General features: G+C 32.8%; 60 protein-coding genes (2 of these 60 only partly in view). 40 read left to right on the top strand and 20 right to left on the bottom strand.

Annotated elements, in window-relative coordinates:
- Positions 1 to 1,454 carry the 3' portion of a helix-turn-helix domain-containing protein gene (locus tag AB3G39_RS02280; protein WP_369752870.1) on the top strand. Its footprint begins 820 nt before the window's first position, so the window shows 1,454 of its 2,274 coding nt (coding positions 821-2,274); its start codon lies off the left edge, out of view; the stop codon is at positions 1,452 to 1,454.
- Between the two features lie 95 nt (positions 1,455 to 1,549).
- Here AB3G39_RS02280 and AB3G39_RS02275 read toward each other — a convergent pair whose 3' ends face one another.
- Entirely contained in the window at positions 1,550 to 2,485 is a 936-nt protein-coding gene (locus AB3G39_RS02275) for an SPOR domain-containing protein (RefSeq protein ID WP_369765904.1), read from the bottom strand.
- Positions 2,486 to 2,588: 103 nt separating this feature from the next.
- On the opposite strand from AB3G39_RS02275, the gene dprA reads away from it, so the two are divergent.
- Positions 2,589 to 3,689, top strand: a complete 1,101-nt coding sequence (gene dprA / locus AB3G39_RS02270) for a DNA-processing protein DprA (protein WP_367772771.1) — start codon at positions 2,589 to 2,591, stop codon at positions 3,687 to 3,689.
- A 57-nt stretch (positions 3,690 to 3,746) separates the two neighbouring features.
- Here dprA and trpS read toward each other — a convergent pair whose 3' ends face one another.
- On the bottom strand, positions 3,747 to 4,724 hold the full coding sequence (trpS, locus tag AB3G39_RS02265) for a tryptophan--tRNA ligase (RefSeq protein ID WP_369765903.1): 978 nt from the start codon (positions 4,722 to 4,724) through the stop codon (positions 3,747 to 3,749).
- A gap of 138 nt (positions 4,725 to 4,862) precedes the next feature.
- Here trpS and AB3G39_RS02260 point away from each other — a divergent pair, with 138 nt between their 5' ends.
- Complete coding sequence (locus AB3G39_RS02260) at positions 4,863 to 5,606, top strand: lysophospholipid acyltransferase family protein (protein WP_369765902.1); 744 nt, start codon at positions 4,863 to 4,865, stop codon at positions 5,604 to 5,606.
- On the opposite strand, the gene AB3G39_RS02255 is transcribed toward AB3G39_RS02260, so the two are convergent.
- The 7 genes from AB3G39_RS02255 to AB3G39_RS02225 all read right to left on the bottom strand — a co-directional run bounded on the left by AB3G39_RS02255 (position 5,603) and on the right by AB3G39_RS02225 (position 11,380).
- Entirely contained in the window at positions 5,603 to 7,027 is a 1,425-nt protein-coding gene (locus AB3G39_RS02255; protein ID WP_367772777.1) for a hypothetical protein, read from the bottom strand. The two genes, AB3G39_RS02260 and AB3G39_RS02255, sit on opposite strands and share 4 nt — an antisense overlap.
- Entirely contained in the window at positions 7,024 to 7,566 is a 543-nt protein-coding gene (locus tag AB3G39_RS02250) for an RNA polymerase sigma factor (RefSeq protein ID WP_367772779.1), read from the bottom strand. Before AB3G39_RS02250 ends, AB3G39_RS02255 begins: the two co-directional genes overlap by 4 nt.
- 16 nt (positions 7,567 to 7,582) lie before the next feature.
- Entirely contained in the window at positions 7,583 to 7,996 is a 414-nt protein-coding gene (locus AB3G39_RS02245) for a hypothetical protein (protein WP_367772781.1), read from the bottom strand.
- 134 nt (positions 7,997 to 8,130) lie between these two features.
- Complete coding sequence (gene recA / locus AB3G39_RS02240) at positions 8,131 to 9,138, bottom strand: recombinase RecA (protein WP_367774081.1); 1,008 nt, start codon at positions 9,136 to 9,138, stop codon at positions 8,131 to 8,133.
- A gap of 161 nt (positions 9,139 to 9,299) precedes the next feature.
- Positions 9,300 to 9,809 (bottom strand): acyl-CoA thioesterase, encoded by a 510-nt coding sequence (locus AB3G39_RS02235; protein WP_367756245.1) that lies wholly within the window; start codon positions 9,807 to 9,809, stop codon positions 9,300 to 9,302.
- Between the two features lie 34 nt (positions 9,810 to 9,843).
- Complete coding sequence (locus AB3G39_RS02230) at positions 9,844 to 10,227, bottom strand: DoxX family membrane protein (protein ID WP_367772783.1); 384 nt, start codon at positions 10,225 to 10,227, stop codon at positions 9,844 to 9,846.
- Positions 10,228 to 10,231: 4 nt separating this feature from the next.
- A complete protein-coding gene (locus AB3G39_RS02225) occupies positions 10,232 to 11,380 on the bottom strand; it encodes an ATP-binding protein (protein WP_367772785.1) in 1,149 nt (382 codons plus the stop codon).
- A 223-nt stretch (positions 11,381 to 11,603) separates the two neighbouring features.
- Between AB3G39_RS02225 and AB3G39_RS02220 the strand changes: the two genes are divergently transcribed.
- From AB3G39_RS02220 to AB3G39_RS02180, 9 genes are all read left to right on the top strand, one after another.
- A complete protein-coding gene (locus tag AB3G39_RS02220) occupies positions 11,604 to 12,665 on the top strand; it encodes a sensor histidine kinase (RefSeq protein ID WP_367772787.1) in 1,062 nt (353 codons plus the stop codon).
- Positions 12,662 to 13,351, top strand: a complete 690-nt coding sequence (locus AB3G39_RS02215; protein ID WP_369765901.1) for a LytR/AlgR family response regulator transcription factor — start codon at positions 12,662 to 12,664, stop codon at positions 13,349 to 13,351. The genes AB3G39_RS02220 and AB3G39_RS02215 overlap by 4 nt, the downstream gene beginning before the upstream one ends.
- Before the next feature lie 144 nt (positions 13,352 to 13,495).
- Entirely contained in the window at positions 13,496 to 14,245 is a 750-nt protein-coding gene (locus AB3G39_RS02210; protein ID WP_369765900.1) for an intradiol ring-cleavage dioxygenase, read from the top strand.
- 1 nt (position 14,246) lies between these two features.
- Entirely contained in the window at positions 14,247 to 14,957 is a 711-nt protein-coding gene (locus AB3G39_RS02205; protein WP_369765899.1) for a pirin family protein, read from the top strand.
- Positions 14,950 to 15,453: a hypothetical protein gene (locus AB3G39_RS02200; RefSeq protein WP_367772795.1), complete on the top strand. Its 504-nt coding sequence runs from the start codon at positions 14,950 to 14,952 to the stop codon at positions 15,451 to 15,453. Before AB3G39_RS02205 ends, AB3G39_RS02200 begins: the two co-directional genes overlap by 8 nt.
- A 266-nt stretch (positions 15,454 to 15,719) precedes the next feature.
- Positions 15,720 to 16,907 (top strand): phosphoglycerate kinase, encoded by a 1,188-nt coding sequence (gene pgk / locus AB3G39_RS02195; RefSeq protein ID WP_367756251.1) that lies wholly within the window; start codon positions 15,720 to 15,722, stop codon positions 16,905 to 16,907.
- A gap of 109 nt (positions 16,908 to 17,016) precedes the next feature.
- Entirely contained in the window at positions 17,017 to 19,080 is a 2,064-nt protein-coding gene (locus AB3G39_RS02190; RefSeq protein WP_369769666.1) for a LysM peptidoglycan-binding domain-containing protein, read from the top strand.
- Between the two features lie 48 nt (positions 19,081 to 19,128).
- Complete coding sequence (locus tag AB3G39_RS02185; protein ID WP_369765898.1) at positions 19,129 to 20,106, top strand: DUF4837 family protein; 978 nt, start codon at positions 19,129 to 19,131, stop codon at positions 20,104 to 20,106.
- Between the two features lie 58 nt (positions 20,107 to 20,164).
- Entirely contained in the window at positions 20,165 to 20,611 is a 447-nt protein-coding gene (locus AB3G39_RS02180; RefSeq protein WP_367756257.1) for a GNAT family N-acetyltransferase, read from the top strand.
- Here the strand turns inward: AB3G39_RS02180 and AB3G39_RS02175 are convergent.
- From AB3G39_RS02175 to rnpA, 3 genes are all read right to left on the bottom strand, one after another.
- Positions 20,608 to 21,414, bottom strand: coding sequence for an OmpA family protein (locus AB3G39_RS02175; protein WP_367772803.1), 807 nt, complete (start codon positions 21,412 to 21,414; stop codon positions 20,608 to 20,610). The genes AB3G39_RS02180 and AB3G39_RS02175 overlap by 4 nt on opposite strands.
- Positions 21,414 to 23,051, bottom strand: a complete 1,638-nt coding sequence (locus AB3G39_RS02170; RefSeq protein WP_367772805.1) for a S41 family peptidase — start codon at positions 23,049 to 23,051, stop codon at positions 21,414 to 21,416. Before AB3G39_RS02170 ends, AB3G39_RS02175 begins: the two co-directional genes overlap by 1 nt.
- A gap of 97 nt (positions 23,052 to 23,148) precedes the next feature.
- A complete protein-coding gene (gene rnpA, locus AB3G39_RS02165) occupies positions 23,149 to 23,562 on the bottom strand; it encodes a ribonuclease P protein component (RefSeq protein ID WP_367756263.1) in 414 nt (137 codons plus the stop codon).
- Between the two features lie 124 nt (positions 23,563 to 23,686).
- Here rnpA and AB3G39_RS02160 point away from each other — a divergent pair, with 124 nt between their 5' ends.
- From AB3G39_RS02160 to AB3G39_RS02150, 3 genes are all read left to right on the top strand, one after another.
- Complete coding sequence (locus AB3G39_RS02160) at positions 23,687 to 24,421, top strand: lysophospholipid acyltransferase family protein (RefSeq protein WP_367772807.1); 735 nt, start codon at positions 23,687 to 23,689, stop codon at positions 24,419 to 24,421.
- 10 nt (positions 24,422 to 24,431) lie between these two features.
- Positions 24,432 to 25,418 carry an acyl-ACP desaturase gene (locus tag AB3G39_RS02155; protein ID WP_367756267.1) on the top strand — a complete coding sequence of 329 codons (987 nt, stop codon included), beginning with the start codon at positions 24,432 to 24,434 and terminating at the stop codon, positions 25,416 to 25,418.
- A gap of 95 nt (positions 25,419 to 25,513) precedes the next feature.
- Entirely contained in the window at positions 25,514 to 26,167 is a 654-nt protein-coding gene (locus AB3G39_RS02150; RefSeq protein WP_369765896.1) for an HD domain-containing protein, read from the top strand.
- A 74-nt stretch (positions 26,168 to 26,241) separates the two neighbouring features.
- Here AB3G39_RS02150 and AB3G39_RS02145 read toward each other — a convergent pair whose 3' ends face one another.
- The 7 genes from AB3G39_RS02145 to AB3G39_RS02115 all read right to left on the bottom strand — a co-directional run bounded on the left by AB3G39_RS02145 (position 26,242) and on the right by AB3G39_RS02115 (position 33,042).
- Positions 26,242 to 26,643, bottom strand: coding sequence for a hypothetical protein (locus AB3G39_RS02145; RefSeq protein WP_367772811.1), 402 nt, complete (start codon positions 26,641 to 26,643; stop codon positions 26,242 to 26,244).
- A gap of 167 nt (positions 26,644 to 26,810) precedes the next feature.
- Positions 26,811 to 27,593 (bottom strand): enoyl-CoA hydratase/isomerase family protein, encoded by a 783-nt coding sequence (locus tag AB3G39_RS02140; RefSeq protein WP_367772813.1) that lies wholly within the window; start codon positions 27,591 to 27,593, stop codon positions 26,811 to 26,813.
- A gap of 9 nt (positions 27,594 to 27,602) precedes the next feature.
- Complete coding sequence (locus AB3G39_RS02135) at positions 27,603 to 29,018, bottom strand: PAS domain-containing sensor histidine kinase (RefSeq protein ID WP_367774083.1); 1,416 nt, start codon at positions 29,016 to 29,018, stop codon at positions 27,603 to 27,605.
- Positions 29,019 to 29,077: 59 nt separating this feature from the next.
- A complete protein-coding gene (locus AB3G39_RS02130; RefSeq protein WP_367772815.1) occupies positions 29,078 to 29,632 on the bottom strand; it encodes a CopD family protein in 555 nt (184 codons plus the stop codon).
- Complete coding sequence (locus AB3G39_RS02125) at positions 29,619 to 30,974, bottom strand: MATE family efflux transporter (RefSeq protein ID WP_369765895.1); 1,356 nt, start codon at positions 30,972 to 30,974, stop codon at positions 29,619 to 29,621. The genes AB3G39_RS02130 and AB3G39_RS02125 overlap by 14 nt, the downstream gene beginning before the upstream one ends.
- The gene (gene hemH / locus AB3G39_RS02120) at positions 30,975 to 32,006 is read right to left on the bottom strand and encodes a ferrochelatase (protein ID WP_367772819.1); all 1,032 of its coding nucleotides are present in this window, start codon (positions 32,004 to 32,006) and stop codon (positions 30,975 to 30,977) included.
- Positions 32,007 to 32,169: 163 nt separating this feature from the next.
- Positions 32,170 to 33,042: a helix-turn-helix domain-containing protein gene (locus AB3G39_RS02115; protein ID WP_369752880.1), complete on the bottom strand. Its 873-nt coding sequence runs from the start codon at positions 33,040 to 33,042 to the stop codon at positions 32,170 to 32,172.
- 228 nt (positions 33,043 to 33,270) lie between these two features.
- Between AB3G39_RS02115 and hemA the strand changes: the two genes are divergently transcribed.
- The 12 genes from hemA to AB3G39_RS02055 all read left to right on the top strand — a co-directional run bounded on the left by hemA (position 33,271) and on the right by AB3G39_RS02055 (position 43,737).
- Positions 33,271 to 34,527, top strand: a complete 1,257-nt coding sequence (gene hemA, locus AB3G39_RS02110) for a glutamyl-tRNA reductase (RefSeq protein WP_369765894.1) — start codon at positions 33,271 to 33,273, stop codon at positions 34,525 to 34,527.
- Positions 34,528 to 34,601: 74 nt separating this feature from the next.
- A complete protein-coding gene (locus AB3G39_RS02105; protein WP_369752882.1) occupies positions 34,602 to 35,009 on the top strand; it encodes a GxxExxY protein in 408 nt (135 codons plus the stop codon).
- A 99-nt stretch (positions 35,010 to 35,108) separates the two neighbouring features.
- Entirely contained in the window at positions 35,109 to 36,035 is a 927-nt protein-coding gene (hemC, locus tag AB3G39_RS02100; RefSeq protein WP_369752883.1) for a hydroxymethylbilane synthase, read from the top strand.
- Positions 36,035 to 36,727: a uroporphyrinogen-III synthase gene (locus AB3G39_RS02095; protein WP_369765893.1), complete on the top strand. Its 693-nt coding sequence runs from the start codon at positions 36,035 to 36,037 to the stop codon at positions 36,725 to 36,727. Before hemC ends, AB3G39_RS02095 begins: the two co-directional genes overlap by 1 nt.
- Positions 36,728 to 36,789: 62 nt before the next feature.
- The gene (gene hemE / locus AB3G39_RS02090) at positions 36,790 to 37,815 is read left to right on the top strand and encodes a uroporphyrinogen decarboxylase (protein ID WP_187018022.1); all 1,026 of its coding nucleotides are present in this window, start codon (positions 36,790 to 36,792) and stop codon (positions 37,813 to 37,815) included.
- Positions 37,816 to 37,821: 6 nt separating this feature from the next.
- Positions 37,822 to 38,202: a hypothetical protein gene (locus AB3G39_RS02085; protein WP_369765892.1), complete on the top strand. Its 381-nt coding sequence runs from the start codon at positions 37,822 to 37,824 to the stop codon at positions 38,200 to 38,202.
- Positions 38,202 to 39,104, top strand: a complete 903-nt coding sequence (gene hemF, locus AB3G39_RS02080; protein WP_369765891.1) for an oxygen-dependent coproporphyrinogen oxidase — start codon at positions 38,202 to 38,204, stop codon at positions 39,102 to 39,104. The genes AB3G39_RS02085 and hemF overlap by 1 nt, the downstream gene beginning before the upstream one ends.
- Before the next feature lie 80 nt (positions 39,105 to 39,184).
- A complete protein-coding gene (hemB, locus tag AB3G39_RS02075; RefSeq protein ID WP_367772834.1) occupies positions 39,185 to 40,180 on the top strand; it encodes a porphobilinogen synthase in 996 nt (331 codons plus the stop codon).
- A gap of 98 nt (positions 40,181 to 40,278) precedes the next feature.
- Complete coding sequence (locus tag AB3G39_RS02070) at positions 40,279 to 40,686, top strand: c-type cytochrome (RefSeq protein ID WP_367756296.1); 408 nt, start codon at positions 40,279 to 40,281, stop codon at positions 40,684 to 40,686.
- 168 nt (positions 40,687 to 40,854) lie between these two features.
- Complete coding sequence (locus tag AB3G39_RS02065) at positions 40,855 to 41,325, top strand: methylated-DNA--[protein]-cysteine S-methyltransferase (RefSeq protein ID WP_369765890.1); 471 nt, start codon at positions 40,855 to 40,857, stop codon at positions 41,323 to 41,325.
- A 73-nt stretch (positions 41,326 to 41,398) separates the two neighbouring features.
- Positions 41,399 to 42,112, top strand: coding sequence for a 3'-5' exonuclease (locus AB3G39_RS02060; protein ID WP_367772842.1), 714 nt, complete (start codon positions 41,399 to 41,401; stop codon positions 42,110 to 42,112).
- 185 nt (positions 42,113 to 42,297) lie between these two features.
- Positions 42,298 to 43,737 (top strand): nucleoside recognition domain-containing protein, encoded by a 1,440-nt coding sequence (locus AB3G39_RS02055; protein WP_367772844.1) that lies wholly within the window; start codon positions 42,298 to 42,300, stop codon positions 43,735 to 43,737.
- Between the two features lie 351 nt (positions 43,738 to 44,088).
- Here the strand turns inward: AB3G39_RS02055 and tatA are convergent, their stop codons facing one another.
- Positions 44,089 to 44,271: a twin-arginine translocase TatA/TatE family subunit gene (tatA, locus tag AB3G39_RS02050; protein ID WP_367756304.1), complete on the bottom strand. Its 183-nt coding sequence runs from the start codon at positions 44,269 to 44,271 to the stop codon at positions 44,089 to 44,091.
- A gap of 212 nt (positions 44,272 to 44,483) precedes the next feature.
- On the opposite strand from tatA, the gene AB3G39_RS02045 reads away from it, so the two are divergent.
- From AB3G39_RS02045 to AB3G39_RS01985, 13 genes are all read left to right on the top strand, one after another.
- Positions 44,484 to 44,975, top strand: coding sequence for a peptidase (locus AB3G39_RS02045; protein ID WP_367756306.1), 492 nt, complete (start codon positions 44,484 to 44,486; stop codon positions 44,973 to 44,975).
- Between the two features lie 41 nt (positions 44,976 to 45,016).
- Positions 45,017 to 46,504 (top strand): GH3 auxin-responsive promoter family protein, encoded by a 1,488-nt coding sequence (locus tag AB3G39_RS02040; protein WP_367772846.1) that lies wholly within the window; start codon positions 45,017 to 45,019, stop codon positions 46,502 to 46,504.
- A 34-nt stretch (positions 46,505 to 46,538) separates the two neighbouring features.
- Positions 46,539 to 48,224, top strand: coding sequence for a hypothetical protein (locus tag AB3G39_RS02035; RefSeq protein WP_367772848.1), 1,686 nt, complete (start codon positions 46,539 to 46,541; stop codon positions 48,222 to 48,224).
- A 3-nt stretch (positions 48,225 to 48,227) separates the two neighbouring features.
- Positions 48,228 to 49,217 carry a hypothetical protein gene (locus tag AB3G39_RS02030; RefSeq protein ID WP_369765889.1) on the top strand — a complete coding sequence of 330 codons (990 nt, stop codon included), beginning with the start codon at positions 48,228 to 48,230 and terminating at the stop codon, positions 49,215 to 49,217.
- A 51-nt stretch (positions 49,218 to 49,268) separates the two neighbouring features.
- Positions 49,269 to 49,802, top strand: coding sequence for a hypothetical protein (locus AB3G39_RS02025; RefSeq protein ID WP_367772852.1), 534 nt, complete (start codon positions 49,269 to 49,271; stop codon positions 49,800 to 49,802).
- A 34-nt stretch (positions 49,803 to 49,836) separates the two neighbouring features.
- A complete protein-coding gene (locus AB3G39_RS02020; RefSeq protein ID WP_367772854.1) occupies positions 49,837 to 50,679 on the top strand; it encodes a glycosyltransferase in 843 nt (280 codons plus the stop codon).
- Positions 50,680 to 50,681: 2 nt separating this feature from the next.
- Positions 50,682 to 51,965: a flippase gene (locus AB3G39_RS02015; RefSeq protein WP_369765887.1), complete on the top strand. Its 1,284-nt coding sequence runs from the start codon at positions 50,682 to 50,684 to the stop codon at positions 51,963 to 51,965.
- A 25-nt stretch (positions 51,966 to 51,990) separates the two neighbouring features.
- Positions 51,991 to 52,803, top strand: coding sequence for a glycosyltransferase family 2 protein (locus tag AB3G39_RS02010; RefSeq protein ID WP_367772858.1), 813 nt, complete (start codon positions 51,991 to 51,993; stop codon positions 52,801 to 52,803).
- A 122-nt stretch (positions 52,804 to 52,925) separates the two neighbouring features.
- Positions 52,926 to 54,098, top strand: a complete 1,173-nt coding sequence (locus AB3G39_RS02005) for an O-antigen ligase family protein (RefSeq protein WP_369765886.1) — start codon at positions 52,926 to 52,928, stop codon at positions 54,096 to 54,098.
- Positions 54,095 to 55,201 (top strand): glycosyltransferase family 4 protein, encoded by a 1,107-nt coding sequence (locus AB3G39_RS02000; protein WP_369765885.1) that lies wholly within the window; start codon positions 54,095 to 54,097, stop codon positions 55,199 to 55,201. Before AB3G39_RS02005 ends, AB3G39_RS02000 begins: the two co-directional genes overlap by 4 nt.
- Before the next feature lie 45 nt (positions 55,202 to 55,246).
- Positions 55,247 to 56,353: a DUF1972 domain-containing protein gene (locus AB3G39_RS01995; protein ID WP_367772863.1), complete on the top strand. Its 1,107-nt coding sequence runs from the start codon at positions 55,247 to 55,249 to the stop codon at positions 56,351 to 56,353.
- Complete coding sequence (locus AB3G39_RS01990) at positions 56,295 to 57,614, top strand: O-antigen ligase family protein (RefSeq protein ID WP_369765884.1); 1,320 nt, start codon at positions 56,295 to 56,297, stop codon at positions 57,612 to 57,614. Before AB3G39_RS01995 ends, AB3G39_RS01990 begins: the two co-directional genes overlap by 59 nt.
- Positions 57,615 to 57,622: 8 nt before the next feature.
- Positions 57,623 to 57,671, top strand: partial view of a UDP-glucuronic acid decarboxylase family protein gene (locus AB3G39_RS01985; RefSeq protein WP_367772866.1) — the start only. 935 nt of this gene lie beyond the right edge of the window; the window shows 49 of its 984 coding nt (coding positions 1-49); the start codon lies at positions 57,623 to 57,625; the stop codon falls past the right edge of the window.

Raw genomic sequence — 57,671 nt, 5'->3', positions numbered from 1 at the left:
ATAAAGCGGATATAGTAGGTGATTTCCCTGAAAAATTATTTCCAATTGAAGAACGTTTGCTACTTAAAGTAGGAGCACAAGTCATGTTTGTGAAAAATGATTTATCCTTTGATAAAAATTACTTCAACGGAAAAATGGGGATTATCAAGTCCCTTTCGAGCCAAGAAATTAGAATTCATTTTCCAGAGGAAGACAAAACCATTGAAGTCGAAAAATACGAATGGCAAAACATTCGCTATAAAGTAGATCCTGTTACTAAGGAAATAGAAGAGGAGGTTTTAGGAACTTTTGTTCATTATCCTATTAAATTGGCGTGGGCGATTACGGTACATAAAAGCCAGGGATTAACTTTTGACAAAGCAGCGATTGATGTTTCGCAAGTTTTTATGCCTGGACAAGCGTATGTGGCTCTTTCGCGTTTACGCTCCTTAGAAGGCCTTGTTTTACTTTCTCCGTTGCGAATGAACGGAATTTCAAATGACCAAGATGTGATGAACTATGCACTGAACAAAGCCTCAGAAGAGGTGTTGAAAAATTCGCTGCATTTTGAAACTAAAAACTTTATTCATAATTACTTGATTAACAGTTTTGACTGGTCAGATCTGGCACAAGAATGGCGCAATCACAAGTACAGTTATTCGGAAAAATCCGAAAGTTCCGAGAAATCCAAACATACCATTTGGGCAACCAAGCAAATGAATGCTATTGATGCACTTTTGGATCCATCCAAAAAATTCATCATACAGCTCAATAAAATTTTCAATAACGAAACGGTCGATTTAATTCATGTTTCTGAAAGAATTCAAGCTGCTTTTGATTATTTCTTCAAACCCATGGATGAGTTGGTTTTTGAGATCTTGTGGAAGCTAGAAGAGGTAAAACGCATCAAGAAAGTGAAAGCTTTTTTTGATGAATTAATTGTTTTAGAAGAGTTGCAGACGAAAGCGGTCTTGCGTTTGATGAAAGCCAAATTGTTAATTGAAACCGTAGTTGCTGGAGAAACTATTTCGAAAGAAAAACTAACTTCAGACGAAATAAAAAAATACATTCCGAGGAAAAAAGAGGCAATCGAAAATCAATTTAAGAAAGTGCATATTACTTTGATTGAAGATGAAAAAGATGTAGAGCGTTATTCGGCAAAGAAAAAATCAGAAAATAAAGCACCGAAGAAATCAACTGTCGAGGAAACCTATGAGTTGTGGCTGGCTAAAAATTCAATTCAGGATATAGCAACCATTCGTAAACTGACCACTCAAACTATCGAAAGCCATCTAGTAAAACTAATACAATCTAAAAAAGTAAAAGTAAATGACATTCTACCTAATGATAAAATAACTGAATTGAGTGAAGCCTTCAAGCATTACAAAGAAGAATCACTAACAGGAATGAAAGAGCAGTTTGGTGATAAGTATTCTTGGGACGAACTGAGAATGTTCAAAGCCAGCTTAAATTAAGAAATTTTAGGTTTTCAATTGGGTCAGTAATCTAATAAAAAAACCTCTAAAAGCGCATTTGCCTTTGGAGGTTTTTAAATAGTGAAATGTATTTTTTATAAAGATTCAATTAGCAACCAAGCTTCAGGATTGTCTTTTTCTTGAATTTCTTTTTTTGCTTTCTGTGCTTCAGCATACGTAGCATAACTACCATAAAGTACTGGGAAAAGACCATATTTGTTTGGCGCTATTCTTCGGGCTTTGTATCCTAAATTAGATAAACGATTGAATATTTTGTCTGCATTTTTTTCTTCTCTAAAAGCTCCAGCCACCACATGATATGGTAATTTTCTTTCTTTTACAGCAAGTGTTACAGCTGGTAAAGGGCTTTTGATGAAGAAAGTAGCTTCTTGAATTTTGTTTTGTACTTGTTTTTGAACAGCAGTTTCAACTAAAACGGTTTGTGTAGCAATTTGATTTTGATAAACAGAATAGCCAACAGTTCCAGTTAAACCCAATCCTAAAAGGAAAATTGCGGCGTATTTTAAGAACGAACTTTCTTTTCTTTCTTCTGGTTCAAATGAGATTACTTTTCCAGTTTCTAAAGATTCTAATTTTTGTTCGAAAATTTCTCTTTTTACAACTGGAGAAACAAATGAACTTAAACCGAAAGAACTAGTTAAGTAATTCGTTTGATCGAAAGGTTTAAATATCAAATTATTATCGGCATTCAATGAAACATCTCCAATGTTTTTTAGTGAGAAAGTTCCGTTTTGCTCTAATGTTTTTTTCCAATTCACAACTGCATACTGAATAGCACTTACGGCATAGTCGTAAGATGTTTTTTCGGCTTGAGCAATATGATTAGCAAGCAAGCCATCGTTATTTTTTAAATTAGCGTTGAAAGAAATCATTTTTTTAGGAGGAAAAAATGAATTAGCACTTTCAACCCACTGAGCTGATTGAATTTCAGTCAAAAATGCACCGAAACCAGGAACGGTAACACATTGATAACGATATAAAAGCTGGGCTATGTAAGATTCGATGTTCATACTTACAAAGTTATACAATGAAAACAGCTATCAAAATTTTATTCACAATTTTTATTAACAATTGAGATAATAATTTTATACTTTTCAGCAACAATTAATTAGCATGACGGAACAGGATTTATTTTATTTATTAGCCTTACAAAGAGTAGAGGGAGTTGGCGATATTATGGCCAAAAAATTGATCACCCATTGTGGTAGTGCCGAAGCTGTTTTTACAACAAAAACTGCTGCAATTGCAGCTATTGACGGCGTGGGTTCGATGTTGTTGAAAAACCTAAAGGACAAGTTAGTTTTTGAAAAAGCTAGTCAAGAACTGGAGTTTATAAAAACGAATGGTATTAAAGGCCTTTATTTCCAAGACGAAGCATATCCTGAGCGCTTGAAACAGTGTATTGATGGACCACTTTTATTATTTACTTCTGGGAATATCAATCTAAAAAACCGTAAAATAATCAGTATTGTGGGAACCCGCCAAATTACGTCGTATGGAACGGAGTTTTGTAGAAAACTGATTGAAGATTTAGCTCCTCTAGATCCCATCATTGTAAGTGGTTTTGCTTATGGCGTGGATATCGTGGCGCATCAACTGGCGATAGAATATAATTTACAAACCATTGGTGTAGTCGCACACGGTTTGAATCAAATATATCCCAAAACGCATAAAAAATATGTCGCCAAAGTAGAAGAGAACGGTGGTTTTATGACTGAGTTTTGGAGTTCCTCGAATCCCGACAAAGAAAATTTTGTTCGAAGAAACAGGATTGTTGCAGGAATGTCTGAAGCTACAATTGTAATTGAATCAGCGGATCGTGGTGGTTCCTTGATTACGGCTAACATGGCTAATGATTACAATCGTGATGTTTTTGCAGTTCCAGGACGTGTAACTGATAAATACAGTCAAGGCTGTAACAACTTGATAAAAACTCAAAAAGCCAATGTACTCACTAGCGCTGCCGATGTAGTTTATATCCTCAATTGGGACATTCAAAAAGAAATAAAACCCGTGCAAAAACAGTTGTTTGTTACTTTAGATGAGGATGAACAAAAAGTCTATGATTACCTTTTAAAAACAGGAAAAGAACTAATGGATATTATCGCTTTGCGATGTGATTTTCCTATTTACAGGATTTCAGGACTGCTCTTGAACATGGAATTGAAAGGTGTGGTAAGACCATTACCAGGGAAATTATTTGAAGCAATTTAAAATCTAAAACCCTTCCTAGTTTTGAATAGAAAGGGTTTTTTATACTGTTTTCAAAAACTAAAGCACTTCAAAGCCTAATTTTTCTCTAACACGAGATAACACTCCATTAGCCACAACGGTTGCTTTCTCAGCACCAATTTTCAGTAAAGCATCTACTTCTGGAAGATTATTGATATAGTAATTGTATTTTTCTCTTTCGGTTTTGAACGTTTCCGTTATCAGTTCAAACAAGGCTTGTTTGGCATGACCATAACCATAATTCCCACCTAAATAATTGGCTCTCATTGTTGCTAGTTGCTCTTCATTAGCCAATAAAGAATAAATAGCAAAAGCATTACAAGTATCTGGATTTTTAGGATCTTCTAGTGGCGTACTATCTGTTTCAATGCTCATGACTTGCTTGCGCAACGCCTTATCATCTAAGAATATATTGATAATGTTATTGGCCGATTTGCTCATTTTTCCACCATTGGTTCCAGGAATTAGCATGCTGTCCTCTTGGATTTTAGCTTCAGGAATAACAAAGGTTTCTCCCATTTGGTGATTGAAACGAGAGGCTACATCACGGGTAATTTCTAAATGTTGCAATTGGTCTTTTCCTACGGGAACTAGTTGGGCATCATATAATAAAATATCGGCAGCCATCAACATTGGGTAAGAGAACAATCCTGCATTTACGTCTTCCAGTCTATCCGCTTTGTCCTTGAAAGAATGGGCCAATGTCAATCTTTGAAAAGGAAAGAAACAGCTCAAATACCAAGATAATTCTGCCGTTTGTGGCACATCAGATTGTCTGTAGAAAACTACTTTATTCACATCTAGTCCACAAGCCAGCCAAGCTGCAGCGGTACTGTATGTATTAGTTCTTAAAGTTGCTCCGTCTTTTATTTGTGTAATGGAATGCAAGTCGGCAATAAAAAGAAAAGATTCATTTTTTGGATCATTCGATAATTGAATTGCAGGAATGATTGCTCCAAGTAAATTGCCTAAATGTGGTGTTCCTGTACTTTGAACTCCGGTAAGTATTTTTGCCATTGTAATTTTTTTCTGAACCGCAAAGTTCGTAAAGATTTTTGCAAAGCGCGCAAGGTTTTCTGTTTTTATACTATTAAATAGTTCCCAAATTTAATTGTTTTTAATAAAAGTATCATTTGATTCCTTATTTTTGAACTCATGAAAGGAATAAAAATTATTTTTTGGACACTTTGGCGTATTTGGTTTTATGTCCTTATGGCAATTCCCATATTGATTATGTTTCCTTTTCTAGTAGCCTCTATTCTTACTGAAAAAGGCTATCCGTATTTTTTTAAAATGGCCAGAATTTGGGCCAAATTCATTCTTTACGGGATGGGTTTTTATTATAAAATTGACAAAAATCAAATTTTAGAAACTGATAAAAGCTACATGATTGTTGCTAATCATACCTCAATGGTTGATATAATGTTAATGCTGGCAGTAATTAAAAATCCGTTTGTTTTTGTAGGTAAACAAGAATTAGCCAAGATTCCATTATTTGGATTTTTCTATAAAAGAACTTGTATTTTAGTAGATCGAGGTTGTTCAAAAAGTCGAATGGAAGTTTTCAATCAGGCTCAAAAAAGAATTAATAGAGGATTAAGCGTATGTATTTTTCCAGAAGGTGGAGTTCCAAATGATGAATCGATTGTTTTGGATACGTTTAAAGATGGGGCATTCCGGTTAGCTATTGAACATCAAATTCCTATTGTACCGATTACTTTTGGAGATAATAAAAAAAGATTTTCTTATACTTTTTTCAGTGGAAGCCCAGGTATAATGAGAGTTAAAATTCATTCTCAAGTGGATACGATTAGTAAAACAGGAACAGATAGAAAAGCAATTCGTGAAAACGTTCGAGATATTGTTTACGCTCAATTAATGACTTTTAATGCTAATTAAAAGGTATAGCTAATTCCAGAATACAACCCAATAAAAACAGGTTTATAGTTATCGGAATTGTTTGAATAGGTATTCAATTGATACTTGACCATGGGTTCAACATTAATTTGAAATGATTTTATAAATTGGTACTTAAATCCCATCCCAACATTAGTACTAAAGTGAATTGGGTTTAAATTATTAGCTTCTCCTAATTTTAAATTAATAGTATTAGACACTAATGATATTTTATTTTGATTTAAAAATAAAGTACTAATTCCTCCAATAACAGTAATGCCAAATTTTTTATTTATGAGTGCATAGGAAAGCTCCAAAGGCACTTCATAGTATCCCATTTTTTGATTGATTGCGCCTGTATTTGTATTTTGGTAGCTTCTTTCAAGGGTGGCTAGCGTATTGAGTTCCGATTCGTTTTTAATTTCAATCGATTCATTGGAAGTGTAATTAATGTTAGTCAAATTATGAGCTATCAAACTTGATGAATAGATTACATCTTTAGTATTATATCCCAATGTAAGCTTATTAACACCTGTTCTTACGGTTAATTTTTTTGAAACAGCATAATTCACCCCTATTCCAAAACTAAGGCTGTTATCGGCTGTTTTTTGGTTTTCTGAGAATTGTGGATCAATCGATGATCCGCTTGAATTTGAATTCAAATAGACTGCGGCAACATTGGGAACGATTTGCCATTTATCCAAATTAGTAAGAACGACTGTCGATTTTTTTTCCTCCTTCTTTTTTAGAATTGCTTCTAATTCGTTTTGTGTTTCTGGAATAATTTCTGTTGAATTTATAGCATCAGTTGTTGCAACTTTAGTGTCAGAGTTCTTTACTGATTTGATATTTCCACTGATTTCATTCCCAGTATTTTTTGGCGTATTTGTATTTATAAAAGGGTTTCCTTCAACAGTAAACTGATCTGAAATTATTTTGTTAGTATTAGAAGCTACTGATTTTAACGATGAATTATTTTTTGATTTATAAAGCGAAGTATCATTTTGATTTTTCTTCTGTTCAGTACTGGTTTCTGAGGAAATAAAAGTTGTATTTTCTTTTTCATGATTTCTAACAGTTTTTGGGTTAGTTATTACGATTTGTTGCTTATTTTTTATGAGAAAAGGGATATTCTTATTTTCTTTTTTTGTTGCAATTGAATCTTTGTTTTCGGTTGTATTTTTTGAGTCTAAAACAATAGTTTTTTTATTTTCTGTGTTTGTATTGAAAACCATATTTAAGGTAAAAAGACCCAGAATAAAAGCAGCAGCAATTCCTGAAAACTGCACCCAAAACGGGATTATTTTTCTTTCTTTTTCCTTTAATTCGGCCTCTATATTGAGCCAAACTTGTTTATTTGGCTCTGCTTCAAAATCTTTGAATTTTTCTTGAAACAATCGGTCTATGTTTTTTTTATCGTTCATTTTGCCAATGACTTTATTTCGATTCTAGTATAAGCTTCAATTTTTTCTTTTAAAATAAGCCTTGCCCTTGAAAGATTAGATTTTGTGGTTCCAGTTGTTATTTTTAGTATTTCTGAAATTTCTTTATGGGAATAACCATCAAGAACATAGAGGCTGAAAACGAGTCGGTACTGATCTGGTAATTCTTGGATGATTTTCATCAAATATTCAATGGGTACATTTTCATCATCAATTTCAACTTCATCGTCAGGAATGTTTTCATTAATCACTTCCATATATCGTATTCCTTTGAATTTTTGAAGTGCATTGTTGATCATTATTCTTTTCGCCCAACCTTCAAAGGATCCCTTACCACTAAACTGGTCTATTTTTCTAAAGATTATCAAAAAACCATCTTGTAAATTATCTTGAGCATCCGCATAATTACTGGAATACTTCAAGCATACCCCAAAAAACTTTTTAGCAAACAATTCATACAATTGTTCCTGAGCTTTAGGGTAATTTTTTTTACAATCATTAATGATTTGATCTAATCCCACAGGTTTTTTCTAGTTGTTAGTTGACTACAGGAACTTCTACTTCTTCATATAGGTCTGCACCAGCAGTATCTTTTCCTTTATAAAACTTAAAGATATAGGATCCAGTATTAGTTACATAAAAATTAAAAGAAACTTCAGATAATGCAGGGATTTCTGTGGTACATATTTCATTGTTTTTTACAGCGGTCTGAATAGCTATTGTTCTTACATTTAAATCTTTGTTATAATAAATTCCTTGAAAAATGTGACAGGCAGTGGGTTTTTGATATTTTAGTTTTATTTCATAAGTCTCCCCAAGCTTAAAATTCTCAGGTAGAGTATAACTATTAACGGGTAGTACTTCGTAGTTATAAGTATCTTGATTACCATTATCAAGGCTACATCCTGTTACAGTGGTAATTAACAGGATAAATAACGCAAACTTTTTCATTTTTTTACTATTTTTTAAATTTATAACAGACACATTCACTAGATAAGGATGAGCTTGTTTTTAATAGATAATAAATTTTGAAAAAGGTTGCGTATAGAAATAAAAAAACCCGAAAATTTTCGGGTTTTAGTTTTTTATGCTTCTGCTAATTCTTTTATTCTAGCTTTAATTTTTACTTCGAGTTCATCAGCTAATTCTGGATTGTCTTTTATTAAAGACTTAACAGCGTCACGCCCTTGTCCTAATTTGGTTTCGCCATAACTAAACCAAGAACCTGCTTTTTTGATGATTTCAAATTCAACAGCTAAATCTAAGATTTCTCCTGTTTTTGAAATTCCTTCACCATACATGATATCAAATTCAGCAATTTTGAAAGGTGGTGCAACTTTATTTTTCACCACTTTTACTTTAGTTCTGTTTCCAAGAACATTATCACCGTCTTTAATTTGAGTTGAACGACGGATGTCTAAACGTACCGAAGCATAAAACTTCAATGCATTTCCTCCCGTTGTAGTCTCTGGATTTCCAAACATTACTCCAATTTTCTCTCTCAACTGGTTGATGAAAAATACAGTACAGTTTGTTTTGCTAATTGTTCCTGTTAATTTTCTTAAAGCTTGAGACATTAAACGGGCATGAAGACCCATTTTAGAATCTCCCATTTCACCTTCAATCTCACTTTTTGGTGTCAATGCAGCAACCGAGTCAATTACAACAATATCAATAGCGCCTGAACGAATCAAGTTCTCTGCAATTTCTAACGCTTGTTCTCCATTGTCAGGTTGAGAAATAATTAAGTTTTCGATATCTACTCCTAATTTCTCTGCGTAATTTCTATCAAATGCGTGTTCAGCATCAATAAAAGCGGCAATTCCACCTGCTTTTTGTGCTTCAGCAATAGCGTGAAGCGTCAAAGTAGTTTTTCCAGATGATTCTGGACCGTATATTTCTATAATTCTTCCTCTTGGATACCCACCAACTCCTAATGCTAAATCGATTCCTAAAGATCCAGAAGAAATGCTTTCCACTTCTACTATCGCTTTATCCCCCATTTTCATTACAGTTCCTTTTCCGTATGTTTTATCTAATTTGTCAAGCGTCAATTGTAGCGCTTTTAATTTTGCTTCTTTCTCTGTACTCATCTTCTCTTTTACCTTTTCTTTCATTTGTATTATTTTATCGCTCTAAGAAATTTGGAGAACCTGTTAGATTGCTACAATTTTCATTTTTTTAAATTTTTATGCTCGTAAAAATACTTCTTTTTTTAATTAAATTTTTCACTTTCAAGAAGTAAATACAGTTTTTACATGAACAAGGCTTTTAACTCTGTTGCATCTTCTGGTTTTATTTTTCCTGCCAAAAGTAAACTCAGTTGCTTGCGTCTTAAAGCAGCATCAAAACGTTGTTTTTCCAGCTCAGTCTCGGGGATTATTTGTGGCACTTCTACAGGTCTTCCAGTGTCATCCACCGCGACAAAAGTATATATGGCTTCATTAGCTTTGGTTTTGTTTCCAGATTCTCTGTCTTCTACCCAAATATCAATATAAATTTCCATAGAACTTTTGAACGATCTAGATACTTTGGCCTCAACCGTAACCACACTTCCTAATGGAATGGCTCTGTTAAAAGCCACATGATTTACTGATGCTGTCACGACGATTCTTCGAGAATGTCTACGCGCAGCAATGCTGGCAGCACGATCCATTCGTGCCAATAGTTCACCACCAAAAAGATTATTCAAAGGATTTGTTTCACTTGGTAAAACTAAATCGGTCAATGTTGTTAAAGATTCTGAAGGATGTTTAGGTGTCATATTTTTTTATAAATGTAAATAGTGTTTTTAATTTTTAATTCAACCAATATACTGCCATTATAGCTGGGATAAAATAAATAACAATGGTTCTGGCTCCGTCATAATCTTTTGCTAAACGTTGTCCAAAAAGCAACATTATTAAAGTAATACAAGAGAAAACAGCGCCATAGAACCCAAATAAACGGCCGTTGTTTATTAATAATTCGATACATCCTACAATGCATAAAATTCCTGAAATTAATTCTAATATCAGAATGTTTAATAAGGCTAAAGGCACGTGGTTTTTTAATTGTGTTTTTGCAAAATGTTCTTTCAACCAAGTCACATTATCTTTCCAATAAAAGAGTTTGTCATACCCAGATTGAATAAATGAAATTGCCAGAAAAACTAAAATTAAAATAGAAGCAGCGTTGTTCATATTGTTATTTTTTATGGATTAAGCGGGTAAGTTTAATAGATAAATCGGTTAATATAATTTTTGCATTTCCGTTGCGTTCCACGTGATACATGGCATCCGAAAGTTCCTTGAAAATATCATGAATGTTATTGCCATTGACAAATGGAGCAAAATTCTCGAGTTTAAATTTATCAACTTTGGGCTCAAAATAAACCAAATTGGGCGTTTCATAGTTAATCAATAAAGCCTGGCGGAACATTTCGATACAAAACTCAAGAAATTTCTTCTGAGTTTCTCTCCCTAAACCAGCTATTTTTTCACTCCAAAGAATTAAATCTTGAATAGCAGCGGCATTTCCTTTTGCTTTAAATGCAGCTCGCACCCATGTAACAAACCATTGTTCAAATGGAAATTCATCATTGTCATCACGTAATAAATGTAAGGCAAGATTATAATTGCCTTGTGCTTGATGGGCAATTTTTGAAGCTAACTTTGGATCTACTTGTTCACGAGAAACCAATGCTTCTGCAATTATGGGTTCGCTTAAACCGTTAAAATGCAAAATCTGGCATCGAGAACGTATGGTTTGAATTATGTCTTCTTCGTTTTCAGAAATTAAAATAAATACTGTTTTTTCTGGTGGCTCCTCTAGTAACTTCAATAGTTTATTAGAGGCAGCAATATTTAATTTATCAGCCATCCAAACAATCATAATTTTATAACCACCTTCGTATGATTTTAAAGACAACGATTTTAAAATTTCTTGAGCGTCATCAACTCTTATTTCTCCTTGTTTGTTTTGAACTCCCAAAACAGCATACCAATCGAAAAGACCTCCGTAAGGATTTTGCAAAACAAATTGTCTCCAATCTGCAATAAAATCAAGGCTTTTTGGGCTTTTCTTTACTGCATCTGTGGTTACAGTAGGATAAGCAAAGTGTAAATCAGGATGGGATATTTTTTGGAATTTCAGATTGCAAGATTCATTAGAACCGCAGTTCTCCCCATTTTGATTGTTGCATAAAATGTATTGTGCATAAGCAATCGCCATAGGTAAAGTACCACTTCCTTCTGGACCAACAAATAATTGTGCATGAGGTATTCTACCAGAATCAGCACTTTTTGTCAGATGGTTTTTAATGTGTTCTTGTCCTAAGATTTGAGAAAATTGCATAAAGCAAAGATAGAAGAAATTGGGTTAGTCAAAAATTTTAAAGAAGCAAAGTTTTAATTCTCAAAATTGAGGAAAAGCTTGTTTAAAATTAGGTCTAATTTTACTTTCTATCAATGGGATCCTTTTAGAAATGAATGTGTTTACCGCAATTATTGCAGTTTTCACCGCAATAATTAGAATTTTTACGATTAGAACCCTAGATTTGAGTGGATAAGTAGTATTCATGAAAAAAACGATTTCTTTTTACGCATTGCATTTTAGTCTATGTCTTGCATTCATGGTTTTGCCCTATGCATTTACTTCATCGGGAACCGTTTTAAGCTTGCCAGATTTGGTAAGTAATGGTCATGATAGAATTTATTTTCTTATTTATTTTTTGTTGCTTATTTTCTTTTACCTCAATTATTATTATTTGATCCCTAAGGTTTATTTTTCAAATAAACTGATTCTATACTTTTCAATAATTATCTTTTTTTTAGTTTTTTTTCTTTTTATTTCTAAATTTTTTGACCATCCAGAACGTAACTTTCTTGATTTCGGGCAGGGAATTCATCCTAAAGATGGTTTTCTACCACCAAAATATATGGGGACGCCGCCTTTGATGGAGGGCGGGCCACCTACTCAATATGGCCATACGATTTTAGTCTATTTGATTGGTGTAATTTCCAGTTTGTTATTTGCGATTAATATTCGTTTACAAAAAGTAGAAAAAGATAAAATGAAATCGGAATTGTCTTTTTTGAAAGCACAAATTAACCCCCATTTTTTGTTTAATACCTTGAACAGTATTTATGCTTTAGCTATTAAAAAAGATGATAAAACGGCTGATGCTGTTGTGCAATTATCAGAACTCATGCGTTACATAATTACAAATGCAAATGATGATGTAATTGCTTTGGACAAGGAAATAAACTACATCAATAACTTTATTCAACTCCAAAAAACGCGTTTAGGTAATACCGTACAGGTTGATTATTCAATCGAAGGAAATACATATGGAAAATGTGTTACACCACTTATCTTGATTTCATTTATAGAAAATGCTTTTAAACATGGTGTTAATCCAAATGAAGACTCACAGATTGCTATACAAATTACTATTATTAATGATTATTTGACTTTATTTGTTTCCAATAATAAAGTACAATCAAAAAAATCAGACAGTGGCATTGGATTGCAAAATACAATAGAAAGATTGTCCCTTTTGTACCCTAATAATCATGTTTTGACAATTGATGATAACCTCAAAAAATATAGTGTAACTTTAACTATCAAAGTAGGATGATTAAAGCCATTGCTCTTGATGACGAACCTTTAGCACTCGATATATTGCAAAGTTTTTGCAACGATATTGAGTATATTGATTTGCAAAAAACATTTGCAAAATCGGAAGATGCTTTTAAATATTTAAAAAAGTATCCAGTTGATTTATTGTTTTTAGATATCAATATGCCGTCCATTTCGGGGATTGATTTTTATAAAAAGTTACCAAATAAAGTGATGGTAATTTTTACAACTGCTCATTCTGAATATGCAGTCGAAGGATTTACTTTAAGTGCTACTGATTATGTTTTGAAACCTTTTTCTTTTCCAAGATTCGAACAAGCGGTTGAAAAAGCATACTCACAATGGAAATTGCAAAATCAAGATCCTGAAAAACTATATCTTTTTATTCGGGCTGATTACAGTTTAAATAAAATTCTTATTTCTGATATTTTATATGTAGAAGGATTAGACGATTACTTGAAAATTCACTTAGAAAATCAAAAGACAATTGTGGCCAGAATGACTTTGAAAGCACTACTCCAAAAATTGCCTGTACCTGAATTTATAAGAGTGCACCGTTCTTATATTGTCCCTATTTCTAAAATTGAAAAAGTAAGAAATAAGATAATTTACATCAATCAGGAGGAAATTCCTGTAAGTGCCAGTTATGAATTGGCTTTTTTTACTGCAATTCATAAGGAATAAAAAATCATTTTAAAAGAATAAAACTATTACATTATTGTATTTTATGTTAGTTTACCTCATAAAATCATGCTGTTACCTCATAAATTTCAGGGATTCTTTCCATTTAAATACTTTTATTGAAAACAACAATAAAATCATTTAGAGATGGAAAGAAAGCAATTTTTAAAAGGATTGGGATTTGCAGGTTTAGGCGCTTTGACTATTCCAGTAATCAAAGCTTGTAGCAGTAATAATACTAATGCATCAACATCTGACACAACCCAAGCAACCGATACTAGCGGATCAACTTCTACAAGTAGTTGTTCTGTTACTTCATCTGAAACAGCAGGGCCGTTTCCTACAAAATCACCTTCTTCATTGGTTGCTACAAACATTGTTAGTGATAGAACTGGCATTGGATTTACAATCAACATAACAATCAACAATACAAATGCCAGTTGTGCTGCTTTGGCTGGAGCAATTGTAGACATTTGGCATTGTGATAAGGATGGGTATTATTCAGAATATGGAGGAACAGGAATGCAATCAGCTGACTTTACTTCGGTTCATTTTTTAAGAGGAAGACAAACCACAAACGCAAATGGTAAAGTTAGTTTTACTTCTGTTTTCCCAGGATGGTATAGCGGTAGAGCTACACACATACATGTCCATGTTTATAACTCTTCAGGAACTTCTTTACTAGTTACTCAAATTGCGTTTCCTGAAGGGTCAAATTGCGCCGTAGTTTTGGTAAATACTTCATCTGCCAATGGCTATACAAAAGGGATGTCAGGTTATACATATAACAGTTCTGATAATGTTTTTTCGGATGGAGTGGCCAATGAATTGTCAACAGTTACAGGAAGTGTTGCTGAAGGTTTTGTGCTTGAGCATGCTATAAATGTTGCTGGTTAAAATGAAGGAACAAAGTCAAGCTCAAATATACAAATCGGAATTAAGAGGACTTTTAATTTCAGATGGGGATAATTGTCTGTCTACTTTCAATTTTGGTACTTATTATGATGACTTTAGAAAACCGTTTGGCTTATTACACGTTTTAAATGAAGAAATTCTTTTGCCTCAACATTGTTCTAAAACAAGTATAGAAACGGATACTGAAATAATTATTTTACCATTATTTGGAGGTGTTGAATACAAAGACAGTCTAGGAAACGAGGATTTCATTAGAGTTGAACAAATAAGGAGTTTTTCTGCTGAAAAAGGAATGTCATTTGAGCTTTTTAATCCTTATGGAGTGGAGAATGTTAGTTATTTACAAATTTGGATTAAGTCCGGAAAACAGGATTCAAAAACTGGGTTCAAACAATTTGATTTTGATTTGAACCAAAAAAACCAATTGATTTCATTATTCAAAACTGCAAATAGTTTTGGTTTTATTGGAAATTATGAAGGTAGGATCGAAGGACTTTATCAGTTGAAAAACAAATCAAATGGCGTTTTCATTTTTGTGATTAGTGGCGCATTCGAAATTGATAATCGATTGTTGGAATCCAGAGACGGATTGCATTTGCTAAAAACAGATTCTTTTGAATGGGAAGCATTATCCGAAAATGCTCTTTTTTTGCTGTTAGAAATACCATTAGATAAAGAACTGATTTATGAATAATATTAAAATCCGATTAGCCTATCGATTGGTAATTGACAGCGCTTCGACTTTTATCTGGGACAAATATGTTCATGAAGATACATTCAAGGAATATTTCATGCAACATCAACAATTCAATTCTAAGGAAAATCCTAAAAATACCTTTCGGGAGTTGCTTTCAGAAAATGAAAAAGCCAATCAATTGCATTATTTAGTTGGGATTGCAGCTAGCAATTATGTAGACCAGCTCAAAGGGAACTTTCATCGGGTTACTGATGTATTGGGAAATCAATATTTCCCTTTTACAAATTATCAATTGGATATCATTAATACAGATTGCACTGACATCGTAAAGCACAAAATAGGCATAACGTTTTATTCTCCTGTTTTGGCGTATTTAGGCATGGTTGAGAAAAACTATTTGGTTTCAAAAAACAGTACTGACTGCAATGAATTTGACACGATTATGTTTCCAGCGCAACCTAATTTAGCTATTTGTTTTTACAAAGAAGAGTAAAAAAAACAGGTATCTACACTTGATAAAGTCTTTCTTATTTTAAAACGAGATAAGAGCGGATTTTTTTTATACGATCAATTTTATGATCATCATTTTTTCTTTTTAAGTATTTTTTGATGATATAAAAAGTAAAAGTCGGATTTATTATTAATTTACATCGATTTCGTTGTTAAAAATCTTAATTTTTTAGTTTTTTCAAATTTAATAATAATCTAAAAGTTCTATATTTGTTACTCTTTCAAAAAAACAAACTAAAAAAGAACCTGATGAAGACTTTAAACGATTTTGATTTCAAAAATAAAAAAGCAATAATACGCGTTGATTTTAACGTGCCTTTGGACGAAAATTTTAATGTGACTGATGCTACTCGTATCGAAGCAGCAAAACCTACAATTGATACTATTCTTGCTCAAGGTGGAAGTGTAATCTTGATGTCACACTTAGGAAGACCTAAAGGAGTTGAAGAAAAATATTCTTTGAAACATATATTAAAAACAGCTTCAGATATTCTTGGAGTTCCAGTTCAATTTACTTCAAATTGTATTGGTGAAGAAGCGAAGAACGCTGCTGCAAACTTAAAAGCAGGAGAAGTTTTATTATTAGAAAATCTACGTTTTCATGCTGAGGAAGAAGCTGGAGATGTTGCTTTTGCAAAAGAATTAGCTTCACTTGGAGATATTTATGTAAATGATGCTTTTGGAACAGCACACAGAGCACATGCTTCAACAACAATTATTGCACAATTTTTCCCAACAGAAAAATGTTTTGGAGCATTATTAGCAAAAGAAATTGAAAGCTTAAATAAAGTTTTAAAGAACAGTGAAAAACCAGTAACAGCAGTTCTTGGAGGTTCTAAAGTTTCTTCTAAAATTACAGTTATCGAGAATATTCTTGACAAAGTAGACCATATGATTATTGGTGGTGGAATGACTTTTACTTTTGTTAAAGCATTAGGAGGAAAAATTGGAGAATCTATTTGTGAAGATGACAAACAAGAATTAGCATTAGAAATCTTGAGATTGGCTAAGGAAAAAGGAGTTCAAATTCATATTCCTGTAGATGTAGTTGCTGCGGATGATTTTTCAAATACAGCAAATACTAAAATTGTGGATGTAAGAGAAATTCCTGATGGATGGCAAGGTCTTGATGCAGGTCCAAAATCATTGGAAAACTTCAAAAAAGTAATATTAGAATCTAAAACGATTCTTTGGAACGGACCTTTAGGTGTTTTTGAAATGGAAAGTTTTGCTAATGGAACTATCGAATTAGGAAACTTTATTGCAGAAGCTACAGAAAATGGTGCTTTTTCACTTGTAGGTGGAGGAGATTCAGTTGCAGCAGTAAAACAATTTGGTTTTGAACATAAAGTAAGTTACGTATCAACAGGTGGTGGTGCAATGTTAGAAATGCTTGAAGGTAAAGTATTGCCAGGAATAGCTGCAATTCTAGATTAATAAATACATTTTTAACAATATTTATTGAATTTTTTAGTTCTAACATATTAAGTTTGTAAAAAAATGGCGTAGTAACCATTTATAATTAAGGATGTTGACATAAAAAAGCATGAATATAAAAAATACCACAATAGCATTTTTACTATTGCTATCGATTCCTTTGTTTTCGCAAGAAGTTGCTGAAAGCAAAGGAATTGTTGTTATAGAAAACAATTTATCTTATCTCGATTCTATCAAAAAAACCTTTGTCAATGATGAAATGGCGTCTTGTGTAGATAGTTTATGGATGAAAGAATTGACAAATCTTGATTTGTATAATGACATTACAAATGATATTGAAAACATAAATATTGATGAAAAAGTAGATTATGAATTGCCAACTGAATTGTTGAAATCGCGATTGGAGGCCATGAATGCAAAATCTCCTTTTAGAATTGAATACAATGAGAGTCTTGAAAATGTAATTCGGTCTTTTCTAAAGTACAGAAAAAAATCATTTGAAAAGTTGATGGCTATTTCGGATTATTATTTCCCCATGTTTGAAGAGGCTTTTGCTAAAAAAAATGTCCCGTTGGAAATCAAATATTTAGCAGTGGTTGAATCGGCATTAAACCCAAGAGCCGTTTCAAGAGTAGGAGCAACGGGTTTATGGCAGTTTATGTATCAAACAGGAAAACAGTACAATCTAAAAATTGATTCTTATATCGATGAGCGCAGTGATCCTCTAAAAGCGACTGCTGCAGCAGCACAATACATGGCTAATATGTATGCCATTTTTGGCGATTGGGAGCTGGTATTAGCTTCTTATAATTCTGGTCCAGGGAATGTTTCTAAAGCAATACGAAGATCAGGAGGAAAACAAAACTATTGGAACATTCGAAAAAATCTTCCTAAAGAAACACAAGGGTATGTTCCTGCTTTTTTAGCAACTATGTATCTTTATGAATACCACAATGAACATGGAATCAGACCTGATAAAGCGCTAGTGCAGCGTTTTGAAACGGATACCATTTTAATGAAAAAACAAATGTCCTTTAAACAAGTTTCTGATTTATTGGATGTGCCTGTCACTCAACTTCAATTGTTAAACCCGTCTTATAAGTTAAATGTAATTCCTTTTTATGGAGATGAAAACCATTATTTAAGATTACCCAAAGAAAAGATTGCACTATTTACTTCAAATGAAGATAGAATATATGCCTATGTTCAACACGAATTAGATGGTAGAGAAAAACCTTTTCAAAACTCAAGAGCAATTGTTTCTAAAGAAGAAAATACAGATGGAAGAACTCAAACAATTACACATACAATAACCAAATATTATAAGGTAAAACGTGGAGATAATTTAGGTAATATTGCTGATAAATATGATGTCGCTGTAACTGATTTAAAAAAATGGAATAAACTAAGAAGCAATACCATTTCCTATGGTAAAAGTTTAAAAATTATCTCAACAGAAAGCATTGTAAAAGTAATGAAGAAAGAACCTGAAGTAGCACCAATTTCAAGAGAAACTATTTTAGAAAACCAAAGAATTGCTTCCATGAAATTAAAAATTAAAAAAGAAGTAAAATCGGATAGTTTATCACCTAATAATACTTCTTTTTATGTTGTTCAAAAAGGGGATAATTTAAATGTGATTGCTGAAAAAAATAATGTTTCGATTGCAGATATTAAAGAATGGAATCATCTTTCAGCATCCACAATTCAACCTGGAAAATCACTACAAGTCTCGGCTACTATAGTAGAAGAAACCAAAGAAGAGGTAGTCGCAATTACACCAGAACCAGCAGCGTTAAAAGACATTAATTATACGGTTCTAAAAGGGGATAATCTTAGTATTATTTCAAGAAAATTTGGAACAGCAATAGCTGACTTAAAAGAATGGAATAATTTATCGAATCAAAATATAGCTGTTGGAAGTTCTTTGATTGTGGCCAAAAATGAAGTAGCCATTACTACCGATAATGCAACAGCAAGTTCGTTTAAGAAAAAAGATAATTATTCGAAAGCTTCAGTAAACAAAGCAATTGATTATTATGTTCAAAAAGGGGACTCTTTGTATAGCATTTCAAAAAAATATCCAGGAGTATCCGTCTCAGATCTTAAAAAATGGAATGATATTCGCACTGAAGGAATTAAACCTGGAATGAAATTGAAAATTAATGGATAATACAATAATCTTCAATAAATTTGGGTTTGAATTCATAATTGAATCATAATGAACAAAAACCATTTATTATTTCTACTTATTATTCTCGTACTGATTTTTTCTTGTAAAAAGAAAGATGATACAATTCCACGTAAAACTACAGGTGCTATCAATACTATTTCAGTAATTATTGATGATCAATTATGGAATGGTGAAGTAGGTGACAGTGTCAGAAATAAGTTTGCTTCACCAGTTATTGGACTGCCACAAGAAGAACCTCTTTTTACTATAAATCAATATCCAGTTAAACTAATGGAGGGATTTATGACGGACAGTCGCAATATTATCGTTATAAAAAAAGGCGAAAAAAATAACTTTGAAATAAATAAAGACCAATATGCTTCACCTCAAAATGTATTCCATATTTCTGGTAAAACGGGAGGAGATATTATTGCAATTATTCAAAAGCACAGCCCGGAAATAATCAAACTAATTCGTAAAACTGAAATTGAAGAATGTCAAAGGATAAATAAAAAATCACTACTAGACCCTAAAATAATTACTGATAAATTCCATATAAATTTAGAGGTTCCTACCAGTTATCAATACGTAATACAACAGGAAAACTTTATATGGTTGAAAAAAGAAATTATAAGTGGAAATACAAGTTTGTTACTTTATCAAGTTCCTATAAATGCACTTAAGAAAGGAAATAACCTAGTTACAAGTATCATAAGTATGCGCGATTCTATTGGAGGATTGTACATTCATGGAAAAGAACCCAATACGGATTTAATTACTGAGGAAGCGTATGCACCATATTTTTTCAAGATAAAACTAGACGGCAAAGTAGCTTATGAAACAAAGGGAACATGGGAATTGAAGAATGATTTTATGTCGGGTCCCTTTATTAATTATGCGATTATAGATGAAGAACACAACAGAGTTTTAGTTTTGGAAGGATTTAGTTACTCCCCTTCAAAAGAAAAAAGAGATCTAATGCACGAGTTGGAGTCTATTATTAAATCAGTTAAAATTATTAAATAACAATTTGTTAAATTCGCGATTTTAAATTTTATATTCACACTCAAGATAACAATTACCAATGACAATAGAATGGAAAATAAAGCCTTTTGACGCACTTTCAGTTCATGAGCTATATGATTTACTAAAATTAAGAAGTGAGATCTTTGTAGTGGAGCAAAACTGTGTTTATTTGGACCTTGACGGCAAGGATAAGATTGCATTGCATCTTTTTGCGGAATATGATGGTAAAATTGTGGCACACGCTCGCCTTTTTAAAGCAGGAATTAGTTTTGATAATGCTTCAATAGGTAGAGTAGTTGTAGATGCAAATTATCGCGACAGAAAATGGGGGCATGATTTAATGCGAGAAGCAATTGCTGGAATTAAACAACACTTTAACCAAAGTAAAATTACGATTGGTGCTCAATTGTATTTAAAAAAATTTTATGAAAGTCATGGATTTGTTCAAACGAGTGAAATGTATTTAGAGGATGATATCCCACATATAGAGATGACAAAGGATTAAATCTTAGTAATTAAAAACTCCACTCTACGATCAACCGCTTCCCCTTTTCCCAAGGGGAATTTGTTTCCACAACCTTTATAAGTCATTCGAAGGCTATTGACATTTTTTGAAATTAAATACCAGAATACAATTTTGGCCCGATTTAAAGACAATTTTCTTTCGTTGGTTGCCCGATCAATTGCATCATAATAGTAGCTGGGAGTACAGCACACATGACCTCTAATTTCAAATTCAATATTTTTGTTTTTCTGAAGTTGTTCGGCAATCTTATCCAACTCCTTTTTTGAGTTTGAACTTAATTTACTACTTCCAAGTTGAAATAGGATATTTTCAAAATAAATACGATCACCTACACTATGCTTCTCTTGAATAGAATTATAAATTCCTTTTCCAAAACTATTTTTTTTAACTATTAATAAATCTACACGTCTATTTTTGGAGCGAATTTCTGCTAAGTTTGCGAAGACATCTTCTGTTATTATTACGCGCCCTTTTCCTTCAATAATTAAAATTTTATTTTTATTAAATCCATGAGAAGTGAGTACTGCTTTTACAGTGTTAACTCTGTCTTCGGATAATTTATAGTTATAGTCATTATTGCCTCTATCGTCACAGTAGCCATAAATTTGTATGGATTCTATAACTGTGGTATCCGCTTTTATGACAAAATCAAGAATGGCTTGTTCTTGTTGATTGTCAATACTATATTTATCAAAATCAAAATAGATTGTTTCGACTTTTTTTTCTTGCGCAAAAAGACAACCAAAAGACAGTAATGTAATTAACTTTAAATAGTTGAGCATTAAATTTTCAGGATGTTTTTATAGTTTGTGGTATTGTTTAAAATGTCGATTGATTTTTGAATTTCCGAATTGTTTTTTATATAATATTGATAAAATCCTTCTTGATATTGATATCTTTTAATGATTTCTTCAACAATAATTTTTTTAATTTCTTCTTTATTTTTGTCTAATTGTGTTTCTTCACTCTTTTGAAGAGCATTTAGTAATTGTTGATATTCAGTACTAATAGTATCGTCAATTTTTTCTTTTTTGGCTACAGCCAAAGTATTCTTTAAAGCCAATTCTGTTTCCGTATCAAAAGAGAATTTTTCTGCTTTTAAAAACAGTTTGAAATCTTGATAATCGGCATCAGTTATAGTGGGGATTTTATCTCCTAGATTTGGATTCTTATAATAATAACGAGTTACATAATTAAAGATACCATCATTTTTTAGTAAAGCATCAGTGATAACACTAGTGTTTGATTCTTTAAGTTCGATATCAGGAGAAACGCCTCCACCATCATAAACCGTTCTTCCTTTACGTGTTTTAAAAGCATTGTAATTTTTTTCAGAAGTTCTTGTTGCTACTCCATTTTTGTCTTTATGTGCATAGTCTAATGCTTGAATGCAACGGCCTGACGGAGTATAATAACGAGAAATAGTTACTTTTAGCTGGGTATTGTAGGTCAAATCAATTGGTTTTTGCACGAGTCCTTTCCCAAAACTTCTACTCCCCACAATAACGGCGCGGTCTAAATCTTGTAAGGCTCCCGAAACAATTTCAGATGCTGATGCACTTCTTCCGTTTACAATAATAACTAATGGAATTTGAGTGTCTACAGGGTCAAAAGCGGTTTTATAAGTGTTGTTGTGGTTTTCAATTTTTGATTTTGTAGTGACAATGACTTCATTTTTTGGTACAAATAAATTACAAATGTTCACGGCTTCATTTAAAAGCCCGCCTGGATTTCCTCGTAAATCTAAAATGATTCTTTCGGCACCTTGTCTCTTTAGTGATTCTAATGCTTCTTTGGTTTCATTAGATGCTTTTTTGTTAAAATGAGCTAAAACAATATAGCCCGTTTTTTCATCTATTTTGGTGAAGAAGGGAACTGATTTGATTTCAACTTCGTCCAAAATAATCTGTGCCGTATTCACCTTACCTTGACGGATGTATTTGATGTCAATTTTGGTGTTTTTTGCCCCTTTTAATAATTGTGAAGCATCCTCTTTGAATTCAGATAAAAGCACATCACCTATTTGTATAATTTCATCTCCAGGTTTGAAACCTGCTTTATCGGCAGGGAAATTTTTATAGATTTCTTTAATTATTAATTTATCTTGTTTTCGAGTAATTAAAGCGCCTATTCCGGTATATTCGCCAGTGTTGTTTATTTTAAATCGTAATACATCTTGCTCATTGAAATAAACAGTGTAAGGGTCAAGACTGGCTAGCATGCCTTTGATAGCGCTATCCATTAACTCTCCCGGATTTGTTTCGTCCACATAATTAGTGTTCAATTCCTTGAAAAGAGTAGTGAATATTTCTATTTGCTTCGCAATTTCAAAAAAATCGTTTTTGAAACTCGCACCTACAAATATAAAGGCCGAAGCGACAATAGGGATGATGTATTTTTTTTTGAAAAAAGGGGCCATAGCATTTAGATTCTAACTTTAAAGATTACTAAATTAAGCAATAATAAATTCATTTATGTAGTAAACTGTATGTTCATTTTATTTGAAAAAAGAAAAATTATCCCGTAATAGAATCATTCCCATTTTCATGGGTTTCTTTTTTTGCAGTTTGAGCTATAAACTTCTCAAACAATTGAATTGTTTTGGTATTGATTTCTTCGAATGATAGGCGGTCTTTGCTTTGGTAAAAAAACATAAAAGCATAGGGTTTATCTAAACTATCAATAAGGAGATGCTTGTTAAGGCGGTAGGTTTCCCGGAGCACTCGTTTGAAATAATTTCGGTCAACCGCTTTTTTAAAGTGCTTTTTCGAAACAGAAACGCCCATTTTTATTTTTTGAGCATCAACGGTGTCATCTGCATAGTAAACCAATCGTAAAGGGTATTTGGAAACCGATTTCCCTTCAGAAAACAATAATCCAATCGTAATTTTACTTTTAAGTTTTTCGTTTTTGGAATAAGTGAAGTTCATTTCTATAAAAAAAGGCAAAGATTTCTAAAAAGCAAAGGTACAATTAAACCCGAAACCTATTATTGTTTAGGAATTAAATACCACTAAAAATATATTTATTACTTTTGTGTCTAATTTATTTAGCATGCAAAAACTGATTTCGTATCCCATATCCGTCATATATTATTTGTGTTTTGGTCTTACGTTGGTTGTGTTTCATCCTATTCAATGGGTTTGTTTTAATTTATTTGGATATCAAGCCCATAAAGTGAGCGTTGATTATCTAAATTTTTTTTTACTCAAATGCACAAATCTTTTAGGGACAACCTACAAGTTTGAAAATCTGGATAGCATTCCTGAAGGAGTTCCATTAATATTTGTATCCAATCATCAAAGCATGTATGATATCATAGCGATGATTTGGTTTATGCGTCGTTTTCATTGTAAGTTTGTCAGCAAAAAGGAATTGGGTAAAGGAATTCCAAGTGTTTCGTATAATTTAAGACACGGAGGTTCAGCGCTTATTGATAGAAAAGATCCAAAACAAGCCATACCAGCAATTAAAGGATTATCTGAGTATATTGAAAAAAACAATCGTTCAGCTGTAATTTTCCCTGAAGGAACACGAAGTAAAACGGGTCATCCAAAACCGTTTGCACAAAGCGGACTAAAGATATTGTGCAAGTATGCTCCATCGGCTTATGTAGTTCCAATAAGTATAAATAATTCATGGAAAGTGGTGAAATATGGTTTTTTTCCACTTGGTTTAGGAAATCGCCTTACCTTTGTAATTCATAAGCCTTTAAAGGTTAGTGAATTTAAATTTGAAGAGATCATAGAAAAGGCTGAAAGCGCCATAGTAAAAGGAATAAAATTTTAATTTATATAAAATGTCAATAAAAAACATTAGATTAGAAGTAATGCAGTTTTTAGAAAAAAACGTGGCAAGCTATGTTGATCAGTATTTAATACCTGTTGAAGAAATATGGCAACCCTCTGATTTTTTACCTAATTCTGAAAGCGATAATTTCTTAGAAGAAGTAAAAGAGTTACGTGAAATATCTAAGGACTTACCTTACGATTTCTGGGTAGCAATGGTAGGAGATATGATTACCGAAGAGGCTTTGCCAACCTATGAAAACTGGTTAATGGAAGTTGAAGGTGTAGATAATCTAGAGAGAAACGGTTGGGCCCAATGGGTTCGTCAGTGGACAGGTGAAGAAAACCGTCATGGAGATTTACTAAATAAATATTTGTATTTATCTGGTCGTGTAAATATGCGCGAAATTGAAATGACAACACAGCATCTTATCAACGACGGTTTTGATATTGGTACTGGTAGAGATCCTTATAAGAACTTTGTTTACACTAGTTTTCAAGAATTAGCTACTTATGTTTCTCACAATAGAGTTTCTCAATTAGCGAAAAGCTATGGAGATAAAAAATTAGCTAAAATGTGTAAAATGATTGCTGGTGACGAAATGCGTCATCACCATGCGTATAGTGAATTTGTAAATCAGATTTTCAAAATTGATCCTAGCGAAATGATGCTTGCTTTTCAATACATGATGAAAGCTAAAATTGTGATGCCAGCGCATTTCTTGAGAGAATCAGGAGCAAAAATTAGTTCTGCTTTTGAATTATTCTCTGATTCAGCACAACGTATTGGGGTTTACACAGCTAATGATTATGTCGAAATCATGCAAAAATTAATTGACAAATGGGAAATTGATAAAATCTCAGGTTTAACGGATGAAGCCGAGAAAGCGCGTGATTACTTGATGAAACTACCAGCAAGAATGGCTAGAATTTCGGAAAGAATTGTAATTCCTCAAGAAACTCATATTTTTAAATGGGTTGAACCTGCAAGATTATAGTCTTTATGACTGAATAGATAGATTCAAATATATAAATGTTGATTTTTAAAGTGTTAAAACTTTGAAAATCAACATTTTTTTTAAAATTATAAAAAATGAACAACACAGATATTATTAGTAAAACAATCGCTTTTGTAAAAGAAAAACTCAATAATGCTGAGGGTGGACATGACTGGTTTCATATCGAAAGGGTGTATAAGAACAGTATATTGATTGCTAATGAGGAATCTTGTGACTTAACTGTGGTGAAATTAGGAGCGTTACTTCATGATATTGCCGATAGCAAATTTCATGGCGGTGATGAAACAATAGGCCCCAAAACGGCACGAACATTTCTAGAATATGAAAATGTAGATGAATCTATTATTGATCATGTTGTAAAAATCATTGAAAACATCTCTTTTAAAGGTGGGAATTTTGAAAAGAATTTCTCGTCTTTAGAATTGGATATTGTTCAAGATGCAGATCGTTTAGACGCTATTGGAGCTATTGGAATCGCGAGAACGTTCAATTATGGCGGATTCAAAAATAGAGCGCTGTATGACCCTAATATTGCTCCAAACACAAAAATGAATAAAGAAGAGTACAAAAATAATGAGGCTCCAACAATCAATCATTTTTATGAAAAATTATTACTCTTAAAAGATAAAATGAATACTCCTTCAGGAAAAGCCATTGCAACAGAAAGACACCGTTATATGGAAGGGTTTTTGTCCCAGTTTTATGCGGAATGGGATGGGGAAAAATAATGATTCATGAATGAAGATTAACGATTTTTGATTGCTGATTGAAATCAAAAATCGTTAATTAAAAATCGAATATCTTAAATAATCCCTTTTTCTTTCATTTCGATTATTACATCCGACGCATTTTTAAAGGTAGGCGCTTGTTCAATAATACTTCCAACCCTTTTTTTATTCAGTTTAAAAGTGATGTCATTTTCGGTTGTGAATAATAAAGCAGTCAAAAATGGATTGTTCATATAGGGAAACAAAATTGCATAGGCATCTTCCAAAGTGTGAAAACTTTCCACTTCTTCTGTTTTATAACGAGCCATAAGCGAAAGTGTGTATCCACCTTCATCTAATAAAACGGGTCGTATATAAATATTTTTCAATTCGGTATCACCTATGGTTTTTGCCAAAGTTAATTTGGCATAAGTACCTTCTTGAATGCTTTTTTTTACGCTTTCCCAAAAAAGGGCAAATATTGGTTCGTATGACATGAGTTTATTTTTAGGTTTGATTTTCTCAAAAAGGGAGAGTGCAAAATTAGGTTTTGTAAGTGAAAAGAGGAATGTATTCTATGAAAACTTTGTTTTTATAAATAGAAAACCGCAGATTCATAGCTTTATATTCTGTGAATCTGCGGTTTATTTTCAAATGTAAAGATTTACTCTCCAGTAAAAACGGCTTTTCTTTTTTCTAAAAAAGCAGTAGTCCCTTCTTTAAAGTCTTCGGTTCCAAAACATTTTCCAAAGGATTTTATTTCTGTTTGAAAACCATTTTCTCCTTCTTTATAATTTGCATTGATTGCATTGATTGCCATGCTAATTGCTACCGGAGAATTTTTCATGATTTTTTGAGCTATTCCATTACAGAAATCCAAAAGGTCCGCTTGAGAAACGATGTGATTCACTAAGCCTGTTCTGTATGCTTCATCAGCGTTAACCATTCCTGCCGTCATAATCATTTCCATGGCACGTCCTTTACCAATCAATTGTGGCAAACGTTGTGTACCTCCATAACCTGGGATAACTCCTAGAGATACTTCTGGCAAGCCCATTTTTGCATTTTCTGATGCTACTCTAATATGACAAGCCATAGCGAGTTCTAAACCGCCACCTAAAGCAAAGCCGTTAATGGCTGCTATTACTGGGATTTTAAGGTTTTCAACAAAATTAAATAAAGTGTCTTGTCCTTGAGCTGCTAACTGAACTCCCTCTTCCACAGAAAAATCAGCAAATTCAGCAATATCTGCTCCAGCGACAAACGCTTTTTCTCCGCTACCAGTCAAGATAATTACTCTTATATCGTGACTTTTTTCAAATTCTTGAAATGCTTGATGCAATTCTTGAATAGTCAATCTGTTCAGCGCATTCAACTTTGTAGGGCGGTTAATCGTTATGGTAGCAATATTATTTTCGGAAGTAATAAGTAGGTTTTCGTAGCTCATTGTAGTACATTAAGAGTTAATTATTGGTAAAGAAACCGTAAAAGTAGTTCCTTGTCCATATTCTGTTTCAAAGGTAATTGTTCCTTTATAATTTTCAATAATATTTTTGATAATACCAAGACCTAATCCCATTCCACTATTTTTAGTAGTAAACTTAGGTTCAAATATACGGCTAATATCCTCAGGTTTAATTCCTATTCCATTATCCTTAACCATAATTAATACTTTATCATTATCTCTTTTAACCGTTACATGCACTGTTTTGTCATCTTGTTGTTCTGGAATAGACTGAATGGCATTTTTAACCAAGTTGGTTATAATGCGGATGAGTTGTGTTCGGTCAATTTTAGATATGATCTCTGGAGATTCACTTTTAAAAACAATCTCCTCTTCATTGAAAATATCTAAGGTCAATTCGACAACTTCAACAACATTCAACGTCTCGTTTTGCTGCGCAGGCATAGAGGCAAAATTAGAAAAAGCAGAAGCAACAGCGTTCATAGTATCAATTTGCTGGATTAATGTTTCTGAATAATCATTCATTTTTTGTTTAACATCGGCAGCGGTTGGGTCAAATTTTCGTTGAAAACTTTGTACCGTTAATCTCATAGGAGTCAACGGATTTTTGATTTCATGAGCCACTTGTTTGGCCATTTCGCGCCAAGCTTCCTCTCTTTCACTTTGTGCCAGTTTTACAGCACTAATTTCTAGTTCGTCCACCATTCGATTGTAAGCCGTAATCAATAAATTTATTTCTTTGCTGCTAGCTTCTAATACAATTTTCTTGTTTTTTTGATTCAAACTCGTTTCGTATAATCGGTCAGAAATAGTCTTTAACGATTTTGTAATGTAAGAGGAAAGAAAGTAAGCTAATGCAAAGGCAACAATTAACATGAAGGAATATACTTGGCCTAAACGAATGAGGAAACTATTTAATTCCTTGTCATAAAATCCGTCATCTTCCAGATAAGGGAGGTTTAAAATCCCTAACGGCTTGAATTTATCGTCCTTAATTTGTGTAAAAGAAGACCGGTTTTTAACTCCATTTACGGTCTTTATGTCTACATATCGCTTTTCAATTGAAGACCGAACTAGTTTTAGAATGTATTTAGGAATAGGAGGAGAAACGCTATCCACCGAAAAGGATTCTTTGGATGATTTTAATAGCTTTCCGTCTAAACTGTAGATGTTTATTTCAATATTATGAATGTGGGCCAGTTCATGGATTTTATCTTTGAATATTAAATCTAAATTCTCTGTAGTCAAAGGATATGTAGTAGTGGAAAGGACATAATTAATATGCTCACGTACTGCATTTTCTTTGCGTTCTAATCGCTCTTGATGGTATTCTTTGGCTTCGTTTTTAAATTGGATTATTGAAATAGAAGCAAGTAAAACAGAGGCTACAATTATCAATACGATCATCGAAAGAAAAATTCGAATTCGCAGTGAAAGCATAGATAATTTGAACCCCTTTAGCATAATTATGATTGATTTTTTTCTCGAATTTTTTTATAAAATTTAAATCCTAACATGATTAAAATTGAAAATAAAAAAATTCCAACAACACCATAAATCCAATTGACCGCATTTTTTAGAACAACTAAAAAGACTACTGCAAAAAGGATGATTGTAGCTCCTTCATTCCAAAGGCGCATAAAATTTGTTGTATATTTTACTTCGTCGTTTTGCAATTGCTTGAATATTTGATGGCATTTTCCATGATATAAATACAATACAAATACAAAGCCAAGTTTTACATGCATCCAAGGCATTTGCAACCATGATTTTCCTAAGTCTGTAAAAAGCAACATCCAAAATGCAAATATACTCGCTAAAATTGCTGACGGCCAAGTGATGATATACCACAGACGATACGTCATTATTTTATACTGTTTTTGTAATATTTCTTTTTCTGGAGAAGGTTTCTGAGCGGCTTCAATTTGGTATACAAATAACCGAACAATGTAAAATAAACCTGCAAACCAAGTGATTACAAAGATGAGGTGTAAGGATTTTAGATAATTATAATATTCCATCTTGATTTTTAATCGATTTAAGATTGATTTCTTTTTTTAAAAAATAGCCTGTAAGTAGTGTTGACAATACGTCTGCAATTGGAAAGGCAACCCATACTCCAAAAATACCGAAAAAATTTGGTAGTATGAGTACTAATGGAATTAAGAAAAATCCTTGTTTGCTTAATGTCAACAATAAAGCTTTTTTTGCTTTTCCTACAGCTTGAAAATAGGCTGCGCCAATTAACTGTATCGCAATAATGGGTGAAGCGGCAAAAACCCATCGTAAAGCATTGGGAGTTTCTGCAATTACTTTTGGATCTGTAGTGAAAACTGCGACAATTGGTGTTGCATAAAACAAGATGAAAACAAAAATAATAGCTGCCAAAAGTGCGGCGTATTTAATGGAAATTTTTATGCTTTCTTCTACTCTGCTATAATTGCCGGCACCATAGTTATACCCAGCAATGGGAAGGAAACCTTGGGTAATTCCTAAAATAGGGAATAAACAAAACATGAGCATTCTACTGATTATTCCATAAATAGCAATGGCGTGTTCACCACCATAGGTGTATAAAGTATGGTTGAGTATAATAGATAAAATACTGACTACGCCTTGTCTTGAAAAAGTGACAAAACTAAGTTCTGTAATTTCTTTTATAATGGGAAAGTTGAATTTAAAATGCTTCTTTTTAAGTTTTAATTCACTTTTAAATACAAAAAACCAAAGTACAAACAAGAAACACATAAAGTAGGATATGGCTGTAGCCAAAGCTGCACCATGCATTCCTAAATTCATAATTTTTATAAAAAGAATGTCCAAACCAATGTTTACAAATGCGGGAATTATCATAGCAAACATCGCAAATTTTGCTTTTCCTTCGGCTCTTATAATATTATTTCCCATCATACAAAGTGCTAAAAAAGGCACAGAAAATATAATGGGGAAGAAAAATGCTGTTGCAGGTGCTACAATGGCGCCCTTTGCTCCAAATAACAATAACATCTCACTGCTAAAAAAAATACCAATTACTACAAAAAGTGAGGACAATAGAAAAGTCATCAAGATTTGATTCGCAAAAGTAAGTAATGCTTTTTCTTTATTATTGGCACCCAAAGCTCTGGAAAGTACGGAACCGCCACCTACGCCAATAGCCATTCCTAAAGAGGAAATTAAGAAAGTAATGGGTAAGACGACGGTTACAGCCGCAATAGCTAATGAACCGATCCATTGGCCTACAAATATGGTGTCAATTAATATATTAACTGACATAAAGAGAATACCTATTGATGCAGGAACTGCTTGCTTAATCAAGAGTTTCTTTATGTCTTGTGTTCCTAATTCATCGGCAGTTACAGCCATTTAATAGTTTAAATTTTTTGATATTGCCCAATTGTTAATCCATTTACTTACCGTACCGCACCATTCATCTCCATCATTTAAACAAGGGATTGCAAGGAACTCTTCTCCTCCATGTTCTTTGAACTGGTGGTTGGCTTCCATGGCAATTTCTTCCAGTGTTTCTAAACAATCGGATACAAAAGCGGGTGTTACAACTGCTAGTTTTTTGATTCCTTTCTCGGGCATTTTGTTTACTTCAACATCAGTGTATGGAGTAAGCCATTTGTCTCCTGCTAATCGCGATTGAAAAGTTTGGCTGTATTTTCCTTCTGGAATACCCAATAATTTTACAACTTGCTTTGTCGTTTCATAACATTGGTGACGGTAACAAAATTCATGAGCTGGAGAAGGAGTATTACAGCAAGAACCGTCAATTGTACAATGGGATTTGGTAACATCTGTTTTACGAATGTGACGCTCTGGAATTCCATGATAAGAGAACAATAAATGATCGTATTCAAAATTAGCCAAATGTCCTTTTATAGAATCCGCTAGGTTTTGGATGTAATCAGGTTTATTGTAAAACGCAGGTACCGATGTAAATTTCATTTCTGGGAAATGTTTTTTACGTAATTCCTCAGCAAGTACTAGTATTGTTGTAGTTGATGCCATTGCATGTTGTGGGTACAAAGGGAAAAGCAACACTTCAGTCACGCCTTTATCACGTAATTCTTGAAGTCCAGATAAGATGGATGGGTTTCCATAACGCATCGCTAAAGAAACGGGTATTTCGACTTGTTGTTTTACTTTTGCAAACATTCTTTTAGAAATGACAACTAATGGAGAACCTTCGTCCCACCATATTTTTGCGTAAGCAGCAGCCGATTTTTTAGGTCTTGTTTGTAAAATAATTCCGCGAACTAATAATGCTCTCAATAAAAACGGAACGTCAATTACGTATTTATCCATTAAAAATTCATCTAAATAGGGTTTAACGTCTTTGGGAGTGGGACTTTCGGGAGAACCTAAATTTACTAATAATACACCTTTCATAAATTATATAATTTTTCATTGTTGTCATTGCTTCGCCAGTTCGGGTAAAACCTCGTGTTCGAAGAATGAGGAATTTGTTTCGTAAAAGTAACTAAACTTACTTTTTTATAAATTAGGATTAACTATTTTTTATTTATTGTTTAATATAGAAAATCAATCTTAACTAGGTGTTTGGATTGATTGACATCAAATATTTTTTGGGAGTTGTTGCAAATTTTTTCTTGAAAGCTGCTATAAAGTGGCTTCCAGTACTATAGCCTATTTTCAACCCTACTTCATTTACATTATAGGAACCGCTGTCAAGAAGTTTTCGAGCAAAATCCATTTTATAATCAAATAGAAACCCATAAACAGTATCGCCATAAATTTGTTTGAAACCCATTTTTAATTTCTTCAAATTCAAACCTATTTCATCGGCTAATTCTTGTAAACCAGGTGGTTCAGCCATATTGGCAATAATGATTTCTTTGGCTTTTCTAATTTTCATAACATTGTCTTCGTCGATTAAAAACGGACATTGTTCTGCATTAGGATCTTCAGTTCTATTGAAATACAAACTTAGAAGTTCATATCCTTTTCCTTTGTAATATAGGTTTTTTATAGAAGGATGTAAATTATAATGAAACAACTGACTCAAAACAATTGCCATAGACGGGCTAATGTTTCCTTCGTTATAGTATTTTTTGTCTTTATTGTCTGCACTTAAAAAAGTAATATAATCCGCTTCTGCAGAAAACAACGCATGAAATTTTTTGATGGAGATAATTACTGATATTACCCATGAATTTGGTGCCAATTCTAAATTTAAGGGCAATTCTTTTTGTGGATTATATAAAAGTAACGATTTTTCTTCTTTTAAATCCAATGCATAATTTCCTTGGTTGAAAATAAATTTAGCACTTCCTTTTAGACCAAAGTGAAACTGAATCAGCCCACTACTCACTTCGCGTTGTGCATTAAAAGTTTCAACACCGTCATTTTGAAAGCGAATTAATGTAAAATCATCCTCTATTTTTATAATTTCTTGTGAACCCATAGCGACATTTTTTTTGAGGTAAAATGATAATTATCAGTGTTATTTATTTAGAACGACTCTAAATAGATTGAGCCAGACAACTTGATTTCAGTACAAAAATAGCGTTTTTTGTCCATTTTTAGCACTTTAGAAATAAAAAAACACAGAGCGACACAAATAGTACTTACAGCGTTACTTTTATAAAGACTATAGTGATAATTTTGTTCGACTTTCTGGAAAAGTATTAATATGAAAAATAATAACCTTTCAAAGCATCACTATTTTTATTCTGTTGGTCTAAGCTATAAAAAAGCGGATGCCGAGATGAGGGGTAAATTCAGCTTAGATACTTTAGCAAAAACACGTTTGCTAGAACAAGCAAAAACCGAAGGAATCGAGAGTTTAATTGTTACTTCGACTTGTAACCGAACCGAGATTTACGGATTTGCAGAACACCCTTTTCAATTGATAAAATTGATTTGTGAAAACAGTAATGGAAGTGTTGAAGAGTTTCAAAAAGTAGGTTTTGTCTATAAAAACCAAGAAGCAATAGGTCACATTTTTAGAGTAGGAACTGGATTAGACAGTCAGATTCTAGGTGATTTTGAAATTATATCTCAAATACGATCCAGTTTTACGCAATCAAAATCGATGGGATTAGCTAATAATTTCATGGAACGATTAGTAAATGCAGTGATTCAAGCGAGCAAAAAAATAAAAAACGATACCGAAATTAGCTCCGGAGCAACTTCGGTTTCTTTTGCGGCGGTTCAATATATCATCAAGAATGTTGAAGATATTGGTAACAAGAACATTTTATTATTTGGTACAGGAAAAATAGGTAGAAATACATGTGAAAACTTGGTTAAACACACTAAGAACGAGCACATCACACTTATCAATAGGACCAAAGACAAAGCAGAAAAACTAGCAGGAAAGCTAAATTTGATTGTTAAAGATTATTCGGAACTACACTTAGAATTACAAAAAGCGGATGTTGTTGTAGTTGCTACGGGTGCTCAAAACCCAACTGTAGATAAGGCAATTTTGAACTTAAAAAAGCCGCTATTGATTTTAGATTTATCCATTCCTAAAAATGTAAATGCTGATGTAGAGGAGTTAGAAGGAGTTACACTAATTCACATGGATTATTTGTCGCAATTGACAGATGAAACCTTGGAAAACAGAAAGAATCATATTCCTGCAGCCGAAGCAATCATTGAGGAAATCAAAGAAGAATTTAATGTTTGGACAAAAGGGCGAAAATTTGCACCTACGATTCACGCATTGAAAGAAAAACTGAATGCAATCAAGAACTCAGAACTGAATTTTCAAAGTAAAAAAATAGCCGATTTCAACGAGGAACAGGCCGAAATTATAAGCGCCAGAATCATCCAAAAAATAACGACTCACTTTGCCAATCATTTAAAAGATGATGACACCATGGTGGATGAAAGTATTGAATGGATTGAGAAAGTTTTTAAAATTGGGTTAGCGGCAAAATAACAGGAACATTTCTTTTGTTTACTATTAAGAAATTAAGTTTCATTTAGTTTTAAATCAATATTACTTTATGTACGATGACTAAAAAGGAGGTTACGCAGTTATCTTTTGAAATTACTGGTTTTGCTATAAAAGTTCATAAGAAATTAGGGCCAGGTCTTTTAGAAAGTGTGTATGAACAATGTTTGAAATATGAATTAGAGAAGAACGGTTATGGTGTCAAACAACAATTGAGTGTTAAAATCGTGTATGATGATTTAGAGTTAGAATCTAATTTAAGAATTGATTTGTTAGTAAATGATATAGTTGTAGTTGAATTAAAATCAGTAGAAACAATATTACCAATACATGAAGCACAGTTGTTAACATATATGAAAATATTAGAAAGACCTCAGGGTTTGCTAATAAATTTCAACACAACAAATATTACTAAATCGTTAAAACCTTTTGTAAATGAGTATTTTTCAATGTTATCGGAAGGATAATTATAATACTTAATGAGTCTTAATTTCTTAATGGTTAAAAAAAAGAAACAATAAATTGTTAAAAAATTAAATGGTTCAAATCATTTGCGAAAAATAATAATGGCAGAAAAGACAATACGAATAGGAACTCGCGATAGCGAATTAGCACTTTGGCAAGCACACACTGTAGAGAAAAAGTTAAAGGATTTAGGCTATAAAACTAAAATTGTTGCTGTAAAATCTACAGGTGATATCATTCTTGATAAACCACTTTACGAACTAGGAATCACCGGAATTTTCACAAAAACTCTAGATGTTGCCATGATAAATGGAGATGTTGATATTGCAGTGCATTCCATGAAAGATGTTCCTACAGCACTACCTAAAGGGATTGTACAAGCAGCAGTTCTAGAAAGAGCAAGCACTTTAGATATTTTAGTTCATAAAGGTAATCTTGATTTTCTTAATGAATCAGGAACTATCGCTACAGGTAGTTTGCGTCGTCAAGCACAATGGTTGAATAAATACCCCACACATAAAGTAGTTGACTTACGTGGAAATGTAAATTCACGCATGAAGAAACTCAATGAAAGCGACTGGAACGGAGCTGTTTTTGCAGCTGCGGGTCTAGAGCGAATCAACTTGAAACCAGAGAATTTCATAAATTTAGATTGGATGATTCCTGCTCCTGCACAAGGCGCGATGTTAGTAGTTGCTATGCAAGAAGATGCTTTTACACTCGATGCTTTATCACATTTAAATGATATTGAAACCGAAATTGTAACCTATATAGAACGCCAGTTTCTTAAAACTTTAGAAGGAGGCTGTACAGCACCAATTGGAGCTTTAGCTAGGTATAATGAAGAGGAAGATACCATTCATTTTCAAGGCGTTTTATTTTCGCTTGACGGAAAAGAAAAGATTGAAATCGACAAAATTGTTCCTATTGAAGAATGGAAAAAATTAGGGTTTTATTCGGCTCAAGAAATTCTTACTACTGGCGGAACAAAATTGATGACAGAAATAAAAAATAATTTGAAGAAATAATGAGCCAAACAAGCATTTTATCCACCAAAACATTGTCGGCAGAACAAAGACAAGTATTTATTGATGCTAATTTTGATCTATTGGAACAAGATTTTATCGAAATTAAAAACAACCTTTTTGAACTGAATACTATTAACAACAACTTGATTTTTAGCAGTCAAAATGCGGTGTTAAGTTTGATGGAGCAAAACGGTTGGGAAGCGCTAAAGTCTAAACCTGTTTTTTGTGTAGGGATTAAAACCAAAGAATTACTAGAAGCAAATGGTTTTACTGTGGATGTCTATTTGGACTACGCATCTGAATTAGCTGAAATCATCACTTTAATTTACAACCAAGAAAGCTATACTTTTTTCAGCGGAAACTTGCGTAAAGAGACTTTACCTGAAGCTTTAAAAAACGCTGGAATTACTTTCAACGAAATCGAAGTGTACCAAACTACATTGGCTCCTTTTAAGATTTCAGAGCAAGAGAATTTTGATGCGATTATGTTCTTCAGCCCATCTGCGGTTGAAAGTTATTTATCGAATAATAAAATCAAAAAAGAATTCTGCTTTTGCATAGGCAGTACAACAGCTGCTGCATTAGAAGAGAAGAAAATCGAAAACATAGTAATTCCTGAAGTACCTACTATCGAAGAGGTAATTTTCGAAGTAATTCAGCATTACGGACCAATGCCTGAAGAAGGTAATTAGAATAAACAAAACAAGATAAACCATCCGCTAAAAGCCACAAGCTACTAGCCAATAGCAATAAAATGATAAAAAACGACTTATTTTTAAGAGCATTAAAGGGAGAAACAGTTCAGCGTCCGCCAGTATGGATGATGCGTCAAGCGGGTAGATATTTACCTGAATTTATTGCTTTGCGTGATAAATATGATTTCTTTACTCGTTGTCAAACACCTGAATTGGCTGCCGAAATTACCGTGCAACCTATTCGTAGAATCGCTCCAGATGCTGCGATTCTGTTCTCGGATATCTTAGTGATTCCACAAGCAATGGGAATTGATGTAGAGATGAAACCTAATTTTGGTCCGTATTTACCAAATCCTATTCGTACGATTCAAGATGTTGAGAACGTAATTGTCCCTGATGTTCACGAAACTTTAGGGTACGTTTTTGATGCGATCAAATTGACTAAGGAAATGTTGAATGATGAGGTGCCTTTGATTGGTTTCGCAGGTTCGCCTTGGACAATTATGTGCTATGCTGTAGAAGGGCAAGGGTCTAAAAGCTTTGATAAAGCGAAAGGATTCTGTTTTCAATACCCAGAAGCAGCACATGTTTTATTACAAAAAATCACAGACACCACTATTTTATACCTAAAAGAGAAAGTAAAAGCGGGCGTAAATGCCGTTCAAATTTTTGACTCTTGGGGCGGAATGTTATCTCCTGTTGACTATCAAGAATTTTCTTGGAAATATATCAACCAAATCGTTGAGGCATTGGCTGATGATGCTCCGGTTATTGTTTTCGGAAAAGGATGTTGGTTCGCTCTTGGCGAAATGGGAAAAAGCCGTGCTTCTGCATTAGGAGTGGATTGGACTTGTTCTCCAAGAAATGCAAGATACCTATCAGGTGGAAACATCACTTTGCAAGGAAATTTTGATCCGTCAAGATTATTGTCTCCAATTCCGGTGATCAAGAAAATGGTACACGAAATGATTGACGAATTCGGAAAAGACAAATACATCGTGAATTTAGGTCACGGTATTTTACCAAATATTCCTGTTGATCACGCTAAGGCATTTATTGATGCGGTGAAAGAATACAATCAATAATAGTAAATGCTAAATAAAGGAACAAGAGACCAAGAAAGCATCCGAATAGACAATGTATTAAAAACGCTGCTTTCTATAGTTTTTGTGCCTAAATTTTGGGATTTAGAAGATAAAACAAACATAGAAGAGCAATTGAAAGACTTTGGGTTAAACATCCAAAGTCTAATTGATTTTGATAAAAATGATTTAATTACGTTATTGATACGTTGCCATTTAGATTGGAATCAGTTGGAACAATTTGCTGACTTTTTGGTTTCTTTTTCAAAAGAAAATACATTTGATTTATTACCAAATGCCATTGCTATTTACAGTTATATTCAAGCAGAAAGCAAGGTTTTTTCGTTTGGAATCAATAGTAAAATAGCTACTGCAAAAGCAAATTTATAATGAAAAATAAATTCTTCACATACATACAAAACTTACAAGACACTATCGTTTCTGGACTAGAAGCGGTTGATGGTCAAGCCAAATTCAAAGAAGACTTATGGGAACGCCCAGAAGGCGGAGGAGGAAGAACTCGAGTAATTGAAAACGGTAAAGTTTTTGAAAAAGGAGGTGTCAATATCTCAGCTGTTCACGGGAAATTGCCTGAAGCCATGCAAAAAATGTTCAACGTTGGTGAAGCTGATTTTTTTGCCTGTGGATTGAGTTTGGTTCTACATCCCAAAAGTCCAATGGTGCCAACGGTTCATGCCAATTGGCGTTATTTTGAAATGTATGATGAGAACGGAAACGTGATTCAGCAATGGTTTGGTGGCGGACAAGATTTGACACCTTATTATTTGTTTGAAGAAGATGCAATTCATTTTCACCAAACCTGTAAAACCGCTTGTGACAAACACAATCCGGAGTTCTACCCAAAATATAAAAAACAATGCGACACGTATTTCTGGAATGCACATCGCAATGAAGCGAGAGGAATAGGCGGATTATTTTTCGATTATTGCAAAGCTACAGACGAAATGTCAATGGAAAACTGGTTCGATTTTGTTAGTGAAGTAGGGAATAGTTTCTTGCAAGCATATGTTCCAATTGTAGAAAAAAGAAAAGAATTACCCTATACTCCAGCACAAAAAACGTGGCAAGAAATTCGTCGTGGTCGTTATGTCGAGTTCAATTTAGTGCACGACAAAGGCACACTATTTGGCTTAAAAACCAACGGTAGAATAGAAAGTATCTTGATGAGTTTACCACCGCATGTGCAATGGGTGTATGATCATCATGCGGAAGCGGGAAGTGAAGAAGAGAAATTAGTAAACGTATTAGAAAATCCAGTAGATTGGCTTTAATTTATTTTAAATTCTGAATTTTAAATTTTAAATGGGTTTAACTTTAAACTTTTAAACCTGAAACTTTAAACTAAAAATATATGTTCCCATTACAAAGAGGCCGAAGATTAAGAACCAATGAATCTATTAGAAGTTTGGTTCGCGAGACAACATTAAGTCCGTCCGATTTTATGTTTCCCATGTTTATAGCTGAGGGAGATAACTATGAAGTTGAAATATCTTCCATGCCAGGAATCTTTCGTCGATCGATCGATTTAACGGTAAAAGAAGTACAAGAAATATATGCTTTAGGAATTCGCGCGGTTAACATTTATGTTAAGGTAAGCGAGAACTTAAAAGACAATACAGGAAAAGAAGCTTGGAACCCGAACGGATTGATGCAAGAAGCCATTCGTGCTATCAAAATGGCTTGTCCAGAGATGATTGTAATGCCTGATGTAGCCTTAGATCCTTATTCTATTTATGGACACGACGGAATTATTACAAACGGCGATGTAGAAAACGACTCAACCAATGAAGCCTTGGTAAAAATGGCCGTTTCTCATGCTGAGGCTGGAGCCGATTTTGTGGCGCCATCAGACATGATGGATGGACGCGTTTTGCGTTTGCGTCAAGGTCTAGATGCAGCTGGTTTTCATAATGTGGGAATCATGAGCTATTCGGCTAAGTATGCTTCGGCGTTTTACGGACCGTTTCGTGATGCTTTAGACAGCGCACCACGCGAGTCTGATGTGGTAGTTCCAAAAGATAAGAAAACGTACCAAATGGATTATGCTAATCGCATCGAAGCAATCAAAGAAGCGCTTTGGGATGTCGAAGAAGGGGCTGATATGGTTATGGTAAAGCCAGGAATTGCTTATTTAGATATTGTTCGTGAAGTAAAAAATGCAGTAAATGTTCCCGTAACAGTGTACCATGTTTCTGGTGAATATGCCATGATTAAAGCCGCTTCCGAAAGAGGTTGGTTGGATCATGACCAAATCATGATGGAGCAATTAATGTGCATCAAAAGAGCAGGAGCAAGCTTAATATCAACCTATTTTGCCAAAGAAGCTGCGATACTTTTAAACAAGTAAAATAACACTTTTATTGATTTCACTTATTTTTTAATCCTGATTTTTTGTTTCTATTTTAAAAAAATAAATTATTTTTGAGAAAACTAAAAAAAACTAAAATGAAAAAAGTAGCAATAATTGCAATCGCATTTTTAGCATTTGCTTGTAAAAAGCAAGAAGCAGAACCAACTGAGAAAAAGGTTGAATCAAAAGAAGCTGTATCTGAAGGAATGCCAGCTCAAGATCAAACACCAGAAGAATTAGGTGAAGTATTATTTAAAGGCAGAGGAACTTGTGCCTCATGTCATAAACTGGATACGAAATTAATTGGACCAAGTTTTCAAGAAATTGCCAAAATGTACAAAGAGAAAAATGGTAATATCGTTGATTTTCTTAAAGGAAAAAGTGAAGCAATCGTCGATCCTGCTCAATTTGCAGTAATGCAACCTAATCTAGTTCTAACCAAAACAATGACAGATGATGAATTAAAAGGACTAGAAGCATATATCTATTCTACTTTAAAATAAGAAGCTAATCCCGCTATACGCTATATCTCAAGTGGCGAACACCGCCACATGAGGATGCCGCTACTATCGGGGCTAAAAAGCAAGAACCATTCGTTAAAGCGAGTGGTTTTTTTATTTAAAACTAGAATGCAAAAATAGTATGTATTTTGCATCTCATAATTAGTAACTATGGAAACAGCCTGTATCAAAACACCACTGGGTATCGCAACAATTATTGGAGATGAAAACGGAGTTTCAGTAATTTCAGTTGCTGACGAAGCGGAGGTTTTAAAAGAGATTCCAGCAATTTTACAAGAAGCTGTCTCGCAACTCAATGCCTATTTTGACGGAGAAAGAACCAGTTTTGATTTTAAACTCAACCCAAAAGGAACTGATTTCCAAAAGAAAGTATGGAACGCATTATTAGAAATACCTTATGGGAAAACCAGAACCTATCTGGAACAGTCCAAGCTTTTGGGTGATGTCAAAGCCATTCGCGCAGTAGCCTCCGCCAATGGAAAAAATCCGCTTTGGGTTGTTGTTCCCTGTCATAGAGTCATCGGTTCTGATGGTTCTCTAACTGGTTATGCTGGTGGTTTGTGGCGTAAAAAATGGTTATTGGAACACGAAAACCCTTCTGCTCAGCAAAGTTTGTTTTGATAATTTGAGTCAATAAACACAAGTTGTATTTTATTTAATTAAATTCGTGAATTCGCGGCTAAACTTAAGATAAATGATAGAAAAAATCAACCTCAATAACATTTTGTTTCTGGATATTGAAACAGTCCCAGAAGCCGAAGATTATAACGCCTTAGATACCGAGTTGAAAGACCTTTGGGAGCATAAAACCCAATACCAACGCAAAGAGGAATATACTCCTGAGGAATTTTACGATCGAGCAGGTATTTGGGCCGAGTTTGGTAAAATTGTTTGTATTTCAGTTGGGTTTTTTGCGAATAAAGGAGATATTCGAAACTTTAGAGTGACTTCTTTTTTTGGAGAAGAAAAGAAAATTCTAAACGATTTCAATAATTTATTAAACAATCATTTCAATCAAGCACAGCATGTTTTATGTGGTCATAATGCCAAGGAGTTTGACATTCCGTTTCTAGCCCGTCGCATGATTATTAATCAAATTGCCATTCCTAATAAGCTAAATCTTTTTGGAAAAAAGCCATGGGAAATCCCGCATTTAGATACCTTAGAATTATGGAAATTTGGCGATTATAAGCATTTTACTTCTTTAAAATTATTGTGTAAAGTGCTGGGGATTCCTTCGCCCAAAGGCGATATTGACGGTAGTCAAGTGGGACATGTTTTTTATGTTGATAAAGATATTGATCGCATTGTGACCTATTGTGAAAAAGACACCATTGCCGTTGCTCAAATTTTCTTGCGCTTACGCCGAGAAGATTTATTGATTGAAGAGGAAATTATACATGTTTAAAATAGCACAACAATCCAGAGTCATTTAAACCATTTAGAATTTAAGAATCATTTAGTTTTTAAGCTTAATTTTCTAAATATCTTAATGTTTAAATTATTTATTAGAATTTTAGTTCTTAGTGCTCTTCGCGAAAACCCTTTGTGTACTTTGCGGTTAAATATTTACATTTACAAAAATTATAGATTATGGTATTGAGTAGATTTTGGTTGGTGATCTTTATTTCATCGATTGTTTTTATTGTGGTGAGTTTATTTTCTGGGAACAGTTACACTATTGATTTTGTGCTAAACGGTAAGAAAGACGATCCTATTTTAATATCTGAAAAATACATTGATCAATTGCCGGCTTTTATAAAAGACAGTATCGCCAGCGCTCCTAATAAAACGATGGTGATTAACAATATTGCTTCTAACCCTGATACTACATACGTTTATTCGGCTAAAACCGTAAAAATTTATAGTGGCGTTCAAAAATCAGATGGTTTATTACCCACTTGTAAAAGCACATTAATCGATTTGGTTCTTCCATTGATGGCTTATTTGGCCTTTTTCTGTGGCTTGATGGAGCTTCTTATTATTTCTGGAGCTTCGGGAAAACTAGCCATTGTTTTGAGTCCTGTTTTTGTAAAAGTGTTTCCAAGTATCCCAAAGAATCACCCTTCGATTTCCTATATGACTTTAAATTTTGCCGCAAATTTCTTAGGATTGGATTCGGCGGCTACTCCATTTGGTTTGAAGGCGATGGAAAGTTTACAGGAACTCAACCCTGAAAAAGACAATGCCAGTGATGCCCAAATTATGTTTATGTGTTTACACGCTTCGGGATTAACCTTAATTGCGACTTCAATTATAGGGTATAGAGCAGCTGCTAATGCAAGCAATCCTGCCGATGTGATGTTGCCTTGTATTATCACTTCTTTTATTGGTACAATTGCCGCTTTTTTAATTGTGGGAATCAAACAAAAAATCAATTTCAAAAGCGCTTCTTTAGTTGTGGCTTTGATTACCTTGATTGCTGCTATTATTGGTTTATTGATGTACATCAACCACTTAGATTTAATAGGTAAAAATTATTTTACGGCTAATCTTTCAAGTATGATTTTGATTGCTATTATTGCGTTTACTCTGATTTTTTCGTTTATCAAGGAGAAGAAATTTTCTGATGCCAATACTACTGTTTTTGATGCATTTGTAGTAGGAGCCAATAATGGAGTCAAAACAGGAGTAATTATTTTTCCTTATGTTTTAGGAATGTTAGTTGCTATTTCACTATTTAGAAACAGTGGTTTATTTGAAATAATAAGTAATTGGATTGCTTTTATTTTCTCTAATATGGGTGTTAATAAGCAAATTACGGATGCGTTGCCAGTGGCGATGTTAAGACCCTTTAGTTCTGCAGGGTCAAGAGGGTTTTTAATTGATTCTATGAATACTTTTGGTGCCGATTCTTTGACTGGAAGATTGAGTAGTATTTTTCAGTGTAGTGCCGAGAGTACTTTCTACGTGATTGCTGTTTACTTTGGATCTGTAAATATAAAGAACACCCGTTATGCCTTGCAAACCATGTTGCTAGTTGATTTTATATGTGTAATTACAGCTATTTTTGTGGCAACTTGGTTTTTTTAGAACTAAATAAAAATGAATCGGTTAGTAAGGAAACTGCTTTTTTTGTGGGTTGGGAACCTGTGTATGTGGTTTTACTATAGTGGAAAAAAATCAATGGAAAACGTCGCTAAGGAGGATAATGAAACTTTAGGACTAATTGTAACAATGACTATAGGATTGTTAATTTATTTTTCTTTCTTTTGAAATATACAATTGAGACTGTTTTATAAACTATTAAAAACTTAAAAAATGTCAAAATACACTAAATACATAGCAATAGCTTTGGTAATTCTTTTTTTACTTACCAGTTTGATAAGTTAAAAAAATTATCTGTTTTAAATAAAAAAAGTCCCGATACTATCGGGACTTTTTTTATTTTTTTTCGTTTTCAGTATCTTCTTTTTTATCAGATGGCTGATCTTCTTTTGCGGCATTTTTAAATTCTTTAATTCCGCTTCCTAAACCTTTCATTAGTTCAGGAATTTTTTTACCTCCAAAAAGTAATAAAACCACTGCTAATATAACTAGGATTTCTGTAACACCAAATCTTCCCATGATTGAATAATTTATGCCGAAGCAATTTGTAATAAATCTAAGAGCAAAGGTAATTAGAATAAGTTAATATGAATTGATTTTATTTCAATTATTTAATTATGATAAAGTTAAAAATTTATTAAAATAAATCAGAATAAGGATTTAGGCGTTAGTAACCGGCCAAAGTGCTTTCAATGACTTTAATTATTATATTTGTATGATAAAGCATAAATATGTCAAGAAAAAGATTAAAAAGAAAAAAACTCCATAATAAATTATTCATAAAAAACCGATTGGTTATTTTGAATGAAGATACTTTTGAAGAGATTTTTTCAATGAAACTAAATCTGATGAATGTCTTCGTTGTTGCTTCGGTTGGCGCTATTTTATTGATAGGAATTACTACGTTTATTATTGCTTTTACTCCGCTAAGAGAATTTATCCCTGGCTATTCTTCCTCAAAACTAAAAAAAGACGCGACTGAATTATCTTTAAAATCAGATTCATTAACTTTAGCCTTAAAGAAAAATGAGGCCTATATTCTCTCCATTCAAAAAGTGCTTAATGGTCAATTAGAATATGCGAAATTCAACAAAGATTCCATTCTTGTATATAGTGAAGATACAATCCCGAAAGGGAAGTTATCTGCTTCAAAAGAAGAATTAGAACTGAGAGAACAAGTGGCAAAAGAGGAAAAAAAACAGACTTCAAAAAAATCGAAATAAAATAGACAATACGTTTATATTATAAAGAACCCAAATTAAAAATGTCGATAAAATCAGCTGCTGCAAAGTTATTTGCTAAAAAAATATATAAAGAAACACAAACCTGGGTTTCAAATCCTGTTGCGAGTCAAAAGACTGTATTTATGGATTTAATAAAAGAAGCCAAGCAAACAGCGTTTGGAATTGACCATCATTTTGATACAATAAAAACGGTTGAAGATTTTGCAAACCAAGTTCCCATTAGGGATTATGAGGACTTAAAACCCTACATTGAAAAAGTAGTAAAAGGAGAAGAAAACATTCTCTGGAAAGGGAAACCGCTTTATTTCGCTAAAACTTCAGGAACGACTTCAGGAGCTAAATATATTCCATTGACTAAGGAATCGATGCCTTTTCATATTCAAGCGGCTCGAAATGCTATTTTGCATTACATTCACGAAACAGGTAAAGCTGACTTTGTTGATGGAAAGATGATTTTCCTACAGGGAAGCCCAATTTTGGAAGAAAAAAACGGAATACAATTTGGAAGGTTATCAGGGATTGTAGCGCATTTTGTCCCGAAATATTTGCAAAAAAACCGCATGCCTTCATTAGAAACCAATTGTATTGAAGATTGGGAAACCAAAATTGATGCCATTGTTGGGGAAACGTTTAATGAAAATATGACCGTAATTTCAGGAATTCCTTCTTGGGTTCAAATGTATTTTGAGCGATTAGAACAAAAAGGAGGAAAGAAAGTAGGAGATATTTTTAAGAATTTTAATTTGTTTATTTACGGTGGGGTGAATTATGAACCCTATAGAGCAAAGTTTGAAAACTTAATAGGTAGAAAAGTAGACAGTATTGAATTATTCCCTGCATCGGAAGGGTTTTTTGCCTACCAAGATTCCCAAAAAGAAAAAGGAATGCTACTGCTTTTAAAAGCGGGTATTTTTTACGAATTTGTAAAAAGCGATGAATTTTATACGGAGAAACCTAGACGATATACGATTGGTGAAGTCGAGCTTGGGGTGAATTATGTTCTAATTATTTCTACTAATGCGGGTCTTTGGGGATATAATATAGGAGACACGGTTCAATTTACTTCATTAAAACCGTTTAGAATTATTGTTTCTGGGAGAATCAAGCATTACATTTCGGCTTTTGGAGAACATGTCATTGGTAAAGAAGTCGAAAATGCCTTACAAGAAGCGATGGAAGGAACAAATGTTCGTGTCAATGAGTTTACTGTAGCGCCACAAATCAATCCTGCTAGCGGATTACCCTATCATGAATGGTTCATTGAATTTGAAAATGAACCAGTAAACTTGATCACTTTTGCGGAAGCGATTGATGACGCTATGCGAAAACAAAACATTTACTACGACGATTTAATAAGAGGAAACATTTTACAAAAAGTGGTAATAACAAGAGTTGCTAAAAACGGTTTTCAAGAATATATGAAATCGATTGGGAAACTAGGAGGTCAAAATAAAATACCAAGACTTTCTGATAATCGAGATATCGTAGCGCTTTTGGATAAAAAATAAAAATTACATTTGTTGGTTAGAAATTATAGAAGAAATGAAAGACAGTAAAAATATATCACGCTCTAGAGCACAAGAATCATCGGCAGCTATTGAAAAAATGTACATCACGATGCGCCATTTATTCAATAGAGGTTTTTATAAACCGATGGGTATTTCAGGAGATACTTTAAGGGAAGCTTTAATGACATTACGTCCAGAAATATATGGAAATATCGCCGAAGAAAAAGTAGAATTAAACGGACTGTTATATGTGATTGAACGACTTCCTATAGGAATTGAAGAATGCAGATTCATCAATTTAACTTCAGATGAAGGCTATTCTAAATCCCATTTTCAAGCAATTATTCCTCCAAAAAGGCGTCGTAATTGTTACCGAATTGATGAGGAGCAAATGAATGTTGAAATTACACGTGGGCGATCAGATATTTACGATATTTTGACGCATTTAACGTTTATTTTCATCGAGTCTCATAAAATAAGAAATAGAGTGCTACTTGATGATGCAGGAGAAGTTTCTCGCGATTGGGTAAAATTACAACATGCAGTTTCACAGACAAAAAAATTATCTCTTGTTGAAAAAGAGAAAGCCATTTCGCATGCTGCAAATATCCTTGGAAGAACTTTTGAAGAAGTACTAGATATCTATGATGCTTTTGGTTCAGATGCCGCTCCAGATCGTTTTTTGCAAATTATTTTTTGGTTAGGTAAATTAGCGATTGAAGAAATCATTGACAATAATAAAAGAACAATCACTTTTAGTCCTATTTTGAGAGAGCGTTTAGGGCATCACATTCATGGTGAAAGATGGGCGACCAATATCAAGGAGGTTCTAAAAGAAAACGGACTTATAAACCGTCCAATTCATGTGATTAGTGCCAATATGCATAGTGTAATGAATTCTATTTTTGCAACAACAGTTTTAAAAACAAAGTTTAAAGACAAGTCGGATTTCTTTATTTATGAGGAATTAAGTAAATCTGGCGCGGATGAAGTTCGTAACAAAGTAGAAGAAGTAGCATTGAAGCATGGAATGATCTCTGTTTTAGATGATTCAGGAACAAATATTGATGTACAAATTTTTGATACTGAAAAAATCAATTGGGCTAATTCGTCCTTCCCTACAGCCAAACTTGGAGACAAAAAACCAGTTTTAATTGTAATGGATTATGCATTTGGGGAACAAGCCTATGAAACAATTGATGAATTGCTGAAACCGTTCAAGAAAGATACTTTACTCAATGTAGAATCAGTTTCTATCATGGGAAAAGCAGGAATTCTAGAAGGAGGAAAAGGAGATATCATGATTCCGAATGCACATATAAACGAAGGAACGGCTGATAATTACTTTTTTGAAAATGAATTAACGGCCGATATGTTTGAAGGAAATGATATTGCAGTTTTTGCCGGGCCAATGGTTACTGTTCTTGGTACATCATTACAAAATAGGGATTTATTGAAGTTTTTCCATGAATCGACTTGGGGTGTAATTGGTCTAGAAATGGAAGGTTCTTATTATCAAAAAGCGATTCAATCAGCATCTAAAATTAGAAAAAGCGTACCCAAGGATATAAAAGTAAGATATGCCTATTATGCATCGGATAATCCGCTTGAAACTGGAAGTACTCTAGCTTCTGGAGGTCTTGGAACTACTGGTGTAAAGCCCACTTATTTGATTACAATTAAAATATTGGAACAAATTTTTAATACTAAACAAAAGTAAATAATGAGTGTAAACCTACCCCAAAATACTGAAAATCAAGAAATAGATTTATCACAGATTTCTAATAAAATAGGGAGTCTATTTCAAAATTTTAGTGCTTTAATATTTAGATGTATTCAGTTCTTTATTAGAAATGTGATTGTAATAATTGCTTTACTAATATTGGGGATTGGGCTTGGTTTTTTCTTAGATACCACTCAAAAAACATATGATCAGCAAATAATTGTTGCCCCAAATTTTAAATCTGCGGATTATTTATATGCTAAAATTGATTTAATAAATGCTAAAATTATCGAAGGCGACACCTTATTTTTAAAAAATAGTGTAGGGTTAAAAAAACCAAAAACGATAAAAGGAATTAAGATAGAACCCATCACAGATGTATATAAATTCATTGAAAATAAATCAGAAAATTTTGAGCTAATCAAGTTAATGGCCGAAGATGGGGATATTAAAAAAATATTGGAAGATAATTTGACTAGTAAAAATTATACGAATCATGAAATAGTCATTACCACGAATGATTTAATAACCGAGAAATCAACTATTGAGCCAATTCTAAATTTCTTGAATGAATCAGATTATTTTAAGAAAGTTCAAATTGAGGAGTTGAAAAACGCTCAAATAAAACTGAGTAAAAATGATACGATTATTGCCCAAATTGATGCTGTTTTAAAGGGGTTTTCTAGTGATGTAAACAGTAGAAAACAAAGTGATAAGCTGGTTTATTACAACGAGAACACACAGTTAAATGACATAATAAAAACAAAAGGAGACTTGATTTATCAACAAGGAGTTTTAAGGGTTGACTTGATAGGAATGGATAAAGTTATAAAAGAAAATAGCGCTACTTTGAATAAACAACACCAAAGTTTTATTGGTGGAAAGTTAAAATTAATTCTTCCTTTTTTACTTATTTTGTTTTTCATTATTTGGAGTTTATTTATCAATTTTTATAAAAAACAAGCAGCAAAACAAAAGCTTGATAATTAATTTACACTCTAATTATAGTTTTCAATTCACTCAAAAAAACATACTGAATTCATGAAAATAAAATTGTTTATCCCCCTTTTTTTAGCACTTCTTTCTTTAGTTTCATGTAAAAAAGAAGTAGATAAAACGGAGAAAATTGACCAGACAAAGGAATTATTTAAGGTTTCACTAGATTTATTAATTAAGAAAAGGGACACGCTTCATTTGTACTACGGGCAAGATATGGCCGAAGACTATAGCGAAGAACATTCTATCTGGCTTCCAGTTGAAGGGAAAGAAATAGGACAAAAAGTCACCTTTATGCTACCAGAAGCTGTATTGCCTGTAAAACTTAGAATTGATTTTGGAGTAAATAGAAAGAACGAAGAGATTGTTTTAAACACGGTTGCGTTTGACTATTTTGACAAAAATTTTGTGGCCAATGACAGCACCATTTTCAATTATTTCAGACCTGATGAAAGCACAACTATTATAGATTATAAAACAAGATCGTTAAAAAGAAAAGATCCCAATTCAGTCAAAGGCGCATCCTTATATCCTCATGACGAAGCGGTAAAAGCGGTGCTCGAGCAACTTATTAAGTAAGTTTTTAAAACCTACAAAACCAATTAATAATCTAATGAATTCAGCTTCGGAAAATATTAAAATTAATGTGATTTTTAGATCTTGCGATGCTGTAAACGCCGTGAATAACTCAGCACGACCTTTTAATTTAGATAAAGGAACACTAATTAAAATTTGTTTCAAAAGTCTGTTGAATGCGTTAGAGGGAATCGATTATAAAATGATTGTAATAGGGGATGCTCTTTCTAAAGAAACGCGAGATTTTTTTTTGAAATATGATATTGAGTTAATAGAAGGTGTATTTGGTAACGATAAGTCAATACTGGAATCCATAAAAATAGCTGAGAAAATCAATAGTGAAGAGTGGATTTATTTTTGTGAAGATGATTATTTACACACTAAGGACAGTTTTAAAAAGATACTTAATTTAATAAAAGTAAAAGACCTAATTGTTCCGGGTAGAATTAAACTAAACCAACTTTTAAGAAAAAGAACCATTTCTCTTTTTTCATTTAAAAGATATTTAAGCAAACCCAATCTAGTTATTCATCCTTGTGATTACCCTGATCGATACACTATTAAATACGCTACAAAGAATTTTATATTTCATACCAAAGATTCCCATTGGAGGCAAATTTCGAATACTACTTTTACTTTTTTAATTGAAGCAAAAGAGTTGATCAAACATAGAAAAACATTCATTAAATCATCAAAAAGGGCAAACGATGGTTACTTAAGCGCAACCCTTTTTGGCCGTTCATTTTTTTTCAATAAACTCCTTTGTGTATCGCCAATTCCCAGTTTAAGCACTCATATGCATCAAGAAACGATGTCTCCAATCATAGATTGGGAAAAACTTGCTACTGAATTACTTTGCGAAATAAAAACAGAAGAATAAGGATGTTTAAAACGGGGATAAAAGATAGAGAAACGATACAATACCTGCTTTCTCAAGGTGGTTTTTCCTTTTTATTTAGGATGTTCGCCATGGTATTTAGTTTCATTTCCATGTGGTTTATCACTAATTTTTATGGGGAAGCGGATTATGGAACTTACGCATTGGCATTAACGGTTTTACAAATTTTAGCAATGGTATTCGCATTGGGGGTTCCAAATGCATTTGTAAGTTTTGCTGGTAGAATAGACAATGTTGAAAAACTAAAGGGATTATTACTAAAATCGGGTGCAATTGTTTTGATCTCCTCTCTTTTTCCTATTCTATGTTTTTCTTTTGGTGCTCAATTTTTTTCGGAAACTGTTTTTCAAAAACCCTCGCTTTTAAATTATTTTCTGGTGGTATCCTTCAGTATTCCTTTTATGATTTTTCATGAAATAATTTGTTATTACTTTATTTCAGTAAAAAAAATCATTGCTTATGGTTTGTTTTTCTATATTTTTCCAAGCGTGTCGTTTGCCTTGTTTTTAGTAGCATTTTATTATTATAATCTAACTGGATTTTTTACTTTTCTAGCTTATGTAAGCTCAATTATATTAACAGTTTTAATAGCGTTAGTAGTATTATTTTATAAAAAAACTAAAATTACTTTCCCCGAAATAAGGAGTAAAGAAATATTGAAAAAATCATTTCCAATGATGGTTAGCGGTATATTTCTCATTTTATTAAATTGGACGGATATCCTCATGCTGGGTCGTATAGAAAGTGAAAGCCAGATAGGAATTTATAACACTGCGTTTAAACTGGGTTATCTTACTCTTTTTTTCGTTCTGTCGATGAATGTGATTATTATGCCTAAAGTAGCAGCGTTATTTCATCAAAACAATTTCAGCGAAATGAAAAAAGTGATTAACCGCTCGACTCAATTGGTCATTGTTTTCACAATTCCATTAGCCATAGGAATCATTTTTTTTAGTGAAAACATCCTTCGATTATTCGGTGAGGGATTCATAGCGGGCAAGACGACTTTAATACTGATTACGCTTGGCGCCCTTTTTAATGCAATGACGGGTAATGTGGATCAGATTTTGAATATGACGAACCATCAAAAGGGAGTAAGAAACATATTTTTATTCGGTTTTCTAATGAATGTTGCCTTAAATTTAGGGTTAATACCTAGTTATGGAATTGAAGGAGCCGCATTGGCAAGTTTAATTACTAATGTTGTGGTAAACATTGTTTTTGTTATTGTCATTAAAAAGAAATTGGGTTTCTTTACTTTTATGTAGATTTACCTTTTATAACAGTTAAAAAATGCCTCCAGAACTATCAGTTGTAATTGTCAACTATAACGGATTAATTTATTTAAAGGAATGTTTTGATGCTTTATTTCAGAATCTAAAAAACATAGAGTTCGAAATAATAGTGATTGACAATAATTCCCAAGACGGCAGTTGCGCTTATTTGAAAGCTAATTATCCTGAAATTATTTTAATTGAATCAAATGTTAATCTTGGTTTTGGAAAAGGAAACAATGAAGCAGTTAGAAAGGCAAAAGGGAATTATTTGCTGCTATTAAACAATGATACAATAGTTCTAGATCCACTTTTACCCGTTTTGAATTTTTTGAAATCCGATGCGAAAATAGGAGTTGTGGGAATAAAAATGCTGGATGGGAATAAAAAATATTTAGCCTCGGCGGGAAATTTTCCGAATTACAAAAATCTGTTTCAAATGAAAAAATTAATGAAAATAGGGTCCGAATTTAGGACTGGTATTTTCACTAAAAAGGTTTATGAAGTAGACTGGTTGAGCGGCTCTTTTTTGATGCTACCCACTGAAGTGTTTAAAGAAATAGACGGTTTTGACGAAGATTATTTTTTATATGTAGAAGATGTAGATTTTTCTAAAAAAATCGCCGACAAGGGTTATAAAAGAGTTTTCTTGTCCAATTATAGTTATATTCACTTTGTAGGGTTTAATAGTTCCAAAAATCATTTGTTGGTCAAGGGATATGAAATTTATATTGCTAAACATTTCAAGGGATTTAATAAAAAAACATTGGAATTTATTTTATCTGTAAACAAACTAGTAAAGCGTATAAAGCAGTTTTTAAAAAGAAACTAGAAACTATATTTTATAAAAACAATAGACTTTAATTGATGATTGTAAGCAAATCGAAATTTTATACTTCACTCTTTATACTTGTACTTTTGTTGCAATTGTATCTGCCTTCATTCAAGTTAAATTTGTTCATTCAAATAGGGGTTTTGATGCTTTATTTCTTTTATGAAAAACTAGCAATAGAAGCCCGTTTCTTAAAGATTATTGCGCCAGTTTTATTACTTTTTTTATTGGGTTTTATAGGAACAATATTCAATAGTTATCCCATTTATGGTTTTATAAAAGACATTTTTCATTTTTCTAAACCTATTGTAGGACTCTTAATTGGTTTTTTGTTCTATAAGAAAATCAATAATTTCAATTTGTTTATAAAGACTATTGTTTACTGCGGATTGGCATCGGCTATTATACATTTTCTAGTTTTGATATTTATGGGGAACATTTTTTCCGTTTCTGTGGATGCGATTAGAGAATTTGGAAAGGATAATTTCTTGGAACTTTTTGCACTTTTTTTCCTTTTATCGTATAGCTATTTTCAAAAGGAATACTTGTTAAAAAGTCGTTTATTGACTAGAGTAATTGTATTTATATTGTTTGTGTCAAATGTTTTGTATTTCTCAAGAACAATGATTGTGGTGGCTCTAGTGTTATTGTTGTCTATTTATGGATATACGGTCTTAAACAAAAAAACAATCCGTTTTCTGGGGCTTTTTATTACTGCCATTGCCCTTTTTTACGGCTATTTGTATACGGTTAAAATAGAAAGAAATAAACCAGGGATGGAAGGGTTTCTTTTTAAGGTGAAAATTGCTCCTGCTGAATTATTCAAAACCAAAATTGACCGGGAAAATCATAAGGATTTGTGGGATCATTGGCGTGGCTATGAGGCCAAAAGAGCCTATGCCTTAATGCAAGAAAACCCAAGTAGTTTTGTGTTTGGAACAGGTTTTGGTTCATTGGTAAACTTGAAATTCAAAGCGCCACTTACAGGAGAGAAAGAAGGGATTAGGTACATTTCAGAATTGCATAATGGCTATATGTATGTGTTTTATAAAACGGGAAGTATTGGGATAATCATACTATTTTTGTTTTTTGGAACACTCTATTTAGCATTGTATCGCAAGCACAATAACAAGAGAATGATTTTGGTTTTTATTTCGGGAATAGGTTTAGTATATGTATTTACCTCTTTGACCATCACAGGAATTTATAATGGACGCGATGTGATTATTTTTATATTAGGAGGCTTGCTTTATTTTGAAAGAAGTTCGGTTTTTGTAAAAGAAATAGAAGGATGAAAGAGCTGAAATTTTTTATAGATTGTAGTGTATTTGATAGAAGTCCTCAAGGGACTACTACCTACATAGCGGGTTTATATACAGAATTAATAAAGAATAAAGAACACCACTTTTATTTTGCATCGCACACCAATAATTTTAAAGACACTTTTGGAGAACACGATAATGTGACCTATTTAAAATATACTTCAAATAATAAATATGTAAGATTGTTGATTGATATTCCTCGGTTTATAAAAAAACTGAATATTGATTATGCTCATTTTCAATACATCATACCGCCCATTACGTACTGTAAATACATTGTCACGATTCATGATGTGTTGTTTTTAGATTTTCCAAAATATTTCCCCTTGGGTTATAAACTCTCAAAAAAATATCTTTTCCAATGGAGTATTAAACGAGCTGCTATTGTTTTGACGGTTTCTGAATATTCCAAAAACAGCATAGTTAATCATTTTAATCGTGCCGATGTAACTATAACTCCCAATGCGGTTGATCCTGTTTTTTTTGAGGATTATGATAAAAAAACAGTGGCTGAAAAGGTAAAAAAGAACTACGGAATTGAAGATTATTTTTTATTCATAAGCCGTTGGGAACCTAGAAAAAACCATGATTTCTTATTGAAGGTTTTTGTTGAAAAGGAATACTACAAAAACCATCATCTCGTTTTTATAGGAGAAAAAGCCATACCTAATAGGGCATATTTAGATTATTTTGAAACGTTAAGCAGTGAAATGAAAGAAAAAATAATTGATTTAAATAAATTGGACTTCAATGAATTAGTTGCTGTTGTTCGTGGTGCTAGACTTTCGATTTACCCATCAATTGCTGAAGGTTTTGGAATTCCTCCTCTAGAAGCGTCGGCAGTAGGAATTCCGTCGCTTTGTTCGAATGCAACTGCCATGTCTGATTTTTATTTTTTAAAGGAGGGATTATTTAATTCGAATGATGAAAACGATTTGAATCGTGCTATTGTTTGGGGATTGAAGCAAGAAGGGCAAAACAGTGTTATTTCATCAATAATAAAAGAGAAATACAATTGGGAAATTGCGGCTGAGGTTTTTCTAAAAGCAATAAATGAGAATCAACAACTTAAATAAATAGTAAAAGACCTATTTTTGGTTCATTAAATTGGAATAAACAGTATGAGAATAGCTATTTTAGGAACGCGAGGAATACCCAATAACTATTCTGGTTTTGAGCAATTTGCTGAGTTCTTTTCTGTTTTTCTAGTTGAAAAAGGACATGAAGTATATGTTTATAATTCTCACAATCATGTATTTCAGGAAAAAACATTCAAAGGGGTAAATATCATCCATAAAAATGATCCTGAGCATAAAATGGGAACTTTTGGACAATTTGTATATGATTTCAACTGCATTATGGATTCTAGAAAAAGGGATTTTGACATCATACTTCAACTGGGATATACAAGCAATTCGATCTGGTTTTTCCTATTGCCTAAGAAACCCATTATTATAACAAATATGGACGGGCTAGAGTGGAAGCGAACGAAATATTCCAAGCCAGTGCAACAATTTCTTAAATTTGCTGAGCGATTGGCTGCCGTTAGTAGTGATTTTTTGGTTGCTGATTCATTGGGAATTCAAACCTATTTAAAAGATAAATATAAAAAAGAATCTGCTTATATTGCTTATGGTGCACATCCATTTATGAATCCTGATGAATCCATTGTAACGGATTATGAGCTCTCGAAATACAATTACAACATGATTATGGCTCGGTTTGAACCCGAAAATAATCTGGAAATGGTATTAGATGGTGTGGTGTTGAGCAATTCTATGATGAAAATTATTGTAGTTGGCAATCATAAAACCAAATATGGAGACTATTTAAAAAAGAAGTTCAAAGCGCATACAAACATTGCATTTTTGGGTGGGATTTTTAATTTGGAGCACCTCAATAATTTAAGGTATTTCAGTAATCTGTATTTTCACGGGCATTCAGTTGGAGGTACCAACCCATCTTTATTAGAGGCCATGGCGTCAAAGGCGTTAATTATGGCTCACGACAACAATTTTAATAAAGCTGTTTTAAAAGAAAACGCATTTTATTTTTCGAATGCTATAGAAGTGAAAGAACTACTTTTAACAGTAAAAAGAGAAGACTGTTTAAACAAAATTCAAAAGAATTTTGAGACGATTATAAATGAATTTAACTGGGATAAAATAAATGGAGACTATTTACGCTTATTTGAAAAAAGCATTTCAGGAACTGATGCTTCTTCATAAGCAAAGTCCGCCTTTACTGCTGCTATTAGTTGTTTTACTCACCATTCCGTTAAGTTATGCTATCAATAGTATAGCAATGGGAATCTTTGGTTTATCGACTTTGTTTTATGCTAAAAAATCAAATTTCAAGATAGATAAAAATCTATTTTTACTAGTTTTCCTGTATGTATTAATGGCACTTTCACTATTGTGGAGTCACGATTTAAACGCTTCTATTAAAGCAATTTCAAAGGAACTTCCATTATTGGTCTTTGCAGTTTGTTTCATGAGTTTTCCTGCTTTTGACGAAAGTAAAAAACAACTGTTGCTTAAATATTATAGTTTCGGAATGTTCTTTTATGTTGTTTATTTTTTGATCAAAGCAGTTGTTCGTTATAGTATTACAAGAGACAATTCTGTTTTCTTTTACCATGAGTTGGTAACCGATGATCTAAATGCCATTCATGTTTCGGTTTATATGTCGGTTGCTTTTTTTTATTTTTATTCGAAAGAGAAAAGATCTAAATTAAATTCAATTATTGCATTTTTATTGGCCATTTTTATCTTTTTACTGTCGTCAAAAAATATCATTGTAGTTTTTGTTTTACTGCTAATTGTTTTTGAATTATTTTATTCGAAAGGACAACTGAAACAAAAAAAAGCAGTCGTGAGTCTGTTTCTATTAGCAATAATTATGTTGCTGTTTTCGACTAAAATTAAAGAGCGGTTTCTGGTGGAATGGAATTCAAATACTACTGAAAACAAAACTAGTTTAAGAACTGATGCTGTCAATACTGTAAGTGTCAATCAAGCTTGGACCCAAGATAAATTTAATCAGAATGATTATTTTTCCGGAACTGCTTTTAGAGTGTATCAAATACGGATTTTTAAAGAAATGCTAGAAGAAGATAATGTGTTTTTTAAAGGATATGGGTTGAATGCATCCGATTTTAGAATAAAAGAAAAAGGCAAAGAGCATACTATTTTTTCTGGTGATGCGACTCACGATGGCTATCAAAACAAGAATTTTCATAATCAATATGTCCAAATTTTCGCCGAAACAGGAATAGTAGGATTACTATTGTTACTCTTGATTGTATCTTTGAGCTTGAGAAACGCAATAAAATCAAAAGATTTTGTTGCTATTTCTTTTGCAGTATTAATGATAAGTTTATTTTTGACAGAATCATTTTTATCAAGACAACGGGGAGTTGTCTTTTTTACCATATTTTTTTGCGTTTTTAATGCAAAAAATAGTCCCAAACCCATTACAAAACTATAAAAACCCATATGAAAAGAATACTGATTACTGGAGCTGCTGGATTTTTGGGATCACATT

It is taken from the genome of Flavobacterium sp. WC2416 (genome assembly GCF_041200095.1).
Lineage (GTDB): Bacteria > Bacteroidota > Bacteroidia > Flavobacteriales > Flavobacteriaceae > Flavobacterium.
The sequence above is the reverse complement of the archived record's forward strand: the minus strand, read 5'-3'. Positions and strand labels throughout refer to the sequence as shown.

Excerpts from the sequence above, each read along its gene's own strand:
- AB3G39_RS02185 (WP_369765898.1), top strand. The coding sequence starts at position 19,129 with ATGAACAAAAACCATTTATTATTTCTACTTATTATTCTCGTACTGATT.
- AB3G39_RS02125 (WP_369765895.1), bottom strand. The coding sequence starts at position 30,974 with ATGGCTGTAACTGCCGATGAATTAGGAACACAAGACATAAAGAAACTC.
- AB3G39_RS02010 (WP_367772858.1), top strand. The coding sequence starts at position 51,991 with ATGCCTCCAGAACTATCAGTTGTAATTGTCAACTATAACGGATTAATT.
- AB3G39_RS02155 (WP_367756267.1), top strand. The coding sequence starts at position 24,432 with ATGTCAATAAAAAACATTAGATTAGAAGTAATGCAGTTTTTAGAAAAA.
- AB3G39_RS01995 (WP_367772863.1), top strand. The coding sequence starts at position 55,247 with ATGAGAATAGCTATTTTAGGAACGCGAGGAATACCCAATAACTATTCT.
- AB3G39_RS02105 (WP_369752882.1), top strand. The coding sequence starts at position 34,602 with ATGACTAAAAAGGAGGTTACGCAGTTATCTTTTGAAATTACTGGTTTT.
- AB3G39_RS02085 (WP_369765892.1), top strand. The coding sequence starts at position 37,822 with ATGCTAAATAAAGGAACAAGAGACCAAGAAAGCATCCGAATAGACAAT.
- AB3G39_RS02180 (WP_367756257.1), top strand. The coding sequence starts at position 20,165 with ATGACAATAGAATGGAAAATAAAGCCTTTTGACGCACTTTCAGTTCAT.
- AB3G39_RS02025 (WP_367772852.1), top strand. The coding sequence starts at position 49,269 with ATGAAAATAAAATTGTTTATCCCCCTTTTTTTAGCACTTCTTTCTTTA.
- AB3G39_RS02035 (WP_367772848.1), top strand. The coding sequence starts at position 46,539 with ATGAAAGACAGTAAAAATATATCACGCTCTAGAGCACAAGAATCATCG.
- AB3G39_RS02255 (WP_367772777.1), bottom strand. The coding sequence starts at position 7,027 with ATGAACGATAAAAAAAACATAGACCGATTGTTTCAAGAAAAATTCAAA.
- AB3G39_RS02045 (WP_367756306.1), top strand. The coding sequence starts at position 44,484 with ATGTCAAGAAAAAGATTAAAAAGAAAAAAACTCCATAATAAATTATTC.
- AB3G39_RS02200 (WP_367772795.1), top strand. The coding sequence starts at position 14,950 with ATGAATAATATTAAAATCCGATTAGCCTATCGATTGGTAATTGACAGC.
- hemA (WP_369765894.1), top strand. The coding sequence starts at position 33,271 with ATGAAAAATAATAACCTTTCAAAGCATCACTATTTTTATTCTGTTGGT.
- AB3G39_RS02160 (WP_367772807.1), top strand. The coding sequence starts at position 23,687 with ATGCAAAAACTGATTTCGTATCCCATATCCGTCATATATTATTTGTGT.
- AB3G39_RS02135 (WP_367774083.1), bottom strand. The coding sequence starts at position 29,018 with ATGATCGTATTGATAATTGTAGCCTCTGTTTTACTTGCTTCTATTTCA.
- AB3G39_RS02015 (WP_369765887.1), top strand. The coding sequence starts at position 50,682 with ATGTTTAAAACGGGGATAAAAGATAGAGAAACGATACAATACCTGCTT.
- AB3G39_RS02070 (WP_367756296.1), top strand. The coding sequence starts at position 40,279 with ATGAAAAAAGTAGCAATAATTGCAATCGCATTTTTAGCATTTGCTTGT.
- AB3G39_RS02230 (WP_367772783.1), bottom strand. The coding sequence starts at position 10,227 with ATGAACAACGCTGCTTCTATTTTAATTTTAGTTTTTCTGGCAATTTCA.
- AB3G39_RS02220 (WP_367772787.1), top strand. The coding sequence starts at position 11,604 with ATGAAAAAAACGATTTCTTTTTACGCATTGCATTTTAGTCTATGTCTT.
- AB3G39_RS02175 (WP_367772803.1), bottom strand. The coding sequence starts at position 21,414 with ATGCTCAACTATTTAAAGTTAATTACATTACTGTCTTTTGGTTGTCTT.
- AB3G39_RS02140 (WP_367772813.1), bottom strand. The coding sequence starts at position 27,593 with ATGAGCTACGAAAACCTACTTATTACTTCCGAAAATAATATTGCTACC.
- AB3G39_RS02225 (WP_367772785.1), bottom strand. The coding sequence starts at position 11,380 with ATGCAATTTTCTCAAATCTTAGGACAAGAACACATTAAAAACCATCTG.
- AB3G39_RS02060 (WP_367772842.1), top strand. The coding sequence starts at position 41,399 with ATGATAGAAAAAATCAACCTCAATAACATTTTGTTTCTGGATATTGAA.
- AB3G39_RS02040 (WP_367772846.1), top strand. The coding sequence starts at position 45,017 with ATGTCGATAAAATCAGCTGCTGCAAAGTTATTTGCTAAAAAAATATAT.
- pgk (WP_367756251.1), top strand. The coding sequence starts at position 15,720 with ATGAAGACTTTAAACGATTTTGATTTCAAAAATAAAAAAGCAATAATA.
- hemC (WP_369752883.1), top strand. The coding sequence starts at position 35,109 with ATGGCAGAAAAGACAATACGAATAGGAACTCGCGATAGCGAATTAGCA.
- AB3G39_RS02260 (WP_369765902.1), top strand. The coding sequence starts at position 4,863 with ATGAAAGGAATAAAAATTATTTTTTGGACACTTTGGCGTATTTGGTTT.
- AB3G39_RS02020 (WP_367772854.1), top strand. The coding sequence starts at position 49,837 with ATGAATTCAGCTTCGGAAAATATTAAAATTAATGTGATTTTTAGATCT.
- AB3G39_RS02245 (WP_367772781.1), bottom strand. The coding sequence starts at position 7,996 with ATGAAAAAGTTTGCGTTATTTATCCTGTTAATTACCACTGTAACAGGA.
- AB3G39_RS02115 (WP_369752880.1), bottom strand. The coding sequence starts at position 33,042 with ATGGGTTCACAAGAAATTATAAAAATAGAGGATGATTTTACATTAATT.
- hemH (WP_367772819.1), bottom strand. The coding sequence starts at position 32,006 with ATGAAAGGTGTATTATTAGTAAATTTAGGTTCTCCCGAAAGTCCCACT.
- AB3G39_RS02210 (WP_369765900.1), top strand. The coding sequence starts at position 13,496 with ATGGAAAGAAAGCAATTTTTAAAAGGATTGGGATTTGCAGGTTTAGGC.
- AB3G39_RS02000 (WP_369765885.1), top strand. The coding sequence starts at position 54,095 with ATGAAAGAGCTGAAATTTTTTATAGATTGTAGTGTATTTGATAGAAGT.
- hemF (WP_369765891.1), top strand. The coding sequence starts at position 38,202 with ATGAAAAATAAATTCTTCACATACATACAAAACTTACAAGACACTATC.
- rnpA (WP_367756263.1), bottom strand. The coding sequence starts at position 23,562 with ATGAACTTCACTTATTCCAAAAACGAAAAACTTAAAAGTAAAATTACG.
- AB3G39_RS02275 (WP_369765904.1), bottom strand. The coding sequence starts at position 2,485 with ATGAACATCGAATCTTACATAGCCCAGCTTTTATATCGTTATCAATGT.
- trpS (WP_369765903.1), bottom strand. The coding sequence starts at position 4,724 with ATGGCAAAAATACTTACCGGAGTTCAAAGTACAGGAACACCACATTTA.
- AB3G39_RS02145 (WP_367772811.1), bottom strand. The coding sequence starts at position 26,643 with ATGTCATACGAACCAATATTTGCCCTTTTTTGGGAAAGCGTAAAAAAA.
- AB3G39_RS02150 (WP_369765896.1), top strand. The coding sequence starts at position 25,514 with ATGAACAACACAGATATTATTAGTAAAACAATCGCTTTTGTAAAAGAA.
- AB3G39_RS02030 (WP_369765889.1), top strand. The coding sequence starts at position 48,228 with ATGAGTGTAAACCTACCCCAAAATACTGAAAATCAAGAAATAGATTTA.
- AB3G39_RS02190 (WP_369769666.1), top strand. The coding sequence starts at position 17,017 with ATGAATATAAAAAATACCACAATAGCATTTTTACTATTGCTATCGATT.
- dprA (WP_367772771.1), top strand. The coding sequence starts at position 2,589 with ATGACGGAACAGGATTTATTTTATTTATTAGCCTTACAAAGAGTAGAG.
- AB3G39_RS02205 (WP_369765899.1), top strand. The coding sequence starts at position 14,247 with ATGAAGGAACAAAGTCAAGCTCAAATATACAAATCGGAATTAAGAGGA.
- AB3G39_RS01990 (WP_369765884.1), top strand. The coding sequence starts at position 56,295 with ATGGAGACTATTTACGCTTATTTGAAAAAAGCATTTCAGGAACTGATG.
- AB3G39_RS02235 (WP_367756245.1), bottom strand. The coding sequence starts at position 9,809 with ATGACACCTAAACATCCTTCAGAATCTTTAACAACATTGACCGATTTA.
- AB3G39_RS02065 (WP_369765890.1), top strand. The coding sequence starts at position 40,855 with ATGGAAACAGCCTGTATCAAAACACCACTGGGTATCGCAACAATTATT.
- hemE (WP_187018022.1), top strand. The coding sequence starts at position 36,790 with ATGATAAAAAACGACTTATTTTTAAGAGCATTAAAGGGAGAAACAGTT.
- AB3G39_RS02055 (WP_367772844.1), top strand. The coding sequence starts at position 42,298 with ATGGTATTGAGTAGATTTTGGTTGGTGATCTTTATTTCATCGATTGTT.
- recA (WP_367774081.1), bottom strand. The coding sequence starts at position 9,138 with ATGAGTACAGAGAAAGAAGCAAAATTAAAAGCGCTACAATTGACGCTT.
- AB3G39_RS02095 (WP_369765893.1), top strand. The coding sequence starts at position 36,035 with ATGAGCCAAACAAGCATTTTATCCACCAAAACATTGTCGGCAGAACAA.
- AB3G39_RS02215 (WP_369765901.1), top strand. The coding sequence starts at position 12,662 with ATGATTAAAGCCATTGCTCTTGATGACGAACCTTTAGCACTCGATATA.
- AB3G39_RS02130 (WP_367772815.1), bottom strand. The coding sequence starts at position 29,632 with ATGGAATATTATAATTATCTAAAATCCTTACACCTCATCTTTGTAATC.
- tatA (WP_367756304.1), bottom strand. The coding sequence starts at position 44,271 with ATGGGAAGATTTGGTGTTACAGAAATCCTAGTTATATTAGCAGTGGTT.
- hemB (WP_367772834.1), top strand. The coding sequence starts at position 39,185 with ATGTTCCCATTACAAAGAGGCCGAAGATTAAGAACCAATGAATCTATT.
- AB3G39_RS02170 (WP_367772805.1), bottom strand. The coding sequence starts at position 23,051 with ATGGCCCCTTTTTTCAAAAAAAAATACATCATCCCTATTGTCGCTTCG.